The following is a 57,671-nucleotide window of genomic DNA, read 5'->3' on the forward strand; positions in this document are numbered from 1 at the left end:
ACGAGCGCCTTCGTGTTCTTGCCCGCCATATCCGTCGACGCCGTCCCGTAGGCGTCCCGGATCGCCTTCGACTTCAACGGCGACGGTGCTCCTTGCTTCGATTTCTCCAACTGCACCTCGTCGGACAGGATGACGGATATCGCCTTGAACGCTTCGTCCTTGTGCTTGCTGTTCGCCGAGATGAGGAAGTAGACCGGCTCGGGCTGCGGGTTAACCCCCGGAAGATCTTTGTAAGTCGGATAGGTGACCACGTCCCAGTTCAATCCTTGCGCGTCTTTAAGCGACAAGTAATCGGAGTTTTGCTGCGACAAGATCGCCACCCGCTTCTCCTTCGTGAACAGATCGAACGCCTTCACCGTCGTGGTCAGCTCCTTGTCGTAGCCGGGGAGCTGATAGAAGCGAAGGAAATTGTTGAAGATCGACTTCCACCGGTCGTTGTCGAGCGCAGCTTGGTGCGTTTTCGGATCGACCATCGCCTGGGAATACGGGTTGAGCTTGAACAGGTTGGCGACAGGCCGGGCTGCGAAGCCGTAATATTGGACGCCGCCATCCTGCCGGGTCAGCTGTCCGGCCGCCTCGTATACCTCATCCCAAGTCATGCCGTCACGCAAGTAAGGCACGCCGAACTTGTCGAACAAGTCTTTGTTGTAGTACAAGCCGAGTGTATTGACCCGAAACGGCAGCCCTAACAGCTTGCCGTTGCTCGCCTTGCGGAGCAGATCGAGCGGAGTCGACTCGAAACGGTTCAGATCGTAGCCGTACTTGTCGACCAGCTCGGTGATGTCGTAATCCAGCTTCTTATCGACGACCGACGTGAGCGTGCTCGTCGTGGAGATGAAGATATCGATATCCGTATTCGACGTCACCATGTCCTCCAGCGTCGAGCCCTTTCCCGTGCTGATGAACTTGAACGTATAATTCGGGTACTTCTGCTTGATGAAATTGCCGTAGCCTTGCATGAACGCATCGTAGCTCGATCCCGCGAACATGTAGTACACCGTCAGCTCCACGGGATCGTTCGCATTGTCCGTCAACGACGCCTTGGCCGCTTTGTCGCCGGCCGGAGGCGCATCGGCGCCCGGCTTCGGTCCGCCTCCGCATGCGGCGGCAATCGCAGTCAGCGCGAGCAGGACGACGAGCGTCCTGAAGCTTTTTCCCCATTTCGAAACCATAGTTCGACCCCCTGTCGTTGATGTCAAAGTCGTTCTTCCCCCGTCGTCCCGGCTCGTTCGTATCGAAGCCGGACGACGGACAGCGGCGGCAGTAAAGTTTCCGTTCCGGCTGAACCGACCGATGACGACGCCGTCGCCGCGTCTTCCTCCCGAAACGGCGAGGCCGCGTCCGCCGCCAGCATCAGCGCCGCCGAACCGGGCCTCCCTTCCATCCCTGCCAGCTCGACAGCGACCGACTCGCGAACGGAACGGTTCGCGATGAAGACGAAGTCGGCTTCGTCCGTCCGAACCGCCAAGACGTCAAGCTGCAACGATCCGTCGTCCAGCTGAGGCGAGTCGACCGCAATCGGCAGCACCTGCCCGGGGAAGGCCGGGCGATACAGCTCATAGAGCCCGGACACTCCGGTGGGTGAGACGTGTCCTCCGTCATTGCGAAGCATGCCCATCACGTTGATCAAATTGTAATAATGGGCCAGCTCGAGGTCCGGCGCCAATCCGGCGAAGACATGGACCATCGCGGAGAAGAACAAGCCGTGCGCCGCGTCGTCCGGCTCGAAAAAACCGAGCCCGTCCCAATGCGTCGCCTGCGTCCAGAAGTTCCATTCCGTCATGGCAACCTTGACGTCGGAGCCCGCGTCGCGGCAGTCGGCGATCAGCTGCACCAGCTTGCTTCTAGCCGATGCGGCGCCGGCCGCCGCCCGGGCGATCTGCCGCTCCGGTTCATCGAACCCGCTTCCCGGATACGTATGAATCGTCAGCACGTCGAACAAGCCGGCCCCATCCTCCAACAGCTTGTGCCGAAGCGGTGTAGCGGGACGCCCGTCCATGCCCTCACATTCGATCGCTCCCATCGCCACAATCCGCGCGCGCGGATAGTTGGACCGAACGAGAGGCACGTATTCGCGAAGCGCCTCCACATACATGTCGGCCTCCATATGAGAAGGCTCCCAGGCGCCGTACTGCTCGTTGCCCATCATGAAGTAAACTTCGGGCGGCTCCACGCCTTGCATCCGGTGCCAATCGGCGCAATAAGCCGCCAGTTCGCCGGCTTCCGCCGGTGTGCCGCTGCCGATATTGACGCTGACGAACGGCCGGATGTCCTGCTCCAGGCACATTTGCAAATAGTCCTCGATCCCGAAGTCGTAGTCGATCCGCCACTTGAAGCACGGGTCGGGCAGCGAAGGCCTCAAGTGGACCGGCCCCGTCCCGTGGCGCCAACGGTAGCAGCTCGAGATGCTGCCGCCGGGAAACCGCACGGTCGGCAGCCGCAGCGCCCGCATCGTCTCGAGCATCGGCTCGGACACATGCCCTTCGCCGGCCGGCCGTAGATGCACCTGGTCGAACAGCACTTGGCCGTTCGTGACGAACGTGATGAAAAATCTCGCCTCGCGGTCGTCCCGCGGAGCGTTCAGACGAGCCGTATAGCGCTTCCAGTAAGCCGCGTCGATCGTGATATCGGCTGCGTCGTACAAGGCATTCGACCGGGCGGGCGTTAGGGAAACTCGCACCGTTACCGGATGATGGCGAACCTTCGCCCACAGCTCCACCTCGAGTATCTCTCCGGCCCGCACGTACCGCCCTTTCTGCACGATTCCCCGGCCCGAGACGCCGCCGTACACGTGCACCATCTGCGACTCGGTTCCGGACAGGCTCATGCCCGGCACGAGCTTGGCATGCATGCCGCCCATATTGTGGATGATCGGGTGCCAGCCCGGAGCGATTCCGGTCAGCGCGTCGGCCGGTCCGCAAAATTTCGGATTGTTCAGCCGGTCCGAGACAAGTCCGGCATGCGTGCCTTTCACCATTTCCAAGTTGACGCCCAATATCGTGGCCGGGGCGACCGGGCCTTCTTTCCCGAGAATGGCGACCCGGGCCGTCTTCGTTTTCGTACGGATTCCTCCCTTGCTCGTTACTCGTGATCGAAATTCAGAATCATCAAGTACTCGCCTCGCGCGTCTTCCCCGATCGTTACGAAGCCGAATCGGCCGTACAACGACTGGGCTCTGACGTTCGTCTTGGCGGTCGTGAGCAGAATGCCGCCCTTGCCCGCCGCGCGCGCCTCGTCCACGGCAAACGCCAGCATCGCCTTGCCCAGCCCCCGGTTCTGGTAGTCGTCGGCGATCATGATGCCGAGCCACGGTACCCGTTTGCTCCAGCCCCAGAACCAAACCATTCCGATCATCGCCCCTTCCGGGGCATATTCACCGTCAACCGCCACATACCTTCGTTTGTCCGGATCGGTCGCGCTCTCCTTGGCCGCCTGTTCGGCATGCTCCCGGGTGAACGGATAATTCGGGAAGATGTCCCGCGATTCGCCGGACATGCTCTCGTAAAACCGCCGCATCCGCTCCGCGTCCGCCGGATTCATCGGACGAATCCGCGCATTGTGCGGCTTCAACAAAATTTCTTCATGCATGTGCGCTCTTCTCCAATTTTGGGGTAAGCCGGTTCTCGACGGCCATTCGGTTTTGAAATCGAGCCGCGCAAATTTCCGGTGCATCCCTCGCTTTTCTTATGATAGAATGTAAACAATTTAAGTTCATCGCCGACGATAGTTCCGATTATACTGTCTTTCGGAGGAAGCATAGCTCACGATGTTGCGAAATGTTTCACTTTTTTGTGGAGGATGATCAAAATGACACGGTTCCCCATGACGCGCAATTTGTATTCGACCGAATCGTGCTTCAACATCTCCCCGTACTTCCCGTTTCACATCGTCGTCGCAGCTTTGACGCAGAAGTTCCCGGTGCACCGGCACGATTTTCTGGAGCTTTCCCTCGTCATCGAAGGGGAAGGCCGGCAAGTCATCAACGGTGTGACCTATCCGATGGCTCCGGGAACGTGTACGTTTCTTCTGCCGTTCCAGGTGCACGAGATCGTGCCCGGGCCGTCGAAGCCGCTCCGGCTGTACAACTGCATGTTCGATTCGGATTTTCTGTTCCAATCGTCCGGAGCCGGATTGGGCTTGAAAGATTTGCTGTTTCCACAGGAGAAATGGGTGCCGTCGGTGCGTTTCACGGCGGAGCTTTACGAGTTCGTCAAAAGCTTGATGCACGGCATGCTGACGGAATTCGTCGGAGGGGAATTATGGAGGGACGAGCTGCTGCGGATCAAGCTGTCGGAGGTCCTCATCCGCTTCGATCGGCAACGCAGGAGCGAATCCACCGCCGATCCCGCCAAGACGGGAGGCTCCGCGCATGCCGATTCGATCTGGTCGGTCATCCACTACATGCAGACTCATTACCAGGAACCGATCACCTTGTCGGGACTCGCCGACGTGTTCGAGCTGAACAGCTCGTGCCTGAGCGCCGATCTCAAACGGCATACCGGCCTCAATTTCGTCCGGCTTCTGCACGAGTTTCGCGTTCGCCATGCATGCAGCCTGCTCGCCTGTACGGACATGAACGTGTTCGACATCGCCTTCGAAGTCGGCTTCGGCTCCTATCCTTCGTTCCTGCGCATTTTCCGCGAGTTGAAGGGTGTTGCTCCGGGCGAATATCGTAAGCGCTTCCAAACGAACACCAACACGATCGCCACATAGAGTTTTGCGTTGAACGCGGGAAAGGCCGGGTCGGGCTTAACCGGGGGCCCGATATGGCGTTCCCCCGTCCAGTAATCGATCCACTCGCCTTCATTCAAATGCACCTCGTCCGTGAAGTCCGCCGATTCGCCGAATATGTGCGCGTGAAACGGCATTTCCCCGCGCATCGCGACCAGCAAATTCAAACGGCATACCAGCCTCATCTTCGTCCAGTTTCTGCACGAGGTCCGCATCCGCCATGCTTGCAGTCTGCTCGTCTGCACGGACATGAGCGTATTCGATATCGCCATCGAGGTCGGCTTCGGCTCCTATCCGTCGTTTCTGCGTATTTTCCTCGAGCTGAATGGGGTTGCTCCCGGCGAATACCGAAAGCACTACCATCCGCAGGAAGGGACGATTGCCACTTGACGACGATTTTTTTCATATGCGGCCCGATTTACGCAACCCTGAAAATGAACAAAGCCTCCGAACCGCCTCTTAATCGAGGGCCGGAGGCTTTCTTTTCGCTGCCGGAAGCGCGGTTTCAATCGATTCGGGCGAGGCCGCAATTAAGCCGTCCCGTCCTTCTCCCACAACGAGCCGATCTCCGCAAGCGTGTGCTCCACCAGCAGCTTGCCGCCTTCGGCCCCCACCGCGCCGGAGAAAAAGTGCGTGCTGTACCCGCCGGCCGCAATCGCCTCCGCGGTCGGCAAGTAGCCGCCATGGCCGCAGGCTAGCTGTGCCACGAACGTTTGCCTGGCGGCGCTTCTGCCCTTGATCGCAATACCGTATCCGGCGTACAGCTCGAACGGATTCGTCACGATCGCCGCTTCGCCGATTCGGAGCGCATGCAGCTCGACCTCGAAGAACGGGTTGATGCTCATCCGCTCGTACCGGTTCGCGATCGCCCACCGCTCGTACGCTTCCGTCTGGCCGGCCATTCCGAGCGACCGGAAGTAGCCGACCGGATCGGCCTCCCGCTCCATCCGCTCGCGGAACACTTTCCACTCGGCGGCGGCCCGCGCACCGTCAGCGGGACTGACGGCGCGCAGCGGCAGCTCGATCCGCTTCACGCGATGGCGGAGCGCCGGAGCCGGCTCGCGGCTTGCGGCCGCTTCCTCCAACGCTTCCTCGATCGCGGCCGCAAGCCGACGGGCGGCCGTACGAAGCGCCGCTTCGGCATCCGCCGCGGGCCGCCGCTTCATGCGGATCAAGTCCCGCGGAGCCAAGTCCCCGGACGCGCCGACCATCCCCAGCACATGAACGCCGCTGCCGAGACGGTTTCGGACGAGCCGCCTCACCTCGCCGTATAAATCGGCGGATACGTACCGACCGTGCTCCAGAAACTGCGCGGTGCAAGCCGCATTCACGACGATGCCGGTCAGCTCGCCGGCTTCGTCCCACGTAAAGAGCAATTCGACCCGGTCGTCCTCGGGACCGATGAATCCGACGAAATCCGGCGTATCGACCGGGCCGTACATCCGGGCTGTTCCGTTCGCGTAGAGAGCCATCCGGTTATGGCCGAGCGAAGCGTTGCTTTCCCCGAAGCCGATCGAGCCGGCCTTGCGGGAGTTCCAGCTGTCCGTCACGGCTTGAGCGATGCGGGCGACGGCGAACCGGCAGTAGTCGGCGTAGCCCATCACGTTCGGCCGGTCGATCCGGTAGGCGAAATGCGGCTTGATCGCGAATTCGCCCACGAACGGACCGGTATGCGTATGGGTCGCGCTGAGAACGATGTGCTCCGGCGCGAGCTCCGGAACGGCGACGCGAACGAGCGCACGGACTCCCTCCAGCAAGTGCGGCGCCGTATGCAGCAAGTCGCAGCCGACCCATACCGCTCGCCCGCTTCCGTCCGCAGACTCCAGGGCGAGCGCGGTCGCCGCGATCGGATCCCGAACCCGCTCCGATACCCGCTCGTAAAATTGTCCGGCCAGCAGCACCGGCTCGTCCGGCGTGATGGACACCGTGCTCCATCCGATTCGTACCGATTCCATTCGTTCCTCTCCTCCTGATCTGCCGGGAAACATGCAAAGCCGGCCGGTCAATGCATCGCCCAGCCGCCGTCCACGTTGATCGTCTGGCCGGTCATGAAGTCGCTGTCCGGCGAAGCCAGGAAGACGAATACGCCGACCATGTCGCGGGGCAGCTGTCGTCTTGGGATCGCCTGCTCTTCGGCAAGGTAGGCGCGAAGCTTCTCCCGTTCGTCCGGATCGGGCATATCGAGCAGCTCCTGATCGGTCATGACCGCGCCCGGCGAGACGGCATTGACCGTGATGCCGTCCGCCCCGACCTCCCGGCTCAGCGCCCGGGTAAACCCGATCACCCCCCCTTTGGAGGCGACGTAGTGGACGAATCCCTTTTGTCCGCGCCAGAACGTAACCGACGACACGTTGATGATTTTGCCGTACTGCCGCTTACGCATGGAAGGGAAGACGGCCTTGCTCGTCAGGAAGCACGCTTTCAGATTGACCGCCAGCACGCGGTCCCATTCCTCGCCCGTTATTTCATGCCACGCCTTTCGCGGATATATGCCCGCGTTGTTCACCAAAATGTCCACGCCGCCCCAGACGGACTCGATATCCTTGATGATGTCGCCGACCTGCCGTTCGTCGCTGACGTCGGCGTGGACCGCCATCGCTTCGCCTCCGGCGGAGCGGATCGTCTCGACAAGCTCGGACGCCCGTTCTCCGCCTCCGATATAGTTGACTGCCACCCGGGCGCCTTCCGCCGCGTAAGCCAGACACACTTCCCGTCCGATTCCGGTGGAGCCTCCGGTGACGAGCGCCGTTTTGCCGCGTAATCGCATCGTCTCGTTCATCCTCTCGCATTCGCCGTAACCGGCGCATGATTGTGCCGTTCGTCGGCTCGATCAATGGGGGACGGCAATCGAACCGTCGCCGGGCGCGAAATCGTCGTCGAACGGATACATCGGCCTCGGGATGCGCCGGAACGGCAAGGCGGTCAGCTTCGCCGTGCTCGCGCCGGGCGTATCGAGAATGTAGATCCGGTCGGTCAGCTTCTCGTACTCGGCCCGGAATTGGTTGGCCGACTTGACCAGCACGAGATCGGCTTCCGCAGGCTCCAGTCCGACGCAGCGGTACATGGCCGGATCGCCGGTAAACGTCGCATTTTCCATCAGCAGCAGCGACAGCCGTCCGATGGCGACGACGGCGCACGTTCCCATGTCCGCCTCGAGGCCGGATACGGTACCGCCTCCGAACCGGAACGTTCCGCGCCCGGCATATAGTACGGTTCCTTCGATCTCGACAGGGGAACCGACACTGGCGCTGATCGTGTGACCGACAAGCAGCTTGACCGCGCTGCCGACTCCGGCTTCTGAAGCCGCCCGGGCCGCCGGGCCGTCCACTATGGACAGCAGACAGCGGAAGCGCCGCTCCGCCCCGAGCTTCAGCAGCTCGCGGAGCACGAAGCTGCTGTCGCCCGGCGAACCGGCGCCCGGACTGTCCGCGGAGTCGGACACGACGACGACTTCGCCGCCCCCTTTCTCCGTCAACAAGTCCACGATTTGCGATACCGTGTACAAGGCTACGTCGAACTGCCTGCGCTTCGTCCACATCAGGGAGGCGAGCCGCCCGACCTCGGCCTCGGCCTCCGCCTCGTCGGTGCCGACCGCCACGACGGAGCAGCCCATCTCCTCGACGTCGAGCCAAGGCTGCACCGCGAACAGCGAGGTCGCGATCGAGCGCCCCCGCGCTTCCCCTTCCCGGGCTTGCTCCCATAATTCGGCCATCGGGCCGCGGTACGTCTGCTGGTTTTCCGCCGGCACGATCATCGGCAGCTTTTTCCACCGGATGCACGGACGGATCTCGCCTCTCGCGATCGAGAACAGCAGCTTGGCCGCCCGGTAACCGGTTTCCGCGAAATCCGTATGTGGGAACGTCCGATAGCCGACCAATGCGTCGACGTGGCCGACCATCCGTCGGGTCACATTGGCATGAGAGTCGAGCGTGATGACGATCGGCACGTCCCGACCGACCCGCTGCCGAATGGCGGCGACGATCTCTCCGTCCGCATCGTCGTCGTCTTCGGCCGCCCAGGCGCCGTGCAGCGCGAACAGCACGCCGTCGACCGGCGGAAGGCGAGCCATCTGCGCGAACAGCTCCCCTTTCAGCTCCTCCAGCGTACGACGCCCGATTCGGCCGGACGACACCGCATGCGCGAACAGCGTCGGGAGCAGGTTCACGCCTTGTTCCCGCCCCGCCCGGTAGAAGCCGGCCAGCTCGTTCTCCGCTTGAAGCGGCAGCGCCATCCGGTCGCCCGCTCGGTAGAAATACCGCTTGAAATCGTCCAGCGTGCTGACCGCCTCGCTGAACGTGTTGCTCTCCTGAATCAATCCGCCGATCGCGATGTTCATCGCTTGACTCGACCTCCCCGGCCCGCGAGGGCAACGTCGCATTTCTTCCCATCACCAGTATAAATCGGCTTGTATGATTGTCAACAATATTTCTTTACTTTTCCCGTTCCATCCCTTACGATAAGTCCGTAACCGTCGCGACCGGCGGAGCATTCATACCCGTATAGGCGAAAGGAGCGCTTTCATGACGAGTCCGTTAAGCGACCTGTACCGGCTTCGCACCGGGATCCGCACGAAACGCATATCCTCCTACAACCGAGAAGGCAGCAACCACGACTACGTTTCGGTGCAGGCCGGAGAAACGATCGATATCGCGGTCATCCCCGGACCCGGCATCATCAAGCATATGTGGTTCACGTTCAACGCCGAGGATCCGAACTTCCGCCGAAACGCCGTACTGCGCATGTATTGGGACGGCGAGACCCATCCGAGCGTCGAAGCGCCGGTCGGCGATTTTTTCGGACAAGGCTGGGCGGAATCGTACAATTTCGTCTCCCTGCCTTTGGCCGCGGCGCCGGCGGGCGGCCGGGGGCTGAACTGCTACTTCCCGATGCCGTTCGGCGAAGGCGCGCGCATTACGCTGGAGAACGACTCGGACAAGCCGATCAAGGCGGTCTATTATTATGTCGACTACGAGGAACACGACTCGATGCCCGCCTCGGCCGGGCGATTCCACGCTTGGTGGAACCGGGAGCTGACCGAGAGCTACCCCGAGGAAGGCGAGACGGAATGGAGCATCGTTAGTCCCCAGACGAACCATCCGTCGACCGATCACAATTACGTGATCGCCGATTTGGTCGGTCACGGGCATTTCGTCGGCATCAATTACTACGTCGACAGCCCCGGGCCGATGTGGTACGGCGAAGGCGACGACATGTGGCTGATCGACGGCGAACCGTGGCCGGGCTCGATGCACGGGACGGGCACCGAGGATTTCTTCAACGCCTCGTGGTGCCCGAACGAGCTTTACGCCCATCCGTATTTCGGCTACGCCCGCATCCCGCAGAAGCTCGGCTTCATGGGCCGGACGCACTGCTACCGGTTTTTCCTCGAGGATCCGGTCCACTTCTCGCGTTCGCTCCACGCGAGCATCGAGCACGGTCATAACAACAATTTGACGCTGGATCTATCCACGGTCGCCTACTGGTACCAGTCCGAGCCGCACAAGCGTTTCCCGGCTCTCCCGTCCCGCGAAGGCCGGCGCAACATGCCGGAGATCGGCATGAGGGACGTGCACGTCTGGAGACACGAATACCGCAAGGCGATGGGCGGCGGCAGGCACATATGGGGCCACGAATGGAGGCGGACGTAACCCGCGAATTGTCGACATTACGACTGACTACTGTTTACTTTCGGTCCGAAATCCCTTACTATTTGGAATGGACGATTTCGCACTGACAAGGGATGGGTACCGAACATGACCGAATTTCGATTCGACGAGCAAAAAATGACGTCGCTGCGGCACCGGATTACGGACGAAATCCGCAAAGCGATTTTTACGGGAAGGCTGAAGCCGGGCGACCGGCTCCGCGAAGTGGAAATGTCCCGGCAAATGGGCGTCAGCCGCGGGCCGATCCGCGAGGCGATGCGCATGCTGGAGCAGGAAGGCCTCCTCTTCTCGCAGCCATACAAGGAGACGATGGTCGCGGAAGTAACCGGCGAGGAAGTGCAGGAGGTGCTTATTCCGATCCGGCTGACGCTGGAAACATTCGCGCTTAAAAAAGCGCTGCCGTTCATCGGCGATCCCGAATTCGAGCGTTTGTCTTCGTTCGTGGCCAGGATGAAGGAAGCGGCTCAGGTGAACCAACTGCACCAAATCGTGGAATTGGATATCATGTTTCACGAATATTTGCTCAGCCTGGCCGACATGCCGGGTCTGCTCAACACGTGGACGTCGATCTGCAACCGGATTCGTCTATACTTTATCCAGCAAGGCCAAACATACGGCAATCTGGACTTGCTGTGGAAAGAACACGAGGCGCTTCTGGCGGTCATTCGCAAAGGCGATTTCGACGCGATCGCGGAAGAGCTTGCCACCCACATATACCGGCTTCACAACGAAGAAGAGTGAGAATGCGCACGCATTCCCGCTCTTCTTCTTTTCTTTCCTCGCTCGCGCTAATAGGTGCCGTCGAGCACCGCACCCTGTTCTTTCAGCCGGGCGCGCAGCAAGTTCGTATCGAGCCGGCGCATATCGTCGACGCCGGCCGCCCCGTACATCGCCGCGGCCGTACCGGCCGCCTGCCCCATGGCGAGGCAGCTGCCCATGACGCGCGCCGTTCCTTGGGCCGGGCGATCGGCGGACAAGCAGCGTCCCGCGACGAGCACGTTTTTCAACGTCAGCGGGATGAGCGAACGGAACGGGATGTCGTACGAACCGCCGTTCGCGATCGGGATGCGGACCTGCTTGGTCCCGTCCTGATGAATGTCGATATGGTGGCAGCCTTTCGCCACGCCGTCCGCAAACTTCCTCGCGCTGCCCACGTCGTCGCCGGTCAGCACATAGTCGCCTACGATGCGACGGGTTTCCCGGATGCCGATGCGCGGCGCGATCGCCGACAAGTGCGCCTGCCCAAAACCCGGCACATGGTTTCGCAGGAAGCGGACGCACGTGTCGATCTGATCGAACAGCTCTCCCATCGTGCCGCTCAACGCTTCCGTATTCATCGCGTCGATTCGGGCGACGCGCGTGCTGTTCACGCACACTTCCTTTCGCGGGGTCGAAGTCGGCTGGATCATGATCAGCGCGGTCGGATACATCTCTCCGCTTTCGATCGCGCGGGCGAGCAGCGGACCGTTCCCTTTGAAGAAGACGGTCGGCTGTCCTTGCTTATACAGCTCCTCGACGATCTCCTCGTCCGTGCGGCCGCCCCGGATCACTTCGCTTTCGCCGATCGCCACATTATCGGGGTGCTCCCGCACGAATGCGAGCAGAGGCCTCGTCTCGACGCCGCTCATGCGGAAGATGAGCGATACCGGCTGCAGCTCCCCTTCCGGCGAGCCGAGCTCGAACGGCGAACCGGCCATCGCGCACAAGTCGCCGTCGCCGGAGCAGTCGACGAACGCTGCGGCCTCCACGACGGTACGTCCCCTTTTGTTGCGGAGGACGACCCCCGTCGCCCGACCGCCGCCGTCCAGGACGACGTTCTCCATCGCCGTATGGAGCAGCACGTCGACGCCGTATCGGCGAAGCACGTTCATGACCGCGATCTGCATGACAACCGGATCGAAGCAGATGTAGCGGATCAGCCTCCAGTCATTGAAGGCGCCGACGTAGCCGTTCATCTTTTCGAGCTCCGCGATGAGGTCGTTCAGGACGCCGCCGACAATCCATTCGCCTCGAGCATTGATCGCGCCGTCAATCGTCATGCCGCTCAGAAGCTCGCCGCCGACCGACGGGCCGGCTTCGACGAGCAGCGTGCGCGCGCCGTTTCGCGCCGCGCCTGCGGCCGCCGCGATACCGGCGCACCCTCCGCCGATCACGACGACGTCGTATTGACGATGATGCAGAGCTGCTTCCATTTGTCTCACCTTCCTCTTCGGATTCACATCGGTTTACGCCCGCTTCGCCTCCGCCGTCGCGGCCGGACGCGGCGTGCTGCAGGAGCCGCCTTCCAACGCTTGGGCCGCACGGGACGTATATTGCCGGAGTACGCCGACGTGGCCGAAGTCGGGCGCCTCCCACAGCTTCAACCGCTCCTCGATCGCCTTGGCGATGACTGCCGGCTCCGCGGCCGCGCCTTCGATCCGGACGATGTCGATCGAACGGTTCGGAATGTCGATGCGGACGACGTCGCCGGTTCTCACCGCCGCGATCGGTCCGCCGTCCATCGCCTCCGGCGCCAAATAGCCGACGCACGGTCCGCGGGTCGCTCCCGAGAACCGGCCGTCCGTTACGAGCGACGTCGTGCGGGACAAGACCGGGTCCGAGGCGATCAGCTCGGAGATGAAAAACATTTCCGGCATGCCGACCGCCTTCGGCCCTTGATAACGGATGACGACGACGTCGCCGGGCTCGATCGACTTGGCGAGCAGCGCGTCCACCGCTTCGCGCTCGCTGTCGAACACTTTGGCCGGCCCTTCGTGCACCTGCATTTCGTCGGCGACCGCGAACTTTTTGATCGTGGCGCCCGCCGGCGCCAAGTTGCCGCGCAGGAGCGCAAGCGCGCCTTCCGGCTTCAGCGGCTTCGACAAGGGGTAGATGACGTCGCGCCGGTTCAGCTTGTAATTCGCCAGAAACATTTCCGCAAAATTTCGCATCTCGTCCTTCTCGAAAGCGGCCAAATTATCGCGAAGCGTGCCCCCCGTCACCGTCAGGACGTCCAGATGCAAACAGTCGCGGATATCCAGCATGAGCTGCGGCAACCCGCCGGCATACCAGAACAGCTCCGTCGGGTATTTCCCCGCCGTCTTCGTATCGACGAGCACCGGCACGCGGCGGTGAATGTCGTCGAACGCGGCCGCGTCGAGCCGGATTCCCGCTTCCCGCGCGATCGCGATCAGATGCATGACCGCGTTCAACGAGCCGCCGATGGCCGAGTGTACCGCGATCGCGTTCTCGAACGCTTCCCTCGTCAATATGCGCGACGGGCGAATGTCCGCTTCGGCAAGATTCATGACCTGGCGTCCGGCCGTTCTGGCGGCGCGGCGAATTTCGGCATTCGTCGCCGGGATGAGCGCCGACCAAGGCAGCGCCAGTCCGAGCGCCTCGGCCATCACCTGCATCGTCGCAGCCGTCCCCATATATTGGCAGGCGCCGCACGTCGGGCAGCAAGCCCGCTGGAACGCGAGAAATTCGTCTTTGCTCATGGCGTTCTCGGCCACCTCGACGCTCATATGCCACAATTCTTCGTTGGACCTCATGCACGGTCCCGCACCCATCGCTCCTCCGGGCACGTGGATCGCGGGAATGTCCAGACGCGCGATCGCCATCAGATGGGCCGGCACCGCCTTGTCTCCGGCGGACGACAGCACCATCGCGTCGAAAGGCGTCGCCGCAGCGTGAATTTCCACCATATTGGCGATCATGTCCCGGGAGGGCAGCGAGTAATGCATGCCGCGATGCGCTTGGGCGATGCCGTCGCAAATGTCGGTCGTCGTATAGACGGCCGGCTTCCCTCCCGCTTGGAATACCCCTTTTTCGATTTCCCCGACCAGCTCCGCCAAATGATACGAGCTCGGATGGCTGTCGCCGTGCACGCTTTCTACCAATACTTGCACCCGATCCAGATCGTCCACCGTCCAATCCATGGACATGCGGAGCGCGTCGCCCTCGAAGCTGATTTGCCGTACCTTTTGACTGTTCCGGTTCATCGTCTTCTCCTCCCATCTCTATTCCTCATCGGCTCTCCTTCCGCCCCATCATATCATATTGTATTATTGTCGACAATATAGAACACGAAAGAAAGGCCGTTCCATTGGTGAACGGCATTCCCTCTTTGTTGCCTAGCGGCATGCTGTATTCGGTTGTGGTATAGCGGCTCCGTTTCCCGAGCCGTCTCGGTCCGTTACCGCCGCTTCCGCAAAATCCCCCGCTCCAGCATCGACTCGGCGAGCAGCACCGCGCCTTTGCCGGCGCCCATCTTCGTATTGTGCGACACCAGCACATACTTCACCCCGCCCAGCACCGGCTCGGCCTCCAATCGTCCCATGCCGGTCGTCATCCCGCCTCCGAGCTCGCGGTCCAGCCGGGGCTGCGGACGATACGGATCGTCGAACAGCTGAATGATCCGCTCGGGCGCCGAGTGCAGCGATCTTCTTTCATACGGGCGATAGGCGTCGATCGCGTCCCGAACGTCGTCCAGCCCGGCCTGCCGCTTCAGCCCGACGAATACGGATTCCGTGTGGCCGTCCAGCACGTTCGCTCTCGTACAAATGCAATTGACGCCGATCTCCGCCGGCACGATGCCTCCGCCGTCGTAGCGGCCGAGAATTTTCAGCAGCTCCCTCCGCACCTTCCCTTCCTCGTTCGGAATGTAGGGAATGATGTTATCCAAAATATCCAGCGTGCGGATTCCGGGGCTTCTGCCGGCACCGCTGACCGACTGCATGGAAACCATCAGCACGTTGCGAACGCCGAATTGCTCGGCAAGCGGCTTCAGCGTGATCGCCAAACCGGTCACCGTACAGTTCGGCACCGGCAGGACGAACCCGTCCCACCCCCGCTCTTGCTGCTGCTTCCGGATCAAATCCGCATGATCGTCGTTGACGCCGGTAATGAGCAGCGGCGTATCGTCGAAGTAGCGGAACGCCGACGCGGTCGAAAACGTCGGCGTCGTCTTGGCGAACCAGGGCTCCAGCCGGTTGGCCAGATCGGACTCGATCGCGGTGAAAATGACGTCGACGCATTCCGGACGGAATTCGTCCGACGAGACGACCGGCACGTCTCTCATATCGGCGGGAACCGGCTCGCTCTGCGTCCATCTCGACGAGCCGTCGGCCTCCCGCAGCGCTTCCTCGTACCGGTTCGCCGATCTGGAGGTCACCATCGTGACGACTTCGAAATGCGGATGTCCGCTCAACGCCAGTACGAATTGCTGTCCGGCCATTCCCGTCGCCCCGACGACGGCTGCTTGCAATCTGGACATACTTCTTCACTCTCCCCTGCAACAGGTTTGTTTTTTCGATGCGGCTGTTTCGTTAATGAATGTTATGCAAGAAATCGAAACAAAAAAAAATCTCACCCCCAAGACTATACAGTCTTAGGGACGAGATTCGATCGCTCGCGGTACCACCCCAGATTCGCGACGATGTCGCCATCGCCGCCTCTTCGAGTACGGCGTCCCGCTGACAAGACGCGATACTCTAGCTCTGTAACAGGAGCTCCTGTCGCACCATCCCCTTCAAGGTTCCGATACGCGGCTCGGAGGCTTTCTTCCAATGCGGACCCGTTCGCTCCTTCTCAGCGGCCGGAGCTCTCTGTGCAACGATTCCGCCTGTACTTTTCTCGTCATCGCCTTTGAAATATTGGAACTAGATTACCAAAAAGGCGAAGCCGAGTAAAGCGATTTTTGAAACGGCCCGTCCGGCCGGTCTTAACCTCCGCAGCACTTCTTGTACTTTTTGCCGCTTCCGCAAGGACACGGATCGTTGCGTCCGACTTTCCGCTTCGCGGCGATATCGGTCAGTTGTCCGTTTCCTGCCGCCCCCGCCGCTTCCTTCCTCGATCGGGACAGCTCGTTCGGCGAATGGCCTTTCAGCACCCATTGTCTCGTCGAATTGTGAAGGATCGCCAAATGATCGGTTATTCCTTGGAGCAGCCGGATTTCATTGACCTCGAGCTGCTCTTGCAGAGCTTCCAACGATTCGCCCAAGTGGCAGCCGGACTGGATGTTCAGCACGCACTCCTCGACGATCTCGTCCGCTTCCGCCCGGGACATGCGGTAATTGGCTTTGAGGAAGTCGACGAACGCCGAATATTCGGGCCCTCGCTCAACGAAATTCGGGTCGGCGGCGGCGAGCGCCTGTTCCTTCGTGAACGGGCGGAACGCCAGCCCCGGTCTGTCCCGATGCCCCCGTCTGACCTCCTCCGGATCCGGAACCCAGCTCGCCGACAAGCCGTATACGTCGGCGACCATATCGGGATCGGACCGTGCGGCATCCAACAAAACGTTCAACAGGTCCACGGATTCGGCTTTCGGCCCGCAAAGAGGCAGGACGATCCGATCCAGATCGTTGAAATCGAGCGTGCCGTAATAATGGAGCAATCCTTTCGTCACTTGGATCCATTCCGTATTGCGCCGAACCGTTTCGCGCAGCGACGCGGTGTCCGCCCGCCTGAAGCTTTCGAGCACCGGCTCGGGCATGACGACGAGCTTTTTCCGGTTGGACGAGCCCGTGAAGACGATGCCCGTCGAATGCCAGTACGTCCAGTCTTGCGCGTCTCTCGGAAACGAAAGCGCCGCTTGCCCGCCGCCGTCCGCCGCCTTTTTCAACAATCGGTACTTCGTTTCGTCCATCGTCGAAAGCGCACCGGCCAGCTTCTCGGGAATACGCTCCTCCAGCAGGGCGATCAGCTGCGCCTTGTTCAGCGAGCTCGCCCCCCTAATGTCCCAAAACTGTCGAATGTCCGCCAGCTCGCTCTTCGTCAGCCGGCCCAAATGCCCGGCGAAAGCGGCGCTCGGGTCGATCTCCGCCCAGCGCTTCGCGTTCTCCTTATCGAAACGGCTCTTCGCCGCTTCCATCGCTTCTTGGTCATATTCCTGTATATTCATAGCTGTCACATCCGTTCTAAGCATCTTCTTCGATCGAAAGACAATCCAACGCCCGCTTCGCGCGTTCGCGCGCCGCTTCGACCGTGTCGGCCGTCGAGAGCGCCACCGCCATGCGGCGTCCGGCCTTCGTCACCGGCTTGCCGAATACGCGAAGCTGCGTATTCGGTACGGACAGCGCTTCTTCCGCCCCCTGAATCCGGTAGTCGTCGAGCTCGCGGTCCGCTTTCAACGGCCGGCTGGCGCCGGGCGCGACCTGCACGATTTCCGGAATCGGATAGCCGAGAATGGCGCGGACATGGATGGCGAATTCCGACAAATTTTGCGTCACGAGCGTCACGAGCCCCGTATCGTGCGGCCGCGGCGACACCTCGCTGAAGTAAACCTTGTCTTCCGCCAGGAACAGCTCGACGCCGAACAGGCCGTAGCCCCCCAGCTCGTCCGTAATCGTCTTCGCGATGCGCTTCGCTTCCTCCAGCTGTTCGTCCGACATCGCGTGAGGCTGCCACGACTCGATATAGTCTCCGCTTTCCTGAACGTGACCGATCGGGGCGCAGAAGCTCGTCCCGCTGACGGAACGGACGGTCAGCAGCGTAATTTCCGATTGGAACCGGATGAACTCCTCGATGATGACCCGCCCGTTCCGGACGCGTCCGCCTTCCATCGCCGCGTTCCAGCACCGCTCGATGTCGGCTTCTTCGCGGCAGACGCTTTGACCTTTGCCCGACGAGCTCATCAGCGGCTTGACGACGCAAGGAAACCCGGTTTCCCGCACGGCCTGGACGAACTCGTCGTACGTATCGGCGAACCGGTAGCCGGCGGTCGGCAGCCCGAGCTTCTCCGACGCCAGCCGGCGGATGCCCTCCCGGTCCATCGTCAGCTTCGCCGCGCGGGCCGTCGGAATGACGCGGTATCCTTCCTCCTCCAGCTTCACGAGCTCGGACGTCGCGAGCGCCTCGATTTCCGGTACGATCAGATCCGGCTTTTCCCGCTCGATCACTTCTCTCAGCTTTCCGGCGTCCAGCATATCGATCACGTAGCTGCGGCGGGCGACATGCATGGCGGGCGCATCGGCGTACCGGTCGACCGCGACGGTGTCCACGCCGAGCCGCTGCGCTTCGATGACGACTTCCTTGCCCAATTCGCCGGAGCCGAGCAGCATCATTTTTTTCGTACGGTACATCGTTCGTCCCCCTCGTTTCCTTGTCATGGAGTCGGCCTGTTGCAGCGAACACGGAAAAAAGAGGCAGGAGAACCGGTCTCCTTGCCTCTCGCCCAGGCTTGCGGCCGTTACCGTCCGTGCGATTCCTCGCGGCCGTTACGCTCCGCGGGCTGCACATCGACGTCCCCGTTTGTCCTCTTGATCATACTGAAAGACGCGAATCATTGCAATACCGCTCCGTTCGGCTTCGCAATCGGAGCCATTCCGTCTACAGATTGGCCAAATGCTCGCCGAGCCGTTCCATCGTCGATTTGGCGCCTTCGACGGCACCGTATTCCTTGACGACGTATTGGAGCGCCTCTACCGACTTGAACTGCGACGTCATCGTCAGCTCGGTGCCGCCGTCCCGCTCGGCGAACGTCACCGTTACCCGAAATTGCTCCGGATCCGCAGCGTCGCCGTGCGAATAGACGATCCGATCCGGTTCGTCGATTTCGACGTACGTAATGAGGTTGTCGTAATCGGTGCCGTCCGGCCCGTGCATGACGTACCGCCAGACGCCGCCCGGCCGGACGTCGATTTCCTGCACCGTAATCGCAAATCCTTTCGGCCCCCACCATTTCGGCAAATGGTCCGGATCCGTCCACGTCCGGTAGACGAGATCGCGCGGCGCCCGGAACAGGCGCGTGACGACGATTTCGCGGCCTTGTACGGACGCGATCGTTTCGCTTGTGCTCATCGAGGAATTCCCTCCGTATATTCCGAAAACGCGCTCGGTTTGTCATCTTTAACTATAACGGACATGCCCATTCCCGTAAAGTCGAAGATCCGTCCGTCCGCTAGGCGGCATCGGCCGCGAGAAAGCCGCCGGGGCCGAAGCGCCGGCGGCTCGTTTCCCGTCCGTCAACCGTTACTTCGGCTTGCCGCCCGTGTCGCGAACGGAAAAGCTTACGCTTTTTCTCGCGTAGGGCATGTCGTACCCCCACCGATCGACCGCCGTAACCGTCAGCTCGTAAGCCGAACCGCGGTTCAAGCCGTGGAGCTGAACGTGCCATTTCCCGTTCGGCCCGACGTTAACCGTTTCCGCGCCCATTGTGCGCCCGAACCGCTCCCGCCATTCGACGCGGACGCGTTCGGCGCCGGCGGCGGTTCCTTTGGCCGCCAGACTGCGTCCCGCCGGTTCGGCTCCGTCTCCGGGGCTGTCCACGGCAACCGTCACCGCAGAAGGCGCCTGCCGGACGAGCTCCGCCGCAAGCATCGCGTACCCGGCGTCTTCCACCGTCCATGACATCGGCAGCGCCCCGCCCTTCGCGGCGTCCAGCAGCAGCGCCAGCCATGACGACGCCCGTGCCGTATCGCCCGTCAATGCGGCGGCGTATGCGACGGCCGCGTCCCCCGGCTCGACGGCGGAGCCGGACGCCCAATCCGGGAAGCTCCGGTTGAAGGCCGCATACAGGCGAGCCGCGATGTCGCCCGTCGCCGGGACGATACCCGCATAGATCGGCGCCAGCTGCTCGGCGGCCGACCGTTTGTCCGTCCAATCCGGCGCGGACTTCTCCTCCCGATCGTTTATTGCGGCATAGTACCATCCCGCCCCTTCGTTCCACAGCTTCGACTGCATCCCGGCGCGAAGCGACTCCCGGAAGCTGTCAAAGTAACCGGCCGGACCTTCGGCCTGGAACCGGTTCCGGAACAGCCAGACGCTGTCCGTCATGCCCCGGAGCGCCAGCGCATTGTCGCGAAGCCGCTTCGTCTTCTCGTCCGGCAGCTTCCACATCAGACCGTCCGCGTCCTGCGACCGCATCATGCCGACCCCGCCCGTCATCAAATCGAGGTTCGACTGCGGCAGCTTGAATTGTCCGGTCTTCTCGAAGCTCGCCCTCAGCAACGTGATGAACGAGGCGAGATTGACGCTCGCGCTGTCGTAGCCGCCGGTCGACGTCCACCGGCCGGATGCCGGATCGAATCGCGATTCGTACATCGTGCCGTAAAGGCCGTACCGGTCCCCCCAGTTCCATCGGGACGTATACCAGTCGATATAGCGGACGGCGTTCGGCACCGTCTCGTGGCGAAGCAGCAGCCCGCGTGCGCCGACGTTCGAGACGGAAGGCACGATGGCCGTTCCGCCGGCGTCCGTCGCGATCGCTCCGTCGTCCAGCTGCCGGGCGGAGATCCACGCCGACATCCGATCCAGCACGTCGTCGGCCATCGAGACCGGCTCGCGCGATACGTTCACGACGGCCGGCTCCGCCATCGTCACGTCATGGCCGAGCGTGACGAACGCGTCGACGGACAACCGGTCCGCGCCTTCCGCGAGGCCGAGCAGCGTCAGCTTCCCGTCCGCGTCGACCGTCGCCAAATCCGGCCGGTCGATCCGGTACGCGATGTCCGCCCCGGACAAATCGATCGGCGTCCTCCCGTCCGTACCGTACGCGGTGACCCTCAGCGTCGTCGATTCGCCGCGCCGCAGCACGTCGCGGTCGGACGCGACGACCGCTTTGCCGATGACCGGTCCTCCGCCGACGCGAACGTCGACGGCCGCGCTTGCCGACGCCACGACGTTGGCGAACCGGTCTTTCGCCGTCATCTGGACCGCGTATCGGCCGTTGGTCAGCCCCTCGACCGCAATGCGCCATACGCCACCGCCGTCGGGCTGACCGGCGAACGTCCGGCTTTGTCCCGTCTGCCCGTTCGTCCACTTCAGCTCGACCCGGTCGACGCCTTGAGACGTCCCTTCCACCGTATAAGGCATCGCGCCGAGCGAGTCGCCGTCCTTCAGATTGGCGACCGTCCACGAGCGCGGTTCCGGCGAAGCCGACTTCATCTTCGCCGCCGCGAGCATCGTGACGCCGCTCTCCATGACGTACCACGGCCACGGGTGATCGCGGTCGACGTACGTCGCCTTGACGGACTGCAGGAAGGCGTCGACCCGCGTCCGGTCTCCCATGATCGCCGCCGTGTAGGCGAGCAGCGCCCATGGGAACGCGTCGCCCTTGTCGAGCAGCGGCCAGCCCGGATGATGCTCGTTGAACGTACGGTACAGCTGCATCGCCCGCTCGCTGTCCGGCGCGATCAGTCCGGTCCAGATCGGGAACAGCTGCGCGGTCGCATCGGCATAAAAGCTGTTCCAGTCCGGGTACAGCAGCGACCCGTCCTCCATTTTCGCATAGGCGTAAGCTTGCCGGTCGGCGGACCATAACCCGTTTTCGATCCCCGCCTTTACCTCCTCGGCTTTCCGGCGGTACTCCGCCGCGGCCGTCGCGTCGCCGAACACGGAGGAGGCGATCCATTCGGCGTCGACAAGCCCTTTGTACACTTCCGTATTGTCCATCAAATATTTGACCCGGTAAGCCGGCTTCGCCCACGTCAGGCCGTCCGCCTGCTGCGTCGACAGCATCGCCTGCGCGATCAGCCGGATATCCGCCTCGTGCGCCCGCAAATACGCCGTATCGCCCGTCACGGCCGCATATTTGCGCAGCACGTTCAGAAACGTCGAGGCGTACGAATCGGTCGAGTCGAAGTCGCCGGTCGCCGTCTCCGTCGTTCGATCCGTTTCGACGATATAGTCGAAGACCGAGCCGGCGGGCACGTCGGCCGAGGCGGTCCGGTTCAGTCGGGAGAAATACCAGTCCGCATACCGGCGCACCGTCTGCGCATGCTCCGGCCGTTCCAGCAAGCCGAGCAGCGCCATGTTCGTAAAGTACGGAACGACCCTGTACTTGCCGCCGTAATTCGAGATCGGTGCACCGTAGGTCGGAATGGCACCGCTTTCAAAAGCGAGTCCGGCGATCCACTGCGCTTCTTTTTGCAAAATCTCGTCATACGGGGCGGACTCCGCCGCAACCGCGGACGTCGAACCGACACCCGCCGTTTCTCCGTACGCGTAACCTCCGCCGCCGGCGAGCGACGTCCCGAGCAGGGCTGCGGCGGCGACGCCGATCAGCCCCTTTTTCCATTTCGCTTTCGATTTCATGACGCATCCTCCCATTATCCTTTAATGGCACCGGATGTAATCCCTTGGATGAATTGCTTTTGCATGGCGATATAGACGAGAATGACCGGCAGCACCATGATGGACGTCGCCGCCATCAGCAGCTCGTATTGGGTCGTATACTGGCCGACGAAGACGGACAGCCCCATCTGGATCGGCATCAGCTTCGTCTCCGAGAACAGCACGAGCGCCAGCATGAATTCGTTCCAGACGCCGAGCGTGTTCAGGATGACGATCGTGGCGATCGCCGGACGGGCGATCGGCAGCATCAGGCTCGCATAGATGCGGAAGCTGGACGCGCCGTCCACGATGGCCGCCTCCTCGATTTCCCGCGACATGTCGTCGAAAAACGATTTCAGAATAAAAATCGATACCGGGAGCGCCGTCGCGATCATCGGCAGCATGTACCCGATCCGCGTATTGGCGAGTCCGAGCTGGCTGACGACGATATAGATCGAGATGAACGCGCCCGGAATCGGGATCATGAGCGTCCCCATCATGCCGAGGTAGATCGCCTTTTTGCCGACCATGTCGAGCCGCGACAGCCCGTAGGCGGCCAGCGTGGAGACGAGCACGACGCCAAGGACGACGACGACGCTGTACAGGACACTGTTCCACGTATACCGGCTGAAGCCTCCGGTCGTCCACGCTTCGACGTAGTTGCCGAAGTGAAGCGCGTTGCGCGGGAGCAAGCTTTTGTTCGTAAAAATTTCGTTTTTTTGCTTGAGCGATGTCGACAGCATCCACGCCAGCGGAAAAATCGACACGACGGCCCAAGCGAGCAGCAGCAGCTGCACGGACAGCTTCATCAGCCTCTCGCCCGATTTGCTCATATCCGTTCCTCCTCTCTCCCGCGCATCATGGCTTTCGTTCGGACAGCTTCAGCTGGATCAGCGACAGCAGGAACAGCATGACGCCGAACACGATGGAGAACGCGCTGGACATGCCGAAATCGGAATTCGTGAACGCCTCGCGGTAAATGCGGAGCGCGGGCACTTCGGTCGTATAGCCCGGGCCGCCCATCGTCATCGCGTACACTTGGTTGAAAATGCCGAGCGCGCCCAATATCGTCAAAATGTTCACCATCGTGTATACCCGCCTGAGCGACGGCACGGTAATATGGAGCAGCTTGTGCCGGCGGTTCGCGCCGTCGATCTCGGCCGCCTCGTACAGCTCCTTCGGAATGCCCTGCAATCCGGCGAGGAACAGGATGAACGAACCGCCTACCCCTTGCCACATCGAGCTGACGGCGACGGCAACGAGCGCCGTGTCGGTCGACCCGATCCAGGCGTGCGTATAGTCGCCCAAGCCGATTTCTTGCAGAACCGAATTCAATATCCCTTTCGGGTCGTATATCCATTTCCACACGTAGCCGACGACGATGCCGGACAAGATCGGAGGAATGTAGAAGACGACCCGATACAGCTTGCCGCCGCGCACGTTGCCGTTCACCGCGACGGCGAGCAGCAGCGCGATCGAGTTCATGAAGACGAGCGACAGCAGGGCGAATACGCCTCCGTTGCCGACGGCATGCCACCACTCGGAATCGGTCAGCGCGCTGCGGTAGTTGGCCCAACCGACATAGTCGAAGTTCGGATTGATGCCGTTGGCGTCGGTAAAGCTGTACTGCACGGTTTTGACGATCGGGTATAAGGAGAATACGCCGAACAGCGCCAAAGCCGGCAGCACGTACAGCAGGTTGACGGTTCGGCGGAACGCCGCCTTCCGGTTGTTCCGCCGAGCAACCGGCGCGGGTTGCAAGCTCGTCGGCATCGTCAAGGCTCCCTTCGCTTTCGTCGATTATTTCTTTTCCTTCAACGCTTTTTGCAGCGCCTCGTCCATCTGCTTCAACACTTTGTCCGGCGTCGACTGGCCGATGACGATCAGCTGCACGCCCTTCTGCATCGCCGTATCCACGTTCGGGCTCGGGTACATGCCGTTCGTGTCGTATACGTGCTGCATGCCGAGCGAGAAGCTGCGCAGCGCCGGCGACATGTCGCTTTCCGACTTCGCCGCGTCCATGTTCGCCGGCAAATTGAAGCTTTTGGCCGCATATTGCTGCTGCTGCTCCTTCGCGACCAGGTAGTCGACGAATTTCAGCACGGCGTCGGCATGCTTCGTCTGTTGGCTGACGACGAGCGGGACGCCGATGCCTCCCGTAATTTTGACGTCGTTCGCGGCTCCGGCCGGCTTGGGCGGCAGGAATGCGTCGTAGTTTTTGAAGCTCGGGTTCATCTGGTTGAGCACGCCGATCGCCCACGAGCCGTCGAAAATCATCGCCACTTCGCCGTTCGCGAACATTTGCTCCGCCTTCGGCAGGTCCATCGTCGAGATGCCGTCCGCGAACGCTTTATGCTTATACAAATCTTCGAATATTTTCAGTACGTTCTCGTAGCCGGAGCCGATCAGCGGCTGCTTGCCGGCTTTCACGTCCAACAGCTTCTCTTTGCCGATATAAGCGAATTCGTACGGCGCCGCCATCGGGCCGATGACCCACGAGCCGATACCGGTCGCGAACGGCGTTATGCCGGCCGCCCGCAGCTTGTCGACCGTCTCCAGCAGCTGCTCCCACGTCTTCGGCGGCTCCGCTACGCCCGCCTTCGCGAACAAATCTTTGTTGTACATGAATTGCATGTTGTTCGTATCCATCGGTACCGCGTACGTGCCGTACTCTTTCACGTTGAACGGATTGCCTTCCGCATAGGCGTACGCTTTCGCGACCGACTCGGGAAACTTCTTGAACGTTTCCGCCATTTTGCCGCCGAGCTCCATGACGCTTTTCGTCTCGATCAGCTTGGCGAGGTCGCCCGCGCCGCCGGAGTACGTCATCAGATCGGGCAGCGAATTCGTTTGGGCGGAGGCGATAATTTTTTGCTTGAAGCCGTCTCCGCCGAACAGCTGGACGTCTACCTCGATGCCGGTTTTGCCGGTAAAATCTTTGGCCATGCCGACGAGCAGCTCGTGGCGGTCGTTCAAATAATGCCAAAACGTTATTTTTTCGGCCGCTTTCTTCTGCCCTTCCGGCTGCCCGGCGCTTCCCGTCGCTCCTCCGTTCGGGGATGCGCTTTCATTCGGGCCCGACGAGCAGCCGGCTCCGGCCAGCATGACCGCCAGCGACAGCAGCAGCAGCGGCCGTCTCCTTCTCTTGGATCCTTCTATCATTGAAAGGTCCTCCTTCACCGTGATAGACTGGGGTCAGTACGTGATCCGGCGATGCGCGTACTGTTCCGTTATTTTTTTGTTGTGCTCGTCGCCTCCGTCGACGTTGGCGCTGACATACACCGGCGGGGTGCGACCCGACTCGGTGAAGCGCTCGATGATGTCCGCCGTAAGCGCTTGCGCGATCAGCGCTCCGACGACGCTGGAGGCCGAGCCCGTCTTCACGTCAAGCCCCGGTACGTCCAGAAGGACGTCCCCGTACGGACACCCGTTGTCGATGACGACGTCGGCGATTTCGAACAGCCTTTTCCCGCTCGGATGACGGCTGTCCGTCTGCCCCGAATGATCGAGCGACGTGACGGCGACGACCGGTATGCCGCGTCTTGCGCATTCGAGCGCCAGCTCCACCGGTGCTCCGTTGCGCCCCGAATTCGAGACGACGACGAACGCGTCCTCCGGACGGACGTCGTGGAGCTCGAGCAGCCGATGCGCCGTATCGGGATCGCGCTCGAGCTCCACGAGGTTGATTGCCCCCGATCGGTCCAGCGCGGCGATATCTTCAAGACCGACCAGCTTCATCGGCGCAAGTCCGCCCGCCCGGCCGCACATTTCCATGCCGAACGCCCGGGAATGACCGGCGCCGAATACGTGGATCACTCCTCCTTGCAGCAGCCGTTCCGCCAATCGGCCGCCCGCCTCGCGGATCGCTTCCATTTGACCGACGCGCACCCGCTCCGCGATTTCCAGGATGGAGGCGAAGACCGCTTCCGCTCCGAACTTCATGCCCGCATCTCTCCTTCCGCTAAAGTCCGGTCGATGACCGGCAAATGAACGCTCCGTCCCAACGATTCCGCCGCCAGCAGGATCGCGCCGACGATCGGCGGATACGACGGATCGCGGACGTCGACGCCGGGATCGTAGGCGCGCAGCGTCTGCTCCAAGCTGCGGCGAACCCATCGCGCCGATTGGAACACGCCTCCCGTCGGATAGACGGTCCGGACCGCATCCATGCCGGCGATGCCCGACGCCCGCATCTGCGTCAGCACGGATACCGCCAGCTCTCCCAGCTCCGTGCCCGCCTGCAGCAGCACCGATTGGGCGACCGCATCGCCTTCGTTGGCCGCTTTTTCGACGAGCGTCGCCAAATCGGCGATGTCGCCGCGGCCGATTTTGTCGGCATGAACCTGCTTCTTGACGCCCCAATAAGACGTTTCCCCGAATCGGTCCAAAATCCGGTCGTGCAAAACGGTTTGCGGTCCCAAACCGTTGTCGTACCGGATGCCGGCCTTGATCGCCTGCAGGCCGATCCAATACGCGCTGCCTTCGTCTCCGAGTATGTGCCCGTAGCCTCCCGCGACGAACTCGTGCGGCCCGTCGCAGTAATAGCCGATGCTACCACCTCCCCCAATAAGAAGCACCCCGTCGTTGCGGCCCGCCGAGGCGCCCGCCAAATTCGCCTTGACGTCGCCCTCGATGACGAACCGGTCGACGCGGAGACATTCCGCGATCCAGCCTTTGATCATGTCCTCATGCTCTTTATGGACGCCGCTGATGCTGACGAACGCCGCATCGACCGTCTTCATCAACGTCGTCCGGGCGAGCAGCGTTTGCAGCGACTGCTGAATCCCTTGCTTCGATTTCGTCTGCCCGTTAAGCGTCAGCATGTGGTCGATCGGCGGGCCGCTCGCCAATAGGCATGTGCCGTTATCATGGTCGTACAGGCACGATTTCGTCGACGTTTGTCCGCCGTCAATTCCAAGCAAGTACATCGTTTCGGTTCTCCCTCCGATCCGGTTCGCAACAGCCGACCGGTCATATCGCGCGGACGAAGCGGGCGGCGATTTCCCACGGCGCCGTAATCGACGTCCCCACGACGACGCTGTGGGCCCCCCGGTTCCGGATCGCCTCCTGCACTTCCTCCGGCTTCGAAAATCGTCCCTCGCCGACGATCGGAATATGGACCGTCCGGACGAGCGTCTCGATCAGATCGAGATCGGGCCCATCCGTCTTGACCGTATAGGACGTATACCCGGCCATCGTCGTCGCCGCCAGATCCGCTCCGCACCGTTCGGCGCGCACCGCCTCCTCCGCATTCGAAATATCGGCCATCACCGCCAGCTTCAGCTCGGACCGGATACGTCCGACGAGTTCGCGCAGCTCCTCCTCATCCGGCCTCGCTTCGGCGGTCGCGTCTATGGCGATGATGTCCGCTCCGGCGTCGGCCAGCTTTTCGGCGCTTTCGAAATCCGGGGTAATGATGCGGACGCCGCGCTTGTCGGGCGCCTTCCATATGCCGATCATCGGCAGCGGCACCGTCTTCTTGATTTCCCGGATGTCGTCCGGTCCGTTCGCCCGGATGCCTCCGGCACCGGCCATGAGCGCGCATTCCGCCATCGCCCGCATCATGCGCGGGTCGCCGTAGAACGGCGTCCCCGGCCACGACTGGCACGAGACGATCAGCTTGTGCTTCAGGTTGTCCACCATCGTCGGGTTCCTCCTTGTAAGCGGTTGCCGATTGCGGCAACCGGAATCAGTACAGCTTGTCGAGTATCGACGCAGTCGTTTTCCACAGCTTGCCTTCCGCCATGGCGTTATCCTCCGACAATTGCAGCGTCAGGCTGACCGCGATCAGCTCGATGACGAACAAGATCGACGTCTTGCTCTTGAAGCTGTCGACGATGTTCGCGATTCCCCGCTGCGAGCAGACGAGCCGGATGTCCGACGCTTCCGTGATCGGCGACTTGCTCTGCCCCGTAATGCAGATCGTCTTCGCTCCGGCCGAACGGGCCGAACGCAAGGCGGCGACGACGTCCTTCGTGCTCCCTTGCTGGGAGATGGCGACGGCCGCATCCCGTTCGTCCAGATGCGCCGCGGATATCGACTGCATATGAATGTCCGAATGGGCGTCCGCCATCAAGCCGAGGCCGGTCAGCTTCATCTTGAGCAGCTGCGCCATCGGCCCCGATTCGCCCAGGCCGTAGATCATGATCCGTCGGGCGGCGGCCAGCGTATCGATCGTTTCCTTCAACGCTTCGCGGTCGATATAAGACGCCACGTCCAAAACGCTGTTCGCCGCGGTTTGGGCCATCTTCATCGGCAGACTGTCGTCCTCCTCGGCGTCGGCGTTCGATGTCGACCGTTCCGTCGCTTGGGCGAGCCGGATTTTCAATTCCTGGAAGCCGTGCAGCCCGATCGTTTTCGTAAACCGCGTGACGGTCGATTGGGCGACCTGCAGCTCGTCGGCCACCTGCGTGACGGAGCTGTACATGATTTTCTCGGGGGAATTCAGCACGAAGTCGGCGATCCGTTTCTCGGTGACGCTCAGCGTCCCGTACAAGCTTTGAATTTTGGCGAAAATCGTGGCTCCGTTGGTTACCGGCTCCGCGACCTTTTGCGTCTGATCCGACATATGGATATTCCCTTCTTCGATTCGACTGGATTTACACCCAGTATAGGGGCGTGCGGCCGTTTTTGCAAGGATATTTTTTCGACGTAATTGTTGTGATAAATATTTTATCGACGACGATTCTCTTCGATTTCTTCACCAAACCGTTTGCTTGAGCGCCAGCCGGGCCCGTACGAATAATCCCCCGCCTCCGGTATCCGGAAACGGGGGATTCGAGCTTTACCCTTTCAGCGATAACAGCCACTCTTCATAGCAATCGCCGCATAGCACCTCGAACCGTTCATCGGCTTCTTCTTGGCCGTAAACGGTAATACTGTGCGCCTGCTCGGATTCTTTTTCGCAATAGTAGCAGCTATAGGTCATCGTCTTGTCCTCTTCCTCGCAACCTGACTTACTCTACTTCGATCTTCGAATTATCCAGCTTGTGGTTCTGTTTCGCCTGTACGGGCCCTTCGGTTTCGATGTTCTCCGGGTTGCCCAGCTGTTCGGCCCGGACCGTTTGCTCGAGCTGCTCGGCCCCGGTTTCGGTTTTCCGCTCGTTCACGAAATCGTTCCTCCTTCGGTTCGTTTAAGTCCCTTCCCGATCTTGCTTTTCGATATGCCCTTTTATGGCGGCCATGGCGTCTTCTTCCGCGCTTTGAATCGGATCGGAGCCGTCCTCCACGATACGACGGTTATCGTATTGTTCGTTTTTCATGTTCACGGGCGCGAAGACGTCTTCGGTGGAATTCGTATCCGTCATGACGGTTCTCCCTTCGACTTGTAATGGGCCGTACCGGCTTAGTATTCGTCGCGCCTCTCCCGTTATTCCGAAATCGCTTACCCATCGCTTGACGGACCGCAAGCATAAGCGGCTCGGGGGTCGGGCATACTCCTAACAAAATACGGCCACACAAGGAGAACGGCAATGAAAATAACCCACGAAGTCGGGCTTTCGTCGACCGAAATAGCGGGCTTATGGTCCACTTATATCAACGAATGCATGTCCGTTTGCATCACGAAGCATTTCCAGCAAATGGACAACAGCGATGACATCGCAACGCTGATCGACCGGACGCTGCGGATGTCGCTCGACCATCTGTCTTTCATCCGGGGCGTGTTCGAGGCGGAACAATTTCCGATCCCGAAAGGGTTTTCGGACGAGGATCTCCATCTTTCCGCTCCTCCGCTGTTTTTCGACCTGTTTCCGGTCAGCTATATTTACGGGATGAGCCGGATGGCGCTGCTGAATTACAGTATTTTGACCTCCAACGTCGCCCGCAAAGACATCCGGACGTTTTTTTCGAATTGCTTGAAATCGACGCTGGACTTGTACAACTTGTCGGTCAACTTGATGCTGGCCAAAGGCATCTACGACCGGCCTCCGATGATCCCTTACCCCGAGCGGATCGAATTCATCCACAAAAAAGAAACGTTTTTGTCCAAATGGCTGGAGAAGCAGCGTCCGCTCAACGTTCTCGAGCTGTCCGAAATGTTTTTCAACATCGAGCGAAACTACTTCGGGCTCATTTTGCTTACGGGCTTTATCCAAGTCGTCAACGACGACGAGATCAAGCAGTTTCTCATTCGCGGCAAGGAACTGACCATGAAGCAAATTCATTATTTGAACGATACGTTGGTCAAGGACGATTTGTCGGGCTCGATCATGGTCAATTCCGAAGTGTCGACGTCCACCATATCGCCGTTTTCGAACCGGTTGATCATGACGCTCGTCACGATGCTGAACACGCAAGGCATGACGTATATCGGACATGCGCTCGGTACGGCCAGCCGGGTCGACTTGGTCGCCCAATATTCGAAGCTGATCCCGGAAATATTGGACTACGGCAAGGAAGGCATGGATATCATGATCGCACGGAAATGGCTGGAGGAGCCGCCTCACGCTCCCGATCGCGAAAAGCTGGCTCACGTATGAACAAAGAAACAGCCGCTCTTCGGAACGGCTGCTTCTTTCGTTTCGGTTCGGGTTAAGACTCGAGGGCGTCCTCGGTTTCCGAATCTTGCTCCCGGCTTGCCGCGATCACTTCGCGGTCCGCCTCGCTTCCGCCCTGGATCGCCTCGGCGGCTTGGGCCTGCTGTTCGAGCTGCTGCTCGATTTGGCCGATCCCGTGCGCTTCCTGATGCTGTCTGCTCGTTGTCATCGACTGTCTCTCCTCCTCTCGATTAGGAAATTCATTCCTTACTATGCGCATCGGAGGTCCGAACTATGCCGGAGCCGGCGAACGCAAAAAAACCGCCGATCACTCGGCGGCTCTTCCCGTCTGATTAGGCTTCAATCGTCGTGCCGGTCGTAAACGTAACCGGGTACATCGGCCGGTCCGTTTGCCGGTCGGCGCTTTTCAAAGCTTCGAGCTGCGCGGAGCCGAATCCGAGCTCTTGCCCGACCCGTTCCGGCTGCTTCGCCAGCATCTCCAGCAGTTCCGGGCGCGCCACCGCCTCGCTGATCAATTTCTCCACCGCGATCGCCGTCATGTTCTCACCTCCTTTCGATAGGCGAGCTCATTACCGGTATTCGGCACGGCTTCTTCTCCCGTCCCAACGAATGTCCGGAAGAAGCGCCTCCCGCTTCCGGCGAATCCGGTCCGCATGGGGCAACAGCGCCGCGATCATCGAGCGCAGCACCGGGTCGATGTCGCGCGTCGGCTCGTAGCCGAGCCGGAACAAGGCGTCGTGTTCGGGCCGGTAATGGTGATCCTCCATTTCCATTCGCGGATTGTCCACATGCCGGATGTCCGGCTTCAAGCCGAATTCGTCCGCGACCGAGGCGACTTTGTGCGCCCAGTCGGCTAGCCGGTACACATTCTGAAACTGGTTCAGCACGCGATATTGTCCCGGTTCCGGCGGATTCTCGACCGCAAGCGTCAAGCATTGCATCGAATCGGGCAGCGGAATGAAGCCCCGCTGCTGGCGGCCGCTGCCGTACAGCGTGAGCGGATGGCCGGCCACTGCCTGACAGCAGAACCGGTTGACGATCGTGCCGAACGCTTGATCGAAATCGAGCCGCGTCGAAAGCCGCCCGTCTTCGTTCAACGCGTCGGGATAGGCGCCGAACACGATGCCCTGCATGATGTCCGTGGCGGCGAGTCCCCACAGCTTGCAGGCGAACATGACGTTGTTCGAGCCGTGCACCTTGCTCCAGTGGTACCACGATCCCGCTTGGCGGGGAAACGGAAGCCGGTCCTTGCGGCCGCGGAACTCCACTTCGAAAAACCCTTCCGGAATGTCCAGGTTCGGCGTGCCGTATTCGCCCATCGTCCCCAGCTTGATCAAATGGGCGTCGGGCGCGTGTGCCTTCATCGCGAACAACAGATGGAACGTCGTCGTCAAATTGTTCGTCTGGACGAAGACGGCATGATCCACATCGATCGCCGAATAGGGCGCCGAAGGACATTCGGCCAAATGAACGATCGCTTCCGGCCGGAACTCGCGGACGATCCGTTCGACGAAGCCGTAATCGCGCAGGTCGCCTTCCCAGAACGGCATGCTTTTGCCGAAGCGTTCGCGGAACGCTTCAAGCCGCTCGCTCATCGGGGCAACCGGAATGGCGCTCCACGCCCCCATCTCCTCCACCCACGCCCGCCGGAAGTAATTGTCCGCCCCGGCTACCTCATGTCCCCGGGAGGCAAGACGTTGGGCCAGCGCCCATCCCAAATAGCCGTCGACGCCGGCGATCCAAACTCTCATTCGAACCTTCCTTCCCCGACCGGCTCCGGCGGCTCCAAGCCAAGCAGATCCGCCCCGGTTTGATCCTTGATGCCGAATTTCCGCACGAGCCAAGCGAAATCGTAGCGCAGCGTCGCCGCCAATTCGGACCGGCGCTCGCGGTAATCGCCCGCTCCCACTTCCTGAAGCGCTTGGTGGATGAATTCGGGATACAGCTTGGCGAAATAGCGGATCATCTGCAGGCTTCCGAGCTCGCCCAAGTAAAGCAAGCCGAACCGCAGGCTGTTGTGAAGCATGTAGGGTTTCAGGTCGGCGATGAACCGGTGAACTTCCGGCTTCGTCTTGAACCGGTGCCAGACGCGCAGCTCCGGAACCGAGACGATTTCCGCCCCGCTCAGCCAGGCGCGCACGCCGAATTCGGGCTCCGCTCCGCCGTACACCTTCATCCCGGAGTCGTAGCCCCCGATCCGGTCGAACAGCGATCGGGCCAGCACGGTTCCGGCCGACGACGCGATCTGCACGAACGGGGGATCCGCCTCGATCGGCGAACGGTTCCAAGTCGTCCCCATGAACGGCACGAGCAGGCTGCAGCCGTACCCCCGAAACGTCGAGACGGTATCGCACACCGTCGCCGCCAAGACGCGGCAGTCGTCGACAAGACGCAGGACCACCTCGTCCCAGCCCGGCTCGAAGCGTACGTGGGCGTCCGTAATAAAGACGATTTCCGCCCCGGCCGCCCGGACCCCGGCATTTCGCGCCCGGGCTACGCCTGCCCGCTCCGGCATGCGGAGAACGCGAACGGCAGCCCGGGACAGGCTCGCGTCCGGCAAACCGGTGCAGCCGTCGTCGTCGGACGCATCGTCGACGACGACGAATTCCAATTCGCATTTCGTTACCCGCGTATCCGAAATGCAGCGAATCGTGTCCGCGATACGTCCGGCTTCGTTTCTCGCCGGGATGACGATGCTGATCGTCGGTCGAACGGTCACAAGCGGCAACTCCTTCCTTCGCGTACGGGGGTTCCTTCTTGACATTCCAGATGGTACCACAGCCCGAAAACGGGAGTCATGAGGTTCGTTACCCAAATCCAAAAACCGTCTGCCGTGGGCAGACGGTAACAAGTTCGATGACAGCGTCACGCATGGAGCGAATAACGATGTCGGCCGTTTCCATGCGACGCTGCGGATCGATTCGGGGGCGGCGCGATGACCGGGTCACGCTGCGTGCAAGCCGATCCTTCCGGCCGGGGCCGAAGTTCGGCCGCTCCGCTTGTCGAATCGCCTCTACCGGTACGACGCGATGCCGGCCTCGAACGCCTTTTCGTCGCCATGCACGATGCCGTGAAGCGCTTCCTGCAGGGCGAACGTGCTTTGGTAAAACGTGACGCGCTCCAGCAGTTCCGCGCCGTTCGGGTACAAGCCCGCGACCAAACCGTAAAACGGCTCCCCGTAGCTGGCGCGAAGTCCGGCCAAATCGTAGGCCGGGTCTCCCGGGCCGGAGCCGCCGAAGTCGATCACTCCCGTGATGCGGCGTTCCCCCGCATCCCATAACAGATTCGACGACCCGAAATCGCCGTGAATGATCGTGTGCGCGGCGGCCGGCAGCCGGGTGCCGCGCACATACGTTTCGAACGCGCGCGAAACGTTCTCCCTGGCGTCGGGCCGCATATGCGGGAAAAGCTTGTCCCGGATATCGGCGTACAACGCCTCCATTTCTTCGTGCGGCGTTTTGGCTTCGTTGCGGCGAGCGTACGGGATGCTGTCCGCGGGAATCGCGTGCAGCCCGGCGAGAAATTCGGCAAGCTGAGACGCCAAGCCGAGCAAGGCGTCCCGATCCCGAATCCGGCTCAGCTCGTCTTTCCATAACGGAGTCCCGGGAAGGAGCGCGTATCCCATAAACGATTGTCCGGCCGATTCGGCGAACGAATAGTACGCCGGCTCGGGAACGGGCAGCGATACGCGATCCCGGATCGTTTGCAGCAGGACGACCTCGTCCCGAAGCACCGCCGCTCCCGACGCATACTTCGGAAACCGGAACACCCACTTCCGATCGACGACCCAGACGTCGTTGTTTTGACCGGTCTCGATTCGCACCGCCTCGCCGAACGTAAAGTCGGGGTACGTAAGCCGAATCCGCTCCATCTGTTCTTTCACGCCACACGCCTCCTTCGCTATAGAATCCAAATCGTACTAAAAGCGTTCCCGTCCCCGCCGCCAACGAAAAGAGCCGCACCGGGCGGCTCCATTCGTTCGCGAGCATGGGATCAATACAGGCGCCCGGCCGATTTCGGAAGCGCCCGGACATGCTTCAGATAGGCCGTTACCCTATTGTCGTCGTCAAAAGGGTACTCGAAGCCGAGCCGGTTCGCCACTCCGATCGCCGTGTCGCGGAACAAGTCGCCCATTTCGAACAACGCGTCCCACATTCGGTTTACGTCCGCATCCGCATACGTGCGAACGTACGACTCCCATTTCGCCGGCTCCAGGCAGCTTTTGAAATATTTGCCGCACTTCCCCGGATCGGCCGTAAAGCCGGAGCGAATACCGATATGCCAGGTCAGCATGAGCGCAACCATATCTCTCACCGGGCGGTCGACCATGAATTTCGCGTACGGCAGCTCGTCGCGCCACAATCCTTTGGCCACGTACGTGCTGACCCACCAAAATTCGTTGCAGCAGTCGGCAAACTGCTTCGCCGACGGAGGTGCGGGCAAATAATCGTGGTTGCTCGGCGGCGGCAGATCGCCGGCAATCCCGTCCTTGTCCAGCAGCATCAAGCTGAGACTGTCGTCGCGGCAGCGGGAAATGCGTTCGACGGGGCAATACGTAAGATCGATCCGGTTCCCGTCCGTGAACAGCATCAAGAACGCGAACGAGTCGCTCCGGTCGTTCGGCGGGACGACGTTGTCGTCCGGCGTTTGCATGATCAGAATGTCGCCGAAGCGCCGAATCCAGCTTCGGTCGGCGACGAAATCGTCGACCGACGTCACGAAGTAAACGATATCGTAATCCTGAAACAAATCCCGGGGCGCGTCGGGATTGACGCGGGAGCCGTTCATCATGACGGCGCGAATGCGCTCGTCCCCGGCTGCGAACCCGAGTATCGTATCCATCATTTCTTTGTCGCTTCGCCTGTTCATGGTCCCAACCTCCGAATTGGAATGTTAACTCGCTGCTTGCGAATGACCGAAGGCGGGCCGCGAATGCGAACGGATCGAACGCCGGATCGGCCGGCACGTTACAGCTTGTTCAGCCTTTTCTTCATCGTAGACAGGCTCCTTTCGTCCCGGCGTATTTTTCCATATCATACCACGCCGGCTTCCGGAGAACCAGCGTCCCAAGCGGCGGATTCGCGGTTACGTCACGGTCTTATCCTGGAACGCGGCCGCCTCCCCGGACTTGGCATACGCCTGCAAAATCGAGTCGAGCAGTCCGGGGAACCGGTATTCCAAATCGTCCGTGCGAATGGACAAAAATCGCTGCGTCCCCTGCACGCGGACACGGACGACGCCCGCTTCCCGCAGCGTGCGGGAATGATGGGACAGCGTCGACCGGACGACCGGTACGTCCATGCCGCCGCAAGTCCGTTCCCCGGCCTTCCGCAGCTCCGCGACAAGATGCAGACGGACGGGATCGCTCAGGGCGTATAGAACGGAAGAGAGCTGGATGTCGTCCCGATCGGGATGGTATAGCGGCTTCATGGCGGCGACCTCCTAAATGGGATGAAAACCAATGATTGCATTTTACCATAGCCCGTGATATATTTCTATTGTTCGATTATAATCGAAATATCAAAACTCGGAAAGAGGGATACCGATGTCGAAGCCGCTTGCAGCAACGCAACGATTGCCCAAGCAAACCGCCATGCGGGAAGGATTGGTAACCTCCATGCTCGGGGTGGCCATCGTCCTGGTCATTATGAATACGATGATGTTCAATTTGGCGCTGCCCTCCGTATCCCGCGATTTCGCCATGTCGCCGTCCGCCGTGTCGTGGATCGTGACTGGATACTCCATCGTATTCGCCATCTCGTCGATTACGTACAGCCGGCTGTCCGACTTCGTCCCGATTCGGCGCCTGTTCGTCGCAGGACTGTTGTCGCTCAGCGTCGCGGCCGTCGCCGGCCTGTTCAGCGACAGCTTCGTGCTGATCCTGATCGTGCGCATTTTGCAGGCTACGGGGGCGGGCTCGATCCCGGCGCTGTCGCTCGTGCTGGTCAGCCGCTACATCCCCCTCGAACGCCGCGGCAAGGCGATGGCCACGATCATGTCCGCCGCTTCGCTCGGCCTTGGGCTCGGCCCGGTCGTCGGCGGCGCGATCGTCCAATATTGGGGCTGGCATTTCCTGTTCGTCGTCACGGCGCTCACGCTGCTGCTCGTTCCGTTGTTTATGGCGCAAATCCCGAAGGAAACGCCGGGCAAAGGCTCCTTCGACGGTTGGGGGGCGCTGTTCGTCGGGGCGGGCACGACGGGCATTCTTCTCTTTTTGACGACGCAAGCGTGGCTTGCGGCGGTCGTCGGCATCGTCGCGCTCGTCCTGTTCGCGGTACGCATCCGCCAAGCCGCCGATCCGTTCGTGCAGCCGGCGTTATTCCGCAACCGGTCCTATCTGCTGCTCGGCGCGGTCGGCATCGTCGCCTACATGTGCAGCTTCGCCACGCTTTTTCTGATGCCGCAAATTTTGGTCAACTTGTTCGGGTTGAGCGCGATCGAAGCGGGACTGGTCATTTTCCCCGGCTCGCTGCTCGCCATGCTCCTCTCCCGCCGGGTTGGCGCGATCATCGACCGGCACGGCAACGGCAGCATTCTCAAATTCGTCCCGCTGCTCGTCTTGGCGGCGGCCGTCCTATTCGCCCTGTTCGCGGGTACGGCTTATGTCGCGATCATGCTGATCTATATGCTGATGAGCGTCGCCTTCACGTTTTTGTCGAGCAGCATTTCGAACGAAATGTCGCGGATTTTGCAGCCGTCGCAGCTCGGCTCGGGACTCGGCCTGTTCCAGCTGCTGCAATTTTTCAGCGGCGCGTTCGGCGTCGCGGCGACGGCAAGCGCGCTCGTCTGGCAGCGCAGCCTTCCTCTTCCGGCCGCGTACGGCAACATTTATTGGGGTATGGCGGTGATCGCGGCGGCGGCGATCGGCTGCGCGTACGGATACCGCCGCTTCGCCTCGCGGCAGGCCGCCCGGACGTGAGGAACCGGCGTAAACGGCGTCTGAAGCGGACATACGCAAAACGAAACGGAGACAAACCCCGCGGGTGCGTCTCCGTTTCGCTTGTTCCGGAACCGTGCTGTCGACGATTCGCCTACGTATCCATCCAAATCGCCAGCAGCGCCTTCGTTTTCTCCTCCAGCGTGCGCTTTGCCGGGGCGGACGCATGACGCTCCATCGCCGGATTGTTCAGATGCTTCAAGAAATCGTGCAGCGCCTTGGCCGCCTGCTTGCGCTCGCCGAACATTTCGGCCTTCTCCAGCGCGTTCTCCAATTGCACGGCGAGCGGCCCCCGAACGTCGCCCGATTCGATATAGCGGCCGAGCCGCTCGCGGATCGACGCCAAGCTGACGAGCGTCGTCACCTCGATAGGAGCGCTCGGCTCGGATTCGACCCCGAGCGCATCCCGGGCGACGACGCGGAACGTATAAGTCGTATCCGCAGCCAAGCCGGTCGCTTCAAAAACCGTACCGGTTACGGTGGCGATCCGGTTCGCGTCCCGGTAAACGTCGTACGTCACGGTGCTCCCCTCCGTTCCGGCGACCGGCTTCCAGGCCAGCGCGACGGTCGTGTCCGTAATCGACACGGCTCGCAGTTCGGCGGGCGGTTCGATCGTTTCGACCGTACGGAACGACCAAATGTCCGATACCGCGCGGCCGCCGAAAGCGTCCTCGGCTGCGGCATACCACGAATAACCGCGGCCGCCCGCCAATCCCGTCCAGACGACCTCCGCCACTTGTCCGCTTGCGACGTCCGCGACGGCTCCGATGCTGCGGTCCGTATACAGACGGGCCTGCACGTAATCCGTCGCCACCCGCTTCGGCGTCGGCGTCAAGTTCATGACGAGCTCATGCTCGTCCTGCGCCTGATCGTAATAGTTATAATCGTCTTTGTAAGGAGAATACGTGTTGACGTAGATCGAGCCGCTCTCCGCATCGAAGTGGAGCAGCTTCATGTAGCCCATGCCGCCTTCCTCGTGCCCTTGGTAATCGTTCAGCATCTGATACACCTTCCGATCCGGCGCTCCGTCGCCGTCATCGTCCAGCTCGTCGGTCAGCAGGGCGCTGCCCGTGTAATGGCCGCTGAATACGGCCCTTACGTTCGGATTCGGCCGCACGACCTTGTCGTAAATCACGTTGCCGGTCGCCGATCGCGTGCCGGCCGGCTGCAAATAATCGTGCAGACACACGATCGCGATCCGGTCGGGATGCTCGGCCAGCACCCGGTTCATCCAGGCGATCTCCGCCTCGCCGATGCTCCAGCCCATGTACAGGAACAAGAAGTCGTTGCCGTTCGCCGACACGAGGTCGTAATGGCCGCGGTTGTTTTCGTACGATTCCGCATAATAAGGCTTGCCTTCGAATCGGTCCGCTCCGAAATAACGGGAGTACGTCGCATAATCGCTGTTCGTCGTCCCGACGTCGTGGTTGCCGGCCAGCACGCCGTAGGGGATGCCGGCCGCGTCGAGCACGTTCATATACCGGTCGGCCCGCTCCCACTGGTAGTCGGCCGTCGGCTCGTTCACGAGATCGCCCGTATGGACGACGTAACGAATATTCATGTCGTCCGCCCTTTCCTTGATCCAGTTCACCTGCGTCTCGTAAATGTGCGGATACAGCTCCGAGTAAAACTGGGTGTCGGACATCCAGACGAACGTATAGTCGTATTCGCCGCGCGACGGAATCCGATCCTGCACCAGGACGTTCACGACGCGATCCCGGACGTAGTCACCCCCGTTCACCGTCCCTCTCAGCGTAAAATCGTCCCCGGACCCGGGAACGTACGAATCGACGGCGTCCCACCGGCTCGTCCGGTTATTCCACGCGTACATCGTCACTTTGCGTCCGGGCAGCGAATGGCCTTCCCAGACGACCTCGACCTGCGAGCCCGCGGCGACGTCTTCATCCAGCTCGACCTGCATGCGCAAATACGGAAATCGGTCCGTCGAATCCGTCGCCATATACCGATCGTCCGATGCGCTTAGCGAGGCGCGTTCTTCGGCCGTAAGCGGCCGTTCCCCCGCCGGCGCTCCGCTCGAAGGCGGCTCCCATTCCGTCGCATGGGCGAACAGGGAGACCCGCTCCGCGTCATTCGCCCCATAAGCATATCCCACCCGGAAGTCCACCTTCATCGGGTCGCCCGTCGGATCGGCCGCACGAACCTGCAGCGTCGGCGAAAGCGCAACCCGCTTTTCCCCGTCGGACGGGGCGATCAACGCCGGTCGTTCGGGATGCTCCTCCGGCGTCGAGAACGGGACCGCTACCTCCCGGACGTTGCCCGCGTTATCTTCGGCCCTCACGCTCAGCGTATGGTCGCCTGGCATTAAGACGGTGGACGACGCCGGGTACGGGGTCGCGATCGGCTTCCCGTCCAAGGCGGTTTCGATCCGCTTCAGCCCGGAAACCGCGTCCTCGGCGAACGCTTCGATGGAAAACGCGCCCTTGTACCGGCGGCCGGCCTCGATCGAGGTCCGGACAAGCGGAGCCGTATTGTCCACCTGCACATCGATCTCCGCCTGCCGGCCGTCCGGCGAAGCGGCCCGGATTCGGTGGAGGCCGTCGGCCGCCGCCGTCGTATCCCATCGATACGCCAGCGAAGCCAGCTTCTCTCTCGGCAGCTCGAACGTAAAGTAGGCGACGGGGAAAAACCGTCCGTTGTCGCCCAAATCGAGCAGCGCCGCCGGATCCGGATACTCGGCGGAACGGATGACCGTGCCGTCGGACAAGACGAGACGCACGTTCCGCACGTCGAAATCGTCGAGATTCGTCTCGGGGTCGTCTTCGAAGTAAGGCCGGACGTTCGAGCCCGCCCGCAGCGCGATCCGGTTCGCCCCCTCCTTCAGCTTGGCCGGCTCGATCGGTGCCGCCACGGTGCCGAAAAGGTTCACGGCGGCGTCCGCCATATAGACGACGTCGCGGCCGATCGTGACCGCATTTTTGCCGTTCATCCCGTTCGCTTCGAACAGGAGGTATGCCCGTTTCTCCAGCTCGCGGTATGCGCCGCCGGTCTCCGCTCCGTCGATCGAGAGCTTCAACGTCTCCGGGTCGACTCCGTTCGCCGTCGCTTTGACGACGGCTTCCCCCTTCGCGAACGAACCGGCCTTCCAGTCGATTCTCGGGCTCGGGGGGTTCGCTCCCAAATCGATGCGGAACGTTTCGCTTGTCGCGACCTGCGTCCCGTCGGACGCCGTAAAGTAATAATCGAGGAAAGGATGGCCCAGCAGCCGCCAAAAATCGATAGCAGCGCGATACAAGCCGTCCGTCCGGCCCGCCGTCAGATTGACCGTCGTATAGGCGTCGTTCAAGCCCGGCTTGTAATGAAGCTCGAGCGTCTTGACGCCCGTTTCGTCCCGCGCCTCCGCGACGAGCTCCAGCGGCTCCTCGGGGTCCGCTTCCGTTTTGCCGGTTCGGTCGGCGATTTGCGGAGGCGTCTCGTCCGTCCCGACATGATCGCGTTCGCCGGGCACTTGGCCGGGCTCGACGCGCCCCGGCGTTGCCGGATCGGTGCCCCCGCCGATCAGCGCCATTTTGCGGCCGCCGTCCGAAGGATACCGATAAAAGATGCCTTTGTCCGGCGCCGTTATTTCCGAGCCTTCGTTGTAAAAGGCGGACACGATCTCGTGCCCCGTATTCGTCGCGACGACCAGCTCCCGCATCCGCGTATTGGCCATGCCTCCCGAATAAATGCGCACGATATCGACGTTCTCGGTCAAGGACGTGCCGAAATGGGCGTTAAAGTCGGCGACCGTCAGACTCGTGTTGTACGCGTTGATGATCCACAGCACCAACGTGCGCCCGGATTCGAGGACGACGTCGTCGGGAACGAGCTCCCAGACGGTCTCGCTTTCCAAGTAACGGTACAGCATACGGTAATCGTTCATGCGGATCGGTCCATCGGTCTGGTTGAACAGCTCGATGAATTCGTAGCCGTCCGCTCCGTTCACGTTGGCCGTATCCGGCACAAGCTCGGTAATGAGAATCGGCGGTACGTTCCCCGCCGCATCCGCCGCCCGAGCCGGAACCGCTCCGGCCGGCAGCGCCGCCGCGACCGCCATGGCCAGGACGAGCCATACGATCCAACCGTTTCGAATGCGCTTGTTCCTTATCATACTTGCCTCCCGCCTCCATGACATGATTTCGGAATGCCGTCCGATGCGGCTTGTCCCGCTTTCGCGCTTTGGGATCACCCCGTTTCCGACTGGATTCGAATGGGCTTACGGCGACTATGATAGCGGATGCAGGGCGCAAACGGTATTTACCATTTTTTCGTTTCTTTGCGTCTTTTTCGTTGGGAGCCGCGGCATTTCGTAACCAAACGAAAAAAAGCCCGTTTTAACGGGCTTCAGGCAATCGCCTGGAATACGCTTCCTATTCGGTTCGCCGTCACGGCCGGTCTTTCTTGGCTTCGACCGTGCCGAACCGTTTCGCCGAGCGGATGCGCGCGCGCTCGATTTCGATTTCGCGGTTGCGAGGCCCGGCGTTCGTGATGAGGGAGTCCAGCAGCTTGCGGGCTGATTCGGCCACTTCCCCGACCGCGCGGCGGAACGCCTCCTCGTTCGCCTTCGACGGCGTGTTGAAGCCCGACAGCTTTCTTACGAATTGAAGCGCGGCGGCCTCGATTTCGTCTTCGGTCGCAGGCGGGTCGAAATTGAATAACGTTTTGATATTGCGGCACATGGCGCTCTCCTTCTTCTTCGTTCATGGGTTCCTCTTCTTACTTTCGCCCAAAGCGGGCCGAAAAGTCAACCGCGGGGACGGAAGACGGCGCCCCAACCGGCAAAAAAAACATCGCACCGAAATGCGATGTTTTCGAACCGTGCCGGACTTATTGCGGCTGAACCGCGCTTGGATCCATATACATATATTCCCACATATGGCCGTCGAGATCTTGGAAGCTCCACGAGTACATGAACCCGTGGTCGACCGGATCGTTATACGGCTTCGCGCCGGCTTCCAACGCCCGCTTCACGATTTCGTCCACCTGCTCCCGGCTTTCGGCCGCCAAGGCGATAATCGATTCCGCGCTTTTCGCCGTGTCGGCGATTTCTTTCTTGGTGAACGATTGGAAGAACGGCTCGACCAGCAGCATGACGTAAATGCTGTCGCTGATCACCATGCATGTCGCGTTTTCATCCGTAAATTGAGCATTGAATTCGTACCCGACCTTCTTGAAAAACTCGACCGACTTGTTCAAATCTTTTACCGGCAAATTGACGAAAATTTTATCCGACGTAAGCGCCATGTGAATTCACCTCATAAGTTTTTTGGATTTGGTGATTAACCGTGATTTCTCTTGCCTGTGCAAATCGATTATCGCTTTCGACGTCCCCCTCTCGCTCGGGTATGTTGCAATCGGACCGATTTCACGCTTTTAATATACCCCATAGGGAATATTCCTGTCAATGCATATTCAAAAAAAAGTTTGCCGCTCCCTTCGATTCGATCGTCCGTCCGAAAAATCGGCTTCTTACTCGCTTCCTCTGCCGGAAAACGAACAACCGCCCTCGAAAGGGCGGTTGTTATGCCGTGCCGATTCAATTTCCGGGCGATCCTACGATTTCCGGACCGTCGGCCATGATCGATTCCGCGAAGGCGCGCAGCTCGATCGCCTTGCCTCCGTTCAGCCTCGACTCCTCGGCGGCGAACGCCATCAGATGGCTGCGGACGGAAGCCGACGCCGACGTCAAGCTCTCTTGCCCGGTGTAGCGGCGCACTTCGTCCAGGAAGCTTTTCACGATGCCCGAATCGCCGCCGCCATGGCCGCTCGATTGCGCCGGAATCGTGATTTCCGTCTTCTGGTGCGTCAAGAAATCGAAGACGGTAATTTTGCCTTCCTCGCCGCGCAGCTCCCCGCGCGTCCCCATCACTTGAATGCGCCGCTCCTGCTCGAACGTGAAGCCGCACATGCTGAACATCGCGGTGGCGCCGTTTGCGAACTCCATATTGACGACCTGATGGTCGACGACGTTGTTGTCGCTCCGGTATACGCAGCGGCCGTAATTCGTCTCGCGCAGCCCCTGCACGATTTTGTCGTGCGACAAATCCGGCGTGAAGTGCCGCGCCCATCCTTTGAATGCGTCGCTCAAATAAAAGCGGGGCGCCGAGTACGGGCACGTCGTCTGCACCGGGCAATCAAGGCAGCGTTCCGTCGAGCCTTCCGGCGCGTTGCCTTCGTGAAAGTGCATGAGCGAGCCGAACGAGCTGACGCGCTCGCAAGGAGTATCCATGAGCCACGACAGGACGTCCATATCGTGACAAGATTTCGCGAGAATCATCGGGCTGGACGTATCCGAGTTGTTCCAGTTGCCGCGGACGAAGCTGTGCGCGATGTGCCAATAGCCGACATTCTCGTTCAATTGGATCGAGACGACTTCGCCGATCGCGCCGTCCCGGATCTGCTTCTTGATCGCGTTCCAAAACGGCGTATACCTCATCACGTGGCAAATCGTCAGCAGCCGGTCGTTCGCCTTGGCCGCCCGTTCCATCTCGAGACATTCTCTCGGCTCCGGCGACATCGGCTTCTCGAGCAGGACGTGGTACTTCTTGTTCAACGCCTCGATCGTCGGACGGTAGTGCATCCGGTCTTGGGTGCATATAAGCGCGATGTCGGCCAGCTTCGGCTCGGCGAGCAACTGCTCCCACGATTCGTAGCGCGCGCCCTCCGGAATGCCGTGCTCTTGGGCGAACGTCTCGCGCCGCTTGGGGTCGGCTTCAGCCACGGCTACGAACTTCAGCTCATACGGATGGTGGAGCGCATAAGGCGCGTAGGCTCCGGCTCCTCTCGCCCCCGCCCCGATCAAAACGGCTGTCAGTTGATTCATCGTCGATCATGCTCCTTCGCACGAAGTAGTCGGCGCCGGCCAAGGCTTGTTCGCCCCTCGCCTACCGGTCGGGCGCCGCTTGATCCATTTTTTTCGTACCGGCCGGGTCCCGTCATGTCGAGTGACGACACGCCCTCGACCCCATTGTCGAACGATGCGTCGCCGGTGCCCGGCCTTACGGGATACGGCCCGTCATTCCAAACGGAGGATATCCAAACTAATCCAAATCGAAAGGAGAAATTGCGCCAAATCGATCTTTTTTTCATCATAATACCGCTTTCAAATCGTGTCAATCGTGTATTTAGGCATTTTTGGATCCAAATTTCTCACGATCCTATCCACGGCATAAGAAACGGCCTCCCATCCGGGAGGCCGAGCTTATCGAACGGATTCAATGCGGTGTAGAGGGCATGATCGTCACGCCTGCCGGCTAGGGTCCGGGCTTCGTTCGAACGCGGACGATTCCCGCTGGACGACTTCGAACGGAAGCCATATTTTCGGGGGAAGCGGGTATTGGCCTTCCAGACAATCGATCAGCGTCTTCGCCGCCACTTCGCCGATTTCCTGCTTCGGCACGTGGACGGACGTAAGCGGAGGCGACGTGTACTGCGCGATCTCGATGTTGTCCATCCCGACGAACGCCATATCCTCGGGAATGCGAAGCTTCTTCTCCGCCGCGGCGCGAAGCGCCGGTATCGCCATCATGTCGCTGGCGCAAAACATGGCGGTCGGACGCTCCTCCTCCGGAAGCCGGTTCAGCAGATCGATCATGCCGCCGTAGCTCAAGTCCACCCTCCAATAAGCGTTCACGACCCATTCGGGATTCGGCGCAATCCCGGCTTCGAGCATGGCGAATTTGTAGCCGAGAAACCGTTCGTCGCTTTCCAGGTCCGCAAGCCCCGGCCCCCCGATGTAGCCGATCCGGGTATGGCCCCGCGCGAGCAGATGGCGGACGGCCGCGCGCGAAGCCGCCAAGCGGTCGCAGTCGACGATCGGAATGCTCACCGTCTCGTCGTGCATGCTGACGCCCAGCACGGTTATGCCTTCTTCGCGCATCAGCGCGAACAGCTCCGCGTCGTGCCAGGCGATGGCCAGGACGCCTTTCACGCCCGTCTCCCGCACAAACGCGCGCATCGTCTCCGGGCGATCCGTCTCCTCGCTGGGGCGGACGATCGCCGGCGCGCGTCCGAGCTCCTGCAGCTTTTTGCGGAAGCCGGACAGGACGGCCGAAAAGTACGGATGATTTTCCTGCACCGATTGCGGCAAAAGGATGCCGATCGTTTGGATCGATTTGGCGCGATTCGCGGGGGCGCGCTCCGGCTCCGCGTCGAGCTCGTAGCCGAGAGCGATCGCCGCCTCGCGTATTTTGCGCTTCGTCTCTTTGTTGACGGGCCTCGCCGTATCGTTGCTGATCGCCCGCGAAACGGTGGAAATCGAGACGCCGACGCGCTCCGCGATATCTTTTAATCGGGTCAACGGGTCTTCCTCCAATCGGTTCGTAGAACCGGACAACGTCGATTCGTTGCCTTTATCATACGCTTTGGAGGAATTTGGCGTCAATTGTCGTTTTCATGCCGTGCCGGCGAAACCGGTCCGTCCCTTTATATCGGACGAACGGCCCGCGGCATCTATTCCGCAAATCCGTCCTTCAGCTCGTCTTCCGGATCCCAGACGGACCAAGCGCCTTCGAGCAAATTGCCCTCGTTGTCGCGGAAATAAAAGAATCTCGCTTTCCCCTCGCCAAGCGAGGATAGCTCGCGGACGATCTCGACTCCGCGCCGCTTCAACGTCTCGTACGTATGCTCGATATCCGGACAATTCATCGCCATGACCGGGAACGGCGTTCCGTTGCGGTCGATTTCGAGCGGCCGGCGTTCGGACGTTTCAACGAGCAGCAGCGCGATCGCGTTTTTATGCGGATAATGTAGAACGGCTATCGCCGAGCCGCGGTCCTCGAACTTGTCGATCAGCCGCAGCTCCAAATTGCCCGTATACCATCGAATCGACGCCTCGATATCGGTCGTCGGGATATACGCGTACCCGACTCGAGTCAGCAGCAATCGTGTGTTCATAAGCTATCGTTCTCCCCATCCGAGTCATCGCCGCTTCTGTTAAAGCAGCCGGATCAACTCCGCGTACGCCTTCATGGCGTCCGCCTCCGCCTGCTTGGCGCGACGCAGCAGCTCCGCCCCCGCGTACCGGCGCTCCGTGTCCGGAATCGGGCCGAACGGCTGCATCCACGGGAACATGTCGTACAGCTTTGCGAACAGGACGCGAAGCCGCTCCGCCTCGCGAGCGGCCGCCTCCAGCGCCCCCGCAAGCCCGGGGCCGTCCAGTCGGCGCTTCGCTTCGTTCAAAAAACGCGAAGCATGCTGCCGGCATTCCTGCCAGCCGTTGGCGTACAGACCGAGATACCAGCCGTCCATCGTTCCTCGTTCGAGCGATCGGATGAGCAGGTCGTACGCCTCGCTCCCCGTACGCATGCCCGGCTTGCTCCACTTGCCGTCAGGCTTTCCGAATTCGACCGCGAAGGCGAGCGCCTCCCGGACGATCGTCCGGTCGTCGGCGGGTGCCGCGGGCTTGGCCCAATACAGCCGCACGTCGCCTTCCTGCTGCGGCTCCAGAGCGGGACCGGTGAGGAGGGTTCGCTGGCACGCGTCGCACCGGCAAACCGATTTGACCGGCCCTTCGGTCCTCCAATCGAGCCGCCGCGCCGTGCATTGGAGACATTGGCATTGGCCGAGCCCGTACATGTTCCACGGGATCGCCCGGCGGGATCGTCCGTGCCAGCCGTGCGAATAGTACCCGTCCCGGTCATAGCCGACGATGAGCGAATATTCGCCGCGATCGAAATCGACCGACCGGCCGAAGCAGGCGTATCCGGCGTCGATCGCCGCGCGTGCGGCGTCCCACGCTCGCTCCAGCAGCCGACGATACGCTTCCCCTCGGGCGTATCCTTCCACGCCTTCGATCTCCAGCCCGACGTTCGCGAACAGCCGGACGAACTCCGCTTCCGGGAGCGGCAGGCAAATGTCGTGCACGTTCACCTTCTCGTGAACCGCGAAAGCGAACGGACGGCCGCTCGCACCGGCTATCCATTCGTCCGGAGCCGATATGCCCGCATATTTCGCCACGCCGTGTAACGTAATATGTTGCGAGATGCAGCTGAATTGGTTGTAGCGCAATCCGTCCAACAGCTTCACCCCGGCCAGCGCTTCCGCAATCCGTCCGAGCACGGCCGCGCCTCCGCGCTCCGCCTCGAAAGCGGCCCGGATACGGACCTCCGCCTCGGCTGCGCTTTCCGCCATCCGCTCTGCGGCGCCGCCCCAATGCCCCGCTGCGGCTTCGCAAAACGTCATCGCCTCTTCCAGCAGCGAGCCGGTCGACTCGCCGACCCGATCGGCGGCGTCCCGCAAATACCGGACGGCATTTACCCGTTTCCGGGCGATGGCGGCGGCTTGCTCCCGCAGAGCGGCCGGGTCGGCCGATTCGCGCATCGCGGACAGCCATTCGGCGGCGGCGGCATCGCCCCCCTGAGCCGCCTGTGACGCGCGGCGGAACGCCGCCGTCATTTTGCCGCGGGACGTTTCCTCCGGACCCGGACGTACGCTGTACAGTGCGGACAGCCGTTCGATCGGCACGGCTTCCGCGCCGCCTTCCGGACCGGCCAGCTTCAGCATCGTCCCGTCAACCGCCGTCACGGCACGGCAGTCTTCGTCCGCGCCGCCGGCTTTTGCGAAAATCGGGACCTGCTCCTTGAGCGCGTCGCGTACGAAGACGGCGGATTCGTCCGTGCCGGCCGAGCGCACGTCCAGCCGCCGAACGACCAGCCCGTACGCCCGCAGCAGCTCGGCGAGCCCGGCTCCGGCTTCCTCGGCGGCGTCCGGATCGAAGCGTCCGGCCGGACCGAGCGGCTGAAACCAGTAGCCGATGCCGCCCAGCAGCTCGGTTTCGTCCGCGTACCGGTTGCACGCGCGCATCGCGCCGAGCAGACAGCCGACGAAGGACGATTCGTGCGGAGCCGGCCGGAACGCCGCGCCGCCTTCTCCCGCCTGGCGATGCTCCTCGATGTGCAGCGAGCCGACGGACAAATTGGCGCGCCAGCCCGTGCGCAGCCCGACTTTGCCTTCCAATCCGCGGTAGTTGCCCGGGAGGACGAACCGCTCCTCGCCGTCGACCAGCACGCGCATGACGTCTTCCGCCACGATCCATTCCACGTGGTGCCATCGGCCCGGCGGCACGGCGCCTTTACCCGGCGCATCGAACGATTGTCCGGTCGCCGGATGGCGGACGTGCAGCATATCTTCCCGGCGGTCCCAGTTCAAGATGACCTCGCCCTGTGCATAAAGCAGCACGATATTTGTGCTGTCCGTCATGACCGTCGCCTCGATCGAGAGCGGCGCCCGGTACTGCCGTTCCGTCAGCGCGCGGTTGCCGCCGAACGAATCGGTAAATTGCATGCCTTCCGGAATGCGCACCGGATTGCTCCCCGGCGCCGCGACAAGCCGATCGACCGGCTTCGCCCGGCCGTATACCGGTATCCATATTTCTTGTAGCTCCCGTTTCGACAAATCCCCGACACTCATTCGTTATCTCCCCTTCTTCAGAACTGGCGGGCCAGCTTTTCCAGCGCTTCGACGCCCGCCTCTTCGCAATCTCGAATCGTCTCCAGCAATCGTACGGCTTCCGCCGCCGTCTCGCGATCGGGGGAGCGGCCTTCCGGGAACGGAAACAGCCCGGCCAGCCGCGCCCAGCATCCGGCCGACTCGTAGTACCGGCCTTCCGCCTCGAACGTACGGCGCGCCCGCTCTCCTTCCCAGCCAGACGTCAGCCCGCGCAAAAAACGGACCGCATGCTCCCTCGCATCCGCCGCGACCCGAATACAGTACGCGCTGCCGAGCGGGTCCGCCTCGCCGCCGCGCATCGCCTCGATCCATGCGTCGATCGCGCCGAGCCCGGCCGCATACCCGACGAACGTCCGCTCGCCGTACGCGTGTCCGAGCAGATCGGCGACAAGCCGCGGCGTCTCCCGGTCGGGATCGGGTCGCACGGCGCGACTGCGGCGTACGGCGGCCAGAACGAACAGACCGTCATCCGCGCCGCGTCCCAGCCGATCGTACGGCACGTGCCGCAAGCCGCTTCGTCCGGTCGAGACGAACGATTGCCGCTCGTCGTCGTAGCCGTGTAGGAGGGCGAATTCCGGGCCGAATATCCCCCACGCCATGACCGGCATGCCGCTCGCGATCGACCTTCTGGCGAGCGCCGCCGCTTCGCCGACCATATAGGCCGTCGGCGGGATGCCGCCGTCGCCGACGTGCCGCATCCCGAATCCGAGCCGGTCGAGTCCCCGTTCGAACACCGGTTCCCAATAATACATCGACGGTCCCGATACGTCGATGCGCCGTCTTTCGACCGAAAGACGGAACGCATGTCCCGACCAGCCCATCGTCTCCGACAGGCCGATTCCGGCTTGTCCCGCCGCTTGCATCATCAGCCGGAAGCAGACGGCGGCCGAGTCCGCGCCGGACGACCAGTCCTTCGGATCGGGGCGAATCGGCAGCGCGACGCGGGCATGCCGGACGTCGTCGTCGTCCATCCGTTCGCGGACGTAATGGCGGATGCGTTCTTCCTTCACTTTCGCCTTCGATCGGGATAGCGTCTTGTACACGTTCGCTTCCGTCATCCCGGACAGCGCGGCGATTTCCGACGGCGTCAGCTGGCTGAAGAAATGCGCCTCGAACAGCTCCCTCTCCCGCGAGGACAAGCTGTGCAGCATGCCGTGCACCGCCGTATAAAATTCGCGGCGAATCAGCTCGCGCTCCGGATCGGCCGTCCCTTCCCGCCCTTGCGAGCGTGTCAGCCGGTACAGCATGCCGTCCAAATCGCCCCGCTCTCCGCTGGCATCCGGCTCGTCGCCGGGCGGACGGCCGCCCGCATCCGCCAGGAAGCGAATGCGTCCGGCGCGCTGCTCGCTTCGTCTCGCCATCAGCGCCTGATTGCGGACGATCCGGCTCAGCCACGGCACGAAACGATCGACGTCCGCCAACCGGTCGATGTGCAGAAACGCCCGGCAAAGCGCATCCTGTACGACGTCCTCGGCCGCGTACGGATCGTGCACGATTTTTCGGGCGATGCGAAACGCCCGCTGCCGATGCAGGCCGACGAGCTCGCCGAACGCTTCGGCGTCCCCGGCCCGCGCCCGCTCCGTCAACCCGACTTGCCGTCGCCGCTCTTCCTCGGTCGGCCCCAGCTCCCGCTCCATCTCCGTTTCCTCCTTTCCTTCCGTTTTGATGCTCGAAGCCGCCCGAATTGGACACGATTCGCGAATTTTTTTCCAAAAAAGAATTCGGCGCAAACGCAGCCGTCTCCTTTGTGGCGACGGCGGAATATCGGCTTCCCCGTAAACGGCAAACAAAAAAAGCCCCCGCAGGAGCTTGTTTTGTTTGCCGTTTATTGGAGATGTAGCTCGATGACCGTATCCTTCTCGTCCGGCAGCCGGGCGCCGGCCAACGTGATGAACGCGCCGTTCTCGATGTCCGAATACTCTTCGGCCATCCACGGCGTCTCCACCTTCAGCTCGGTTCCGTCGCGGAGAAGTCTCGCCTTCTTGATTTTGCCCTTCAACCCTTCGAAGTAAATCGGGCCGATGCCCCGGTCGTAGACGTGGGCGTACAGCTTGTCGCCGTTTTGCGTGTACCGGCCCCATTCCGGCTTAGGCAAGGCGGACGCGCCGCAGCCGTAGATGCTGTCACCGTTCAGCCGCAGCCATTCGCCGACCTCGTGCAGCACGTCCAGCGTCTGCCGGTTGATTTCGCCCTTCGCGTCGGGTGCGACGTTCAGAAGCAAGTTGCCGTTTTTGCTGACGCATTCGACGAGCGTGCGGACGACCTGCTGCGCCGATTTGTAATTGTTGTCGGTCGAGTGATAGCCCCAATGGTCGTTCAACGTAATGCACGCTTCCCACGGAACGGGCTTGCCGTTCACGTCGACGATGCCGCCGGGCGGGATGATCTGCTCCGGCGAGAAGAAGTCGCCGGCGTATTCGACGGGCTCGGCCGCCCGGATGTTGCCGCCGAGCCGGTTGTCGATAATGATGTCCGGCTGGATCGACCGGATCATGCGGACGAGCTCGGTCGCTTTCCATTTCTCGCCGGTCATGTCGTCGTACGAGAAGTCGAACCACATGATGTCGATTTTGCCGTAGTTCGTCAGCAGCTCCTTCACTTGCCCGTGCATGTAGGTCAAATACCGGTCGAAATCGATCGGCTTGTTTTTGGCCGCTTCGTTGTCCCGGTCGGGATGCGCCTTGTCCCCGTAACCCGGATAGTCGTCATGATGCCAATCGATGATCGAATAATACAGCCCGACCGCGATGCCTTCCTCGCGGAACGCCTCGACGTATTCGCGCACCAGATCGCGCCCGGCCGGCGTGTTCGTCGCCTTGAAATCGGTCAGCTTGCTGTCGAACAGGCAAAAGCCGTCATGATGCTTCGTCGTCAGCACGGCGTATTTTTGCCCCGCCGCCTTGGCCGCTTTCGCCCACTCCCTCGGGTTGTAGCGGGACGCGTCGAATTCGTCGAAATACGTTTTGTACTGCTCCCAGCTCATCCGTTCGTTGCCCCGAATCCATTCCCCTCTCGCGGGAATCGAATACAGGCCCCAATGAATGAACATGCCGAACCGGTCCCGCCTAAACCAGCGGGTCCGCTCCTCTCTCGTGCTCATGCGGACACCCTCCGTCTCCATGTACGATATTCGTTCCGTTGCTCCAGCTTACGTCAAGACGCGTGGAACAATGCGGCCGCGCCGATCAAGCCGACATCGTCCTGCAGCCCGGCGGCTACGAGCTCGTAAGTGCCCCGATAAGGCTTCATGACCATTTGCTCCGTCCGGTCGCGCAGCGCCGGGAAAAGCTGATCGCCGGCTTTGCTCACGCCGCCGCCGATGACGATCCGGTCGGGATTGAACGTATGGACCGCATTCGCCAGCCCGAGCGCCATATACGAAACCGCCCGGTCGACCACCTGAACGGCGACTCCGTCGCCTTGCCGGTACGCCTCGAACACGTGCTTGGCCGACATCGCTTCGCCTTGCGCCGCCGCCAAATCCGCGATCGCGGAAGAACGGCTGCGCATCAGCTCCGCGGCGGAATCCCGAATAGCCGTGCCGGAAGCGAACATTTCCCAGCAGCCGTTGTTGCCGCAGCTGCAAGCCGGTCCGCCCGGCTCGACGATCGTGTGTCCGAGCTCGCCGGCGAACGACGTGGCGCCGAGCAGCAGCTTGCCGTCCAGTACGATGCCGGCCCCGATGCCCGTGCTGAACGTCACGTACACCATCGTCTCGGCGCCCTTGCCCGCGCCCCGCACATATTCGCCCCATGCGGCCGCGTTGGCGTCGTTGACGACCTGCACCTCGACGTCGAGCGCGTCCCCCATCCATCTCTTCAATGGAACGTTCGTCCATTCCGGCAAGTTCGTGCCGTGAAGCACGATGCCGTCCTTGCTGTTCACCGCGCCCGGGGAAGCAAGCCCGACACCGGACAGCGGAAGCCCGCCGGCCACCGACCGGGTCATATCGACGAGCCGTTGGACAACCTCCTCCGCCGTTTTTGCGTTGGCCGTTTCCATTCGCTCGCGGTTTCGGATGTTTCCTTGCGAATCGAACAGGGCGGCCGCGATTTTCGTACCGCCCAGATCGATTCCGACTACATATCGTTCTGTCTTCTCCAAGATGATTCACCTTTTTTCCAATCTAGGATTTGCCGTATCGATGCAGGCAGTCGGATAACGCCCGAAGCCGTTCGGGATCGATCGGCGCCAGTCCGGATCGTCCGAGGCGAACGGCCGAGCCGAAATGCACCTCGGTCACGCCCGTTCGTTCGATGAACGATTCGATGCCTTCCGGCTTCAAGCCGTTGCCGGCCAAAATGCGCAGCGAGGAGCTCTTCGACGCCTCGACCAAGCCGCGGATCGCCGGTATCGCCTCCGGGGCCGGATTCATGCCGCCGGAGGTCAGGATGCGGGTCACCCCCGGGTATCCGAGCAGCGTCCGCAGTCCGGCCGGCAGATCGTCCAGCTCGTCGAACGCCCGGTGAAACGTCACCTGCATCCCCGCCGCCAGCGGCAGCACCGCTTCCAACGCCCGTTCGTCGATCCGGCCGTCGGCCGTAATCGCGCCGAAGACGATGCCGGCCGCCCCCGCATCGGCGATGGCGCGAATTTCCTCCGTCACCGTCTCCAGGTCGCGCCCGTCATAGACGAACGAACGGCTGTGCGGCCGTACCATGACGTGCACCGGAATGCGCACCGAGCGAACGACTTGACGCACGAGGCCGATGCCCGGCGTCAGCCCGCCTTCCGTCACGGCCGTAATGAGCTCGAGCCGGTCCGCGCCGTTTTCCTCGGCCTGCCGCGCGTCGTCGATGCACGTGGCGATCACTTCCAACAAAATCATCGTCGCAACCTCCCGCTATTCGTTCGTTACCGCCGCTTGGCGTACCGAATCGCGTAATCCGCAAGCAGTCTCGCTCCGTACCCCGTCGCTCCCGCCTCCGCGTAGCCGACGTCCTGCTTGTACTGCACCGTTCCGGCCATATCGATATGAACCCAGCCCATCGATTCCGCGACGAAGCGGCGAATGAACAGCGCCGCCACGATCGCGCCGGCGAGCGTGGACGTGCCGACGTTGCGCAGGTCGGCGTAATGGCTTTTCAGCTCCGATTCGTATTCGTCCATAAGCGGCATCGGCCACAGCCGTTCCCCGTTGCGCTCGCCGATATCGACCAGCTCGCGGGTCATCTCCGCATCGCCCCATATACCCGCGATGCCGAGTCCGAGCGCGTCCCCGACGTTGCCGGTGAGCGTGGCGATGTCGATCGCTTGCGCAGCGCCGAGCCGGGCGGCGTGGATCAGGGCGTCCGCCAGGACGAGCCGCCCTTCGCCGTCCGTATTCGCCACTTGGACGGTGAGCCCGTTCGGGTACCGGATGACGGAGGAAGGCAGCGTCGCGCGGGCGTCGGGTACATTGTCCGCGACGGCGATCAGCGCCGTGACGCGTACGTCGGCGCCGAGCCGGACGAGAATGTCCATCGCGCCGACGACCGCCGCCGCTCCGCCCATATCCATTCGGGCGTCGCTAATATCCCGGCCCGTCTTCGCGTTCATGCCGCCCATATCGAACGTAATCGCTTTGCCTACCAAGGCGAGCAGCGGCAGCTCGGAGCCGGACCGGCCCTCGTACCGCAGCTCGATCAGCGCCGGCTCGTGCACGCTGCCGGCGCCGACGGTGAGCAGTCCGTTCATGCCTCGGTCGGCCAGCTCCTGTCCGCGATAGACGCGGACGTCGACCGGCCGGTCCTTGAACAGCTCCTTCGTCCATTGCACGAACGTATCGGGATTCAGCGCGTCCGGCGTCTCGTTCACCCAGTCCCTCGCCACGTTGGTGCCTTCCGCCCGATGCTGCGCCTCGCCGACGATCTTCGCCATTTCGTCCGGCCCCCATTCGGGCCAATCGTCCGAATGAAGGTCGAGAACGGGGGCGCCGACCGTCTTCGTCGCGCCTCGGTACTTGTCGAACCGATACGCGCCGAGCTGCCACCCCTCGGTCCACGCCTGCAGCCATTCCGCCGCCGCTTCCTTGCCCGCGTCGTCCGGCTCCTCCGCCGGCCGCCGGCCGCTTCTCGCGAGCGTTCCGCCGCTTCTGCCTTCCAGCCACAAGGCGCGGGCGGCCGTGCCGCCGGCGCGTCGGACGCGCTCGGGCGTCTCGCTCCGGCGCTCTCCCATCCCGATGCAAACCGCATCCGCCTCGCTTTCCGAACGGCCGTACATCCAGGTGACCGTGCCGGGACGCTTTTTTTCCTCGCGAATCGGATAGCGGCACGGTTCGCCGGCATAAACCGGTATGACGAGAACGTCCGCCCGATCGGCTTTATCGATTGTAATCGGCATCGTTATCCCTTCTTCGTCGCTATACTTTTATTTCATGATCGTTTCGTCGTATAAATGACAAGCCACTTGATGGCCCGGCTCCGCTTCCTTGAACACGGGCTCTTTCGTTTTGCAAATGTCCATGCAGGACGGACAGCGGGTATGGAACCGGCAGCCCGTCGGCGGATCGACCGGGCTCGGCAAGTCGCCCTTCAGAATGATCCGCTCCTTTTTCCGGCTCGGGTCGGGTACCGGCACGGACGACAGCAGCGCCTGCGTATACGGATGAAGCGGGCGATCGTAAAGCGTATCCTTGTCGGCCGTCTCCACCAAATTGCCCAAATACATGACGCCGATCCGGTCGCTGATATGCTCGACGACGCTCAAGTCGTGCGAAATGAACAAATAGGTGAGGCCGTACTCCTCCTGCAAATCCTGCAGCAGGTTCAGCACCTGGGACTGGATGGACACGTCGAGCGCCGACACCGGCTCATCCGCCACGATCAGGCTCGGCCGAACGGAAAGCGCCCGCGCGATGCCGATCCGCTGCCGCTGGCCGCCGCTGAACTCGTGGGCGAACCGCTCGGCATGAATGCTGTTCAAGCCTACCGTTTCCAGCAGCTCGTGCGCGAGCTTGTCCCTCTCCTTCGGGCTCAGCTTCGTATGGATCAGCAGCGGCTCGGCGACGAGATCCTTCACCTTCATCCGGGGATTGAGCGAAGCGTACGGGTCCTGGAACACCATCTGCATATGCTTGCGGATCGGACGCATCTGGTTGTCGTTCAGCTCGCTGATGTTTTGTCCGTTAAACCATACTTCCCCGCCGTTCGGCTTGAGCAGCCGGGTGACGAGCCGGCCCGTCGTCGATTTGCCGCAGCCGCTTTCGCCGACGAGGCTGAACGTTTCCCCTTTGCGGATGGCGAAGCTGATGCCGTCTACCGCGCGCAGCTGCTTGACCGTGCCGAACCAACCTTTTTTCAAGGTAAACGATTTCCGCAATCCTTTCACTTCGACCAACGGTGTTTCGTTCACGAGCGTTCCCCTCCTTCCGGGTTACCCGGTTCCGTTAACCAACAGCGGCTTTTCCGGTCCTCCGCTCCTTCGACGGGCAGCAGCTCCGGCTCTTCGGCGAGACAGCGTTCCATCGCGTGCGGACAGCGCGGAGCGAATTTGCAGCCTTTCGGCATCGCGCTCAAATCCGGGACGTTGCCCGGGATGGACGCCAGCCGGCGCACGTTCTGGCGCAGCTTCGGTACGGAATGAATCAAGCCTTTCGTATACGGATGCTGCGGATTTTCGAACAAATCCTGCACGTTCGCCTCTTCCACGACCCGGCCCGCATACATGACGACGACCCGGTCGCACATTTCCGCCACGACGCCGAGATCGTGCGTAATGAGCAGCATGCCCATGTCCTGCTCTTCCTTCAGCCGCTTCATCAAGTCGAGAATTTGCGCCTGAATCGTCACGTCGAGCGCGGTCGTCGGCTCATCGGCGATGAGCAGCTTCGGGCCGCACGCCATCGCCATCGCGATCATGACCCGCTGCCGCATCCCGCCGGACAGCTGGTGCGGGTAATCGTTCACCACGTCCTCGGCACGGGGAATGCCGACCAGCTTCAGCATATGGATCGCATGCTCCCGCGCGCGCTTCCGGCCGTAGCCGAGGTGCAGCATGATCGGCTCCTCGAGCTGTCGGCCGATGCGCAGCACCGGGTTCAGCGACGTCATCGGCTCTTGGAATATCATCGCGAGCTCGTTCCCGCGGTACCGCCGCATTTCGTTCTCCGACAGCCGGGTCAGGTCGGTCCCCTCGAAGCGGACGGCGCCTCCGGCGATCCGCCCCGGCGTATCCTTGAGCAGCCGCATGATCGACAGGGAGGTTACGCTTTTGCCGCAGCCGGATTCGCCGACAAGGCCGAGCACTTCGCCTTTATTTATATGAAAGTCGACGCCGGACACGGCCGTTACGCTTCCCCCGTCGCGTCGGAACTCCGTTTTCAATCCTTGCACTTCCAGCAATTTAGGCGTCACGGTCTGGCTCCCCCTTAATTTTTCGTCT

General features: G+C 61.7%; 51 protein-coding genes (2 of these 51 running past the window's edge). 6 read left to right on the top strand and 45 right to left on the bottom strand.

What is annotated here, in order from left to right; all coding sequences use genetic code 11:
* The 3 genes from DLM86_RS07860 to DLM86_RS07870 form a co-directional block, all read right to left on the bottom strand.
* Nucleotides 1-1,172 carry the 5' portion of an ABC transporter substrate-binding protein gene (locus DLM86_RS07860; RefSeq protein ID WP_110839435.1) on the bottom strand. Its footprint begins 172 nt before the window's first position, so 1,172 of the gene's 1,344 nt are visible here — the first part of the coding sequence; its start codon is at nucleotides 1,170-1,172; its stop codon lies beyond the left edge, outside the window.
* Between the two features lie 23 nt (nucleotides 1,173-1,195).
* Nucleotides 1,196-2,977 (bottom strand): hypothetical protein, encoded by a 1,782-nt coding sequence (locus DLM86_RS07865; RefSeq protein WP_146250178.1) that lies wholly within the window; start codon nucleotides 2,975-2,977, stop codon nucleotides 1,196-1,198.
* A 104-nt stretch (nucleotides 2,978-3,081) separates the two neighbouring features.
* Nucleotides 3,082-3,588: a GNAT family N-acetyltransferase gene (locus DLM86_RS07870; RefSeq protein WP_158289382.1), complete on the bottom strand. Its 507-nt coding sequence runs from the start codon at nucleotides 3,586-3,588 to the stop codon at nucleotides 3,082-3,084.
* A 219-nt stretch (nucleotides 3,589-3,807) separates the two neighbouring features.
* Between DLM86_RS07870 and DLM86_RS07875 the strand changes: the two genes are divergently transcribed.
* Both DLM86_RS07875 and DLM86_RS07880 read left to right on the top strand, forming a co-directional pair.
* Nucleotides 3,808-4,713, top strand: coding sequence for an AraC family transcriptional regulator (locus tag DLM86_RS07875; protein ID WP_158289383.1), 906 nt, complete (start codon nucleotides 3,808-3,810; stop codon nucleotides 4,711-4,713).
* Between the two features lie 153 nt (nucleotides 4,714-4,866).
* Nucleotides 4,867-5,121 carry a helix-turn-helix transcriptional regulator gene (locus tag DLM86_RS07880; RefSeq protein ID WP_110839439.1) on the top strand — a complete coding sequence of 85 codons (255 nt, stop codon included), beginning with the start codon at nucleotides 4,867-4,869 and terminating at the stop codon, nucleotides 5,119-5,121.
* Between the two features lie 140 nt (nucleotides 5,122-5,261).
* Here DLM86_RS07880 and DLM86_RS07885 read toward each other — a convergent pair whose 3' ends face one another.
* From DLM86_RS07885 to DLM86_RS07895, 3 genes are all read right to left on the bottom strand, one after another.
* Complete coding sequence (locus tag DLM86_RS07885) at nucleotides 5,262-6,686, bottom strand: hypothetical protein (RefSeq protein WP_110839440.1); 1,425 nt, start codon at nucleotides 6,684-6,686, stop codon at nucleotides 5,262-5,264.
* Nucleotides 6,687-6,733: 47 nt separating this feature from the next.
* Entirely contained in the window at nucleotides 6,734-7,498 is a 765-nt protein-coding gene (locus DLM86_RS07890) for an SDR family NAD(P)-dependent oxidoreductase (protein ID WP_158289384.1), read from the bottom strand.
* Nucleotides 7,499-7,561: 63 nt separating this feature from the next.
* Nucleotides 7,562-9,067: a M81 family metallopeptidase gene (locus DLM86_RS07895; protein ID WP_158289385.1), complete on the bottom strand. Its 1,506-nt coding sequence runs from the start codon at nucleotides 9,065-9,067 to the stop codon at nucleotides 7,562-7,564.
* Nucleotides 9,068-9,251: 184 nt separating this feature from the next.
* Here DLM86_RS07895 and DLM86_RS07900 point away from each other — a divergent pair, with 184 nt between their 5' ends.
* On the top strand, nucleotides 9,252-10,379 hold the full coding sequence (locus DLM86_RS07900) for a glycoside hydrolase family 172 protein (RefSeq protein ID WP_110839443.1): 1,128 nt from the start codon (nucleotides 9,252-9,254) through the stop codon (nucleotides 10,377-10,379).
* A gap of 105 nt (nucleotides 10,380-10,484) precedes the next feature.
* Nucleotides 10,485-11,138, top strand: a complete 654-nt coding sequence (locus tag DLM86_RS07905; RefSeq protein WP_110839444.1) for a GntR family transcriptional regulator — start codon at nucleotides 10,485-10,487, stop codon at nucleotides 11,136-11,138.
* A 47-nt stretch (nucleotides 11,139-11,185) separates the two neighbouring features.
* Here DLM86_RS07905 and DLM86_RS07910 read toward each other — a convergent pair whose 3' ends face one another.
* From DLM86_RS07910 to DLM86_RS32315, 17 genes are all read right to left on the bottom strand, one after another.
* Nucleotides 11,186-12,589, bottom strand: coding sequence for an FAD-dependent oxidoreductase (locus DLM86_RS07910; protein WP_110839445.1), 1,404 nt, complete (start codon nucleotides 12,587-12,589; stop codon nucleotides 11,186-11,188).
* Nucleotides 12,590-12,622: 33 nt separating this feature from the next.
* Nucleotides 12,623-14,380 carry a dihydroxy-acid dehydratase gene (gene ilvD / locus DLM86_RS07915; RefSeq protein ID WP_110839446.1) on the bottom strand — a complete coding sequence of 586 codons (1,758 nt, stop codon included), beginning with the start codon at nucleotides 14,378-14,380 and terminating at the stop codon, nucleotides 12,623-12,625.
* Nucleotides 14,381-14,574: 194 nt separating this feature from the next.
* Entirely contained in the window at nucleotides 14,575-15,654 is a 1,080-nt protein-coding gene (gene asd / locus DLM86_RS07920) for an aspartate-semialdehyde dehydrogenase (RefSeq protein WP_110839447.1), read from the bottom strand.
* Between the two features lie 447 nt (nucleotides 15,655-16,101).
* Nucleotides 16,102-17,280 carry an SEC-C metal-binding domain-containing protein gene (locus tag DLM86_RS07925; protein WP_158289386.1) on the bottom strand — a complete coding sequence of 393 codons (1,179 nt, stop codon included), beginning with the start codon at nucleotides 17,278-17,280 and terminating at the stop codon, nucleotides 16,102-16,104.
* 16 nt (nucleotides 17,281-17,296) lie between these two features.
* Nucleotides 17,297-18,460: a phosphoribosylglycinamide formyltransferase 2 gene (gene purT, locus DLM86_RS07930; protein ID WP_110839449.1), complete on the bottom strand. Its 1,164-nt coding sequence runs from the start codon at nucleotides 18,458-18,460 to the stop codon at nucleotides 17,297-17,299.
* 247 nt (nucleotides 18,461-18,707) lie between these two features.
* Nucleotides 18,708-19,178, bottom strand: a complete 471-nt coding sequence (locus tag DLM86_RS07935; RefSeq protein ID WP_110839450.1) for an SRPBCC family protein — start codon at nucleotides 19,176-19,178, stop codon at nucleotides 18,708-18,710.
* A gap of 171 nt (nucleotides 19,179-19,349) precedes the next feature.
* The gene (locus tag DLM86_RS07940) at nucleotides 19,350-22,412 is read right to left on the bottom strand and encodes a hypothetical protein (protein WP_146250179.1); all 3,063 of its coding nucleotides are present in this window, start codon (nucleotides 22,410-22,412) and stop codon (nucleotides 19,350-19,352) included.
* 14 nt (nucleotides 22,413-22,426) lie between these two features.
* Entirely contained in the window at nucleotides 22,427-23,263 is an 837-nt protein-coding gene (locus tag DLM86_RS07945; protein ID WP_110839452.1) for a carbohydrate ABC transporter permease, read from the bottom strand.
* Nucleotides 23,264-23,288: 25 nt separating this feature from the next.
* Nucleotides 23,289-24,203, bottom strand: coding sequence for a carbohydrate ABC transporter permease (locus tag DLM86_RS07950; protein ID WP_110839453.1), 915 nt, complete (start codon nucleotides 24,201-24,203; stop codon nucleotides 23,289-23,291).
* A gap of 27 nt (nucleotides 24,204-24,230) precedes the next feature.
* Complete coding sequence (locus tag DLM86_RS07955; RefSeq protein WP_110839454.1) at nucleotides 24,231-25,592, bottom strand: ABC transporter substrate-binding protein; 1,362 nt, start codon at nucleotides 25,590-25,592, stop codon at nucleotides 24,231-24,233.
* Nucleotides 25,593-25,625: 33 nt separating this feature from the next.
* Nucleotides 25,626-26,372 carry a sugar isomerase domain-containing protein gene (locus tag DLM86_RS07960; RefSeq protein ID WP_110839455.1) on the bottom strand — a complete coding sequence of 249 codons (747 nt, stop codon included), beginning with the start codon at nucleotides 26,370-26,372 and terminating at the stop codon, nucleotides 25,626-25,628.
* Nucleotides 26,369-27,358, bottom strand: coding sequence for a BadF/BadG/BcrA/BcrD ATPase family protein (locus DLM86_RS07965; protein ID WP_110839456.1), 990 nt, complete (start codon nucleotides 27,356-27,358; stop codon nucleotides 26,369-26,371). The genes DLM86_RS07960 and DLM86_RS07965 overlap by 4 nt, the downstream gene beginning before the upstream one ends.
* Nucleotides 27,359-27,401: 43 nt before the next feature.
* Nucleotides 27,402-28,073 (bottom strand): N-acetylmannosamine-6-phosphate 2-epimerase, encoded by a 672-nt coding sequence (locus tag DLM86_RS07970; RefSeq protein WP_110839457.1) that lies wholly within the window; start codon nucleotides 28,071-28,073, stop codon nucleotides 27,402-27,404.
* Nucleotides 28,074-28,119: 46 nt separating this feature from the next.
* Entirely contained in the window at nucleotides 28,120-28,998 is an 879-nt protein-coding gene (locus DLM86_RS07975) for a MurR/RpiR family transcriptional regulator (protein WP_110839458.1), read from the bottom strand.
* Between the two features lie 216 nt (nucleotides 28,999-29,214).
* Entirely contained in the window at nucleotides 29,215-29,358 is a 144-nt protein-coding gene (locus DLM86_RS32310; protein ID WP_170143697.1) for a hypothetical protein, read from the bottom strand.
* A 28-nt stretch (nucleotides 29,359-29,386) separates the two neighbouring features.
* On the bottom strand, nucleotides 29,387-29,539 hold the full coding sequence (locus DLM86_RS32025) for a hypothetical protein (RefSeq protein WP_158289387.1): 153 nt from the start codon (nucleotides 29,537-29,539) through the stop codon (nucleotides 29,387-29,389).
* Nucleotides 29,540-29,563: 24 nt separating this feature from the next.
* A complete protein-coding gene (locus DLM86_RS32315) occupies nucleotides 29,564-29,737 on the bottom strand; it encodes a hypothetical protein (RefSeq protein ID WP_170143698.1) in 174 nt (57 codons plus the stop codon).
* Nucleotides 29,738-29,902: 165 nt separating this feature from the next.
* Here DLM86_RS32315 and DLM86_RS07980 point away from each other — a divergent pair, with 165 nt between their 5' ends.
* Nucleotides 29,903-30,910 carry a DUF3231 family protein gene (locus tag DLM86_RS07980; protein ID WP_110839459.1) on the top strand — a complete coding sequence of 336 codons (1,008 nt, stop codon included), beginning with the start codon at nucleotides 29,903-29,905 and terminating at the stop codon, nucleotides 30,908-30,910.
* Between the two features lie 52 nt (nucleotides 30,911-30,962).
* Here the strand turns inward: DLM86_RS07980 and DLM86_RS32320 are convergent, their stop codons facing one another.
* The 7 genes from DLM86_RS32320 to DLM86_RS08010 form a co-directional block, all read right to left on the bottom strand.
* Nucleotides 30,963-31,136, bottom strand: coding sequence for a hypothetical protein (locus DLM86_RS32320; protein WP_170143699.1), 174 nt, complete (start codon nucleotides 31,134-31,136; stop codon nucleotides 30,963-30,965).
* Between the two features lie 124 nt (nucleotides 31,137-31,260).
* The gene (locus DLM86_RS07985) at nucleotides 31,261-31,467 is read right to left on the bottom strand and encodes a hypothetical protein (RefSeq protein ID WP_110839460.1); all 207 of its coding nucleotides are present in this window, start codon (nucleotides 31,465-31,467) and stop codon (nucleotides 31,261-31,263) included.
* 30 nt (nucleotides 31,468-31,497) lie between these two features.
* The gene (locus tag DLM86_RS07990; protein ID WP_110839461.1) at nucleotides 31,498-32,679 is read right to left on the bottom strand and encodes an NAD-dependent epimerase/dehydratase family protein; all 1,182 of its coding nucleotides are present in this window, start codon (nucleotides 32,677-32,679) and stop codon (nucleotides 31,498-31,500) included.
* The gene (locus DLM86_RS07995) at nucleotides 32,676-33,647 is read right to left on the bottom strand and encodes a glycosyltransferase (RefSeq protein WP_110839462.1); all 972 of its coding nucleotides are present in this window, start codon (nucleotides 33,645-33,647) and stop codon (nucleotides 32,676-32,678) included. Before DLM86_RS07995 ends, DLM86_RS07990 begins: the two co-directional genes overlap by 4 nt.
* A gap of 294 nt (nucleotides 33,648-33,941) precedes the next feature.
* Nucleotides 33,942-34,811 (bottom strand): phosphotransferase family protein, encoded by an 870-nt coding sequence (locus DLM86_RS08000; protein ID WP_110839463.1) that lies wholly within the window; start codon nucleotides 34,809-34,811, stop codon nucleotides 33,942-33,944.
* A gap of 110 nt (nucleotides 34,812-34,921) precedes the next feature.
* A complete protein-coding gene (locus tag DLM86_RS08005) occupies nucleotides 34,922-35,797 on the bottom strand; it encodes an aminoglycoside 6-adenylyltransferase (protein ID WP_110839464.1) in 876 nt (291 codons plus the stop codon).
* 216 nt (nucleotides 35,798-36,013) lie between these two features.
* Complete coding sequence (locus DLM86_RS08010) at nucleotides 36,014-36,358, bottom strand: ArsR/SmtB family transcription factor (protein ID WP_110839465.1); 345 nt, start codon at nucleotides 36,356-36,358, stop codon at nucleotides 36,014-36,016.
* Nucleotides 36,359-36,473: 115 nt separating this feature from the next.
* Here DLM86_RS08010 and DLM86_RS08015 point away from each other — a divergent pair, with 115 nt between their 5' ends.
* Nucleotides 36,474-37,847, top strand: coding sequence for an MFS transporter (locus DLM86_RS08015; protein ID WP_110839466.1), 1,374 nt, complete (start codon nucleotides 36,474-36,476; stop codon nucleotides 37,845-37,847).
* Nucleotides 37,848-37,959: 112 nt separating this feature from the next.
* On the opposite strand, the gene DLM86_RS08020 is transcribed toward DLM86_RS08015, so the two are convergent.
* The 15 genes from DLM86_RS08020 to DLM86_RS08090 all read right to left on the bottom strand — a co-directional run.
* Nucleotides 37,960-41,973: an FIMAH domain-containing protein gene (locus DLM86_RS08020; protein ID WP_158289388.1), complete on the bottom strand. Its 4,014-nt coding sequence runs from the start codon at nucleotides 41,971-41,973 to the stop codon at nucleotides 37,960-37,962.
* Nucleotides 41,974-42,247: 274 nt separating this feature from the next.
* Nucleotides 42,248-42,541 carry a DUF2277 domain-containing protein gene (locus tag DLM86_RS08025; RefSeq protein ID WP_110839468.1) on the bottom strand — a complete coding sequence of 98 codons (294 nt, stop codon included), beginning with the start codon at nucleotides 42,539-42,541 and terminating at the stop codon, nucleotides 42,248-42,250.
* 148 nt (nucleotides 42,542-42,689) lie between these two features.
* Nucleotides 42,690-43,106 carry a VOC family protein gene (locus tag DLM86_RS08030; RefSeq protein ID WP_110839469.1) on the bottom strand — a complete coding sequence of 139 codons (417 nt, stop codon included), beginning with the start codon at nucleotides 43,104-43,106 and terminating at the stop codon, nucleotides 42,690-42,692.
* A gap of 292 nt (nucleotides 43,107-43,398) precedes the next feature.
* Nucleotides 43,399-44,685 (bottom strand): Gfo/Idh/MocA family protein, encoded by a 1,287-nt coding sequence (locus tag DLM86_RS08035; RefSeq protein ID WP_110839470.1) that lies wholly within the window; start codon nucleotides 44,683-44,685, stop codon nucleotides 43,399-43,401.
* 417 nt (nucleotides 44,686-45,102) lie between these two features.
* Complete coding sequence (locus tag DLM86_RS08040) at nucleotides 45,103-46,161, bottom strand: LacI family DNA-binding transcriptional regulator (RefSeq protein ID WP_110839471.1); 1,059 nt, start codon at nucleotides 46,159-46,161, stop codon at nucleotides 45,103-45,105.
* 152 nt (nucleotides 46,162-46,313) lie between these two features.
* Nucleotides 46,314-46,757, bottom strand: a complete 444-nt coding sequence (locus DLM86_RS08045; RefSeq protein WP_110839472.1) for a VOC family protein — start codon at nucleotides 46,755-46,757, stop codon at nucleotides 46,314-46,316.
* Between the two features lie 39 nt (nucleotides 46,758-46,796).
* Nucleotides 46,797-49,271, bottom strand: a complete 2,475-nt coding sequence (locus DLM86_RS08050; RefSeq protein WP_110839473.1) for a LamG domain-containing protein — start codon at nucleotides 49,269-49,271, stop codon at nucleotides 46,797-46,799.
* A 17-nt stretch (nucleotides 49,272-49,288) separates the two neighbouring features.
* Nucleotides 49,289-50,947, bottom strand: a complete 1,659-nt coding sequence (locus DLM86_RS08055) for a sigma-70 family RNA polymerase sigma factor (RefSeq protein ID WP_146250181.1) — start codon at nucleotides 50,945-50,947, stop codon at nucleotides 49,289-49,291.
* 188 nt (nucleotides 50,948-51,135) lie between these two features.
* A complete protein-coding gene (locus DLM86_RS08060; protein ID WP_110839475.1) occupies nucleotides 51,136-52,410 on the bottom strand; it encodes an alpha-L-fucosidase in 1,275 nt (424 codons plus the stop codon).
* Nucleotides 52,411-52,463: 53 nt separating this feature from the next.
* The gene (locus tag DLM86_RS08065; protein WP_110839476.1) at nucleotides 52,464-53,414 is read right to left on the bottom strand and encodes an ROK family protein; all 951 of its coding nucleotides are present in this window, start codon (nucleotides 53,412-53,414) and stop codon (nucleotides 52,464-52,466) included.
* A gap of 22 nt (nucleotides 53,415-53,436) precedes the next feature.
* A complete protein-coding gene (locus DLM86_RS08070; RefSeq protein ID WP_110839764.1) occupies nucleotides 53,437-54,135 on the bottom strand; it encodes a copper homeostasis protein CutC in 699 nt (232 codons plus the stop codon).
* Between the two features lie 29 nt (nucleotides 54,136-54,164).
* Entirely contained in the window at nucleotides 54,165-55,631 is a 1,467-nt protein-coding gene (locus tag DLM86_RS08075; protein WP_110839477.1) for a leucyl aminopeptidase family protein, read from the bottom strand.
* 27 nt (nucleotides 55,632-55,658) lie between these two features.
* The gene (locus DLM86_RS08080) at nucleotides 55,659-56,642 is read right to left on the bottom strand and encodes an ABC transporter ATP-binding protein (RefSeq protein WP_110839478.1); all 984 of its coding nucleotides are present in this window, start codon (nucleotides 56,640-56,642) and stop codon (nucleotides 55,659-55,661) included.
* Nucleotides 56,639-57,643, bottom strand: coding sequence for an ABC transporter ATP-binding protein (locus DLM86_RS08085; protein ID WP_110839479.1), 1,005 nt, complete (start codon nucleotides 57,641-57,643; stop codon nucleotides 56,639-56,641). The genes DLM86_RS08080 and DLM86_RS08085 overlap by 4 nt, the downstream gene beginning before the upstream one ends.
* 14 nt (nucleotides 57,644-57,657) lie before the next feature.
* On the bottom strand, nucleotides 57,658-57,671 hold the end of the coding sequence (locus DLM86_RS08090; RefSeq protein WP_110839480.1) for an ABC transporter permease. Its footprint extends 898 nt past the window's final position; the window shows 14 of its 912 coding nt (coding positions 899-912); its start codon lies beyond the right edge, outside the window; the stop codon is at nucleotides 57,658-57,660.

Source organism: Paenibacillus flagellatus, assembly GCF_003217775.1.
Lineage (GTDB): Bacteria > Bacillota > Bacilli > Paenibacillales > NBRC-103111 > Paenibacillus_AB > Paenibacillus_AB flagellatus.

Coding starts and splice junctions, on each gene's coding strand:
- DLM86_RS07865 (WP_146250178.1), bottom strand. CDS start 2,977: ATGGTGAAAGGCACGCATGCCGGACTTGTCTCGGACCGGCTGAACAAT.
- DLM86_RS07870 (WP_158289382.1), bottom strand. CDS start 3,588: ATGCATGAAGAAATTTTGTTGAAGCCGCACAATGCGCGGATTCGTCCG.
- DLM86_RS07875 (WP_158289383.1), top strand. CDS start 3,808: ATGACACGGTTCCCCATGACGCGCAATTTGTATTCGACCGAATCGTGC.
- DLM86_RS07885 (WP_110839440.1), bottom strand. CDS start 6,686: ATGGAATCGGTACGAATCGGATGGAGCACGGTGTCCATCACGCCGGAC.
- DLM86_RS07890 (WP_158289384.1), bottom strand. CDS start 7,498: ATGCGATTACGCGGCAAAACGGCGCTCGTCACCGGAGGCTCCACCGGA.
- DLM86_RS07895 (WP_158289385.1), bottom strand. CDS start 9,067: ATGAACATCGCGATCGGCGGATTGATTCAGGAGAGCAACACGTTCAGC.
- DLM86_RS07900 (WP_110839443.1), top strand. CDS start 9,252: ATGACGAGTCCGTTAAGCGACCTGTACCGGCTTCGCACCGGGATCCGC.
- DLM86_RS07905 (WP_110839444.1), top strand. CDS start 10,485: ATGACCGAATTTCGATTCGACGAGCAAAAAATGACGTCGCTGCGGCAC.
- DLM86_RS07910 (WP_110839445.1), bottom strand. CDS start 12,589: ATGGAAGCAGCTCTGCATCATCGTCAATACGACGTCGTCGTGATCGGC.
- ilvD (WP_110839446.1), bottom strand. CDS start 14,380: ATGAACCGGAACAGTCAAAAGGTACGGCAAATCAGCTTCGAGGGCGAC.
- asd (WP_110839447.1), bottom strand. CDS start 15,654: ATGTCCAGATTGCAAGCAGCCGTCGTCGGGGCGACGGGAATGGCCGGA.
- DLM86_RS07925 (WP_158289386.1), bottom strand. CDS start 17,280: ATGAATATACAGGAATATGACCAAGAAGCGATGGAAGCGGCGAAGAGC.
- purT (WP_110839449.1), bottom strand. CDS start 18,460: ATGTACCGTACGAAAAAAATGATGCTGCTCGGCTCCGGCGAATTGGGC.
- DLM86_RS07935 (WP_110839450.1), bottom strand. CDS start 19,178: ATGAGCACAAGCGAAACGATCGCGTCCGTACAAGGCCGCGAAATCGTC.
- DLM86_RS07940 (WP_146250179.1), bottom strand. CDS start 22,412: ATGAAATCGAAAGCGAAATGGAAAAAGGGGCTGATCGGCGTCGCCGCC.
- DLM86_RS07945 (WP_110839452.1), bottom strand. CDS start 23,263: ATGAGCAAATCGGGCGAGAGGCTGATGAAGCTGTCCGTGCAGCTGCTG.
- DLM86_RS07950 (WP_110839453.1), bottom strand. CDS start 24,203: ATGCCGACGAGCTTGCAACCCGCGCCGGTTGCTCGGCGGAACAACCGG.
- DLM86_RS07955 (WP_110839454.1), bottom strand. CDS start 25,592: ATGATAGAAGGATCCAAGAGAAGGAGACGGCCGCTGCTGCTGCTGTCG.
- DLM86_RS07960 (WP_110839455.1), bottom strand. CDS start 26,372: ATGAAGTTCGGAGCGGAAGCGGTCTTCGCCTCCATCCTGGAAATCGCG.
- DLM86_RS07965 (WP_110839456.1), bottom strand. CDS start 27,358: ATGTACTTGCTTGGAATTGACGGCGGACAAACGTCGACGAAATCGTGC.
- DLM86_RS07970 (WP_110839457.1), bottom strand. CDS start 28,073: ATGGTGGACAACCTGAAGCACAAGCTGATCGTCTCGTGCCAGTCGTGG.
- DLM86_RS07975 (WP_110839458.1), bottom strand. CDS start 28,998: ATGTCGGATCAGACGCAAAAGGTCGCGGAGCCGGTAACCAACGGAGCC.
- DLM86_RS32310 (WP_170143697.1), bottom strand. CDS start 29,358: ATGACCTATAGCTGCTACTATTGCGAAAAAGAATCCGAGCAGGCGCAC.
- DLM86_RS32315 (WP_170143698.1), bottom strand. CDS start 29,737: ATGACGGATACGAATTCCACCGAAGACGTCTTCGCGCCCGTGAACATG.
- DLM86_RS07980 (WP_110839459.1), top strand. CDS start 29,903: ATGAAAATAACCCACGAAGTCGGGCTTTCGTCGACCGAAATAGCGGGC.
- DLM86_RS32320 (WP_170143699.1), bottom strand. CDS start 31,136: ATGACAACGAGCAGACAGCATCAGGAAGCGCACGGGATCGGCCAAATC.
- DLM86_RS07985 (WP_110839460.1), bottom strand. CDS start 31,467: ATGACGGCGATCGCGGTGGAGAAATTGATCAGCGAGGCGGTGGCGCGC.
- DLM86_RS07990 (WP_110839461.1), bottom strand. CDS start 32,679: ATGAGAGTTTGGATCGCCGGCGTCGACGGCTATTTGGGATGGGCGCTG.
- DLM86_RS08005 (WP_110839464.1), bottom strand. CDS start 35,797: ATGAACAGGCGAAGCGACAAAGAAATGATGGATACGATACTCGGGTTC.
- DLM86_RS08010 (WP_110839465.1), bottom strand. CDS start 36,358: ATGAAGCCGCTATACCATCCCGATCGGGACGACATCCAGCTCTCTTCC.
- DLM86_RS08015 (WP_110839466.1), top strand. CDS start 36,474: ATGTCGAAGCCGCTTGCAGCAACGCAACGATTGCCCAAGCAAACCGCC.
- DLM86_RS08020 (WP_158289388.1), bottom strand. CDS start 41,973: ATGATAAGGAACAAGCGCATTCGAAACGGTTGGATCGTATGGCTCGTC.
- DLM86_RS08025 (WP_110839468.1), bottom strand. CDS start 42,541: ATGTGCCGCAATATCAAAACGTTATTCAATTTCGACCCGCCTGCGACC.
- DLM86_RS08030 (WP_110839469.1), bottom strand. CDS start 43,106: ATGGCGCTTACGTCGGATAAAATTTTCGTCAATTTGCCGGTAAAAGAT.
- DLM86_RS08035 (WP_110839470.1), bottom strand. CDS start 44,685: ATGAATCAACTGACAGCCGTTTTGATCGGGGCGGGGGCGAGAGGAGCC.
- DLM86_RS08045 (WP_110839472.1), bottom strand. CDS start 46,757: ATGAACACACGATTGCTGCTGACTCGAGTCGGGTACGCGTATATCCCG.
- DLM86_RS08050 (WP_110839473.1), bottom strand. CDS start 49,271: ATGAGTGTCGGGGATTTGTCGAAACGGGAGCTACAAGAAATATGGATA.
- DLM86_RS08055 (WP_146250181.1), bottom strand. CDS start 50,947: ATGGAGCGGGAGCTGGGGCCGACCGAGGAAGAGCGGCGACGGCAAGTC.
- DLM86_RS08060 (WP_110839475.1), bottom strand. CDS start 52,410: ATGAGCACGAGAGAGGAGCGGACCCGCTGGTTTAGGCGGGACCGGTTC.
- DLM86_RS08075 (WP_110839477.1), bottom strand. CDS start 55,631: ATGCCGATTACAATCGATAAAGCCGATCGGGCGGACGTTCTCGTCATA.